The sequence below is a fragment of the Caproiciproducens sp. genome, from assembly GCF_053840905.1.
On record NZ_JBNLXQ010000007.1, the window covers coordinates 1 to 56,211 of the forward strand.

General features: G+C 37.4%; 67 protein-coding genes and 3 tRNA genes (1 of these 70 only partly in view). 13 read left to right on the forward strand and 57 right to left on the reverse strand.

The features are described 5' to 3' along the window. Both ACQGQ5_RS08405 and rpsU read right to left on the reverse strand, forming a co-directional pair. On the reverse strand, positions 1-430 hold a 430-nt coding region (locus ACQGQ5_RS08405), incomplete at its 3' end, for a YqeG family HAD IIIA-type phosphatase (protein WP_455736080.1). Between the two features lie 85 nt (positions 431-515). Beyond that, positions 516-692 carry a 30S ribosomal protein S21 gene (rpsU, locus tag ACQGQ5_RS08410; protein ID WP_009060718.1) on the reverse strand — a complete coding sequence of 59 codons (177 nt, stop codon included), beginning with the start codon at positions 690-692 and terminating at the stop codon, positions 516-518. A gap of 200 nt (positions 693-892) precedes the next feature. On the opposite strand from rpsU, the gene ACQGQ5_RS08415 reads away from it, so the two are divergent. After that, a tRNA-Trp gene (locus tag ACQGQ5_RS08415) sits at positions 893-968 on the forward strand. A 233-nt stretch (positions 969-1,201) separates the two neighbouring features. Then, entirely contained in the window at positions 1,202-2,413 is a 1,212-nt protein-coding gene (locus ACQGQ5_RS08420; RefSeq protein WP_455736081.1) for a tyrosine-type recombinase/integrase, read from the forward strand. 3 nt (positions 2,414-2,416) lie between these two features. Here ACQGQ5_RS08420 and ACQGQ5_RS08425 read toward each other — a convergent pair whose 3' ends face one another. After that, positions 2,417-2,590: a helix-turn-helix domain-containing protein gene (locus ACQGQ5_RS08425; RefSeq protein WP_455736082.1), complete on the reverse strand. Its 174-nt coding sequence runs from the start codon at positions 2,588-2,590 to the stop codon at positions 2,417-2,419. A gap of 146 nt (positions 2,591-2,736) precedes the next feature. Here ACQGQ5_RS08425 and ACQGQ5_RS08430 point away from each other — a divergent pair, with 146 nt between their 5' ends. Then, positions 2,737-2,976, forward strand: coding sequence for a hypothetical protein (locus ACQGQ5_RS08430; protein ID WP_455736083.1), 240 nt, complete (start codon positions 2,737-2,739; stop codon positions 2,974-2,976). A 54-nt stretch (positions 2,977-3,030) separates the two neighbouring features. Here the strand turns inward: ACQGQ5_RS08430 and ACQGQ5_RS08435 are convergent, their stop codons facing one another. From ACQGQ5_RS08435 to ACQGQ5_RS08640, 42 genes are all read right to left on the reverse strand, one after another. After that, on the reverse strand, positions 3,031-4,407 hold the full coding sequence (locus ACQGQ5_RS08435) for an Ig-like domain-containing protein (protein WP_455736084.1): 1,377 nt from the start codon (positions 4,405-4,407) through the stop codon (positions 3,031-3,033). 19 nt (positions 4,408-4,426) lie between these two features. After that, a complete protein-coding gene (locus ACQGQ5_RS08440) occupies positions 4,427-4,819 on the reverse strand; it encodes a hypothetical protein (RefSeq protein WP_455736085.1) in 393 nt (130 codons plus the stop codon). Between the two features lie 2 nt (positions 4,820-4,821). Continuing rightward, positions 4,822-5,115: a hypothetical protein gene (locus tag ACQGQ5_RS08445; RefSeq protein ID WP_455736086.1), complete on the reverse strand. Its 294-nt coding sequence runs from the start codon at positions 5,113-5,115 to the stop codon at positions 4,822-4,824. Positions 5,116-6,037: 922 nt separating this feature from the next. Further along, positions 6,038-7,447 (reverse strand): phage portal protein, encoded by a 1,410-nt coding sequence (locus ACQGQ5_RS08450; RefSeq protein ID WP_455736087.1) that lies wholly within the window; start codon positions 7,445-7,447, stop codon positions 6,038-6,040. Positions 7,448-7,471: 24 nt separating this feature from the next. Then, complete coding sequence (locus tag ACQGQ5_RS08455; RefSeq protein ID WP_455736088.1) at positions 7,472-7,690, reverse strand: hypothetical protein; 219 nt, start codon at positions 7,688-7,690, stop codon at positions 7,472-7,474. Then, positions 7,677-9,278 carry a hypothetical protein gene (locus ACQGQ5_RS08460; RefSeq protein ID WP_455736089.1) on the reverse strand — a complete coding sequence of 534 codons (1,602 nt, stop codon included), beginning with the start codon at positions 9,276-9,278 and terminating at the stop codon, positions 7,677-7,679. The genes ACQGQ5_RS08455 and ACQGQ5_RS08460 overlap by 14 nt, the downstream gene beginning before the upstream one ends. Before the next feature lie 80 nt (positions 9,279-9,358). Then, positions 9,359-9,637: a hypothetical protein gene (locus ACQGQ5_RS08465; protein WP_455736090.1), complete on the reverse strand. Its 279-nt coding sequence runs from the start codon at positions 9,635-9,637 to the stop codon at positions 9,359-9,361. A 16-nt stretch (positions 9,638-9,653) separates the two neighbouring features. Beyond that, on the reverse strand, positions 9,654-15,344 hold the full coding sequence (locus ACQGQ5_RS08470; protein WP_455736091.1) for a phage tail tape measure protein: 5,691 nt from the start codon (positions 15,342-15,344) through the stop codon (positions 9,654-9,656). A gap of 74 nt (positions 15,345-15,418) precedes the next feature. Next, complete coding sequence (locus ACQGQ5_RS08475) at positions 15,419-15,895, reverse strand: hypothetical protein (protein WP_455736092.1); 477 nt, start codon at positions 15,893-15,895, stop codon at positions 15,419-15,421. An 18-nt stretch (positions 15,896-15,913) separates the two neighbouring features. Beyond that, positions 15,914-16,111, reverse strand: coding sequence for a hypothetical protein (locus ACQGQ5_RS08480; protein WP_455736093.1), 198 nt, complete (start codon positions 16,109-16,111; stop codon positions 15,914-15,916). Positions 16,112-16,166: 55 nt separating this feature from the next. Then, complete coding sequence (locus ACQGQ5_RS08485; protein WP_455736094.1) at positions 16,167-16,571, reverse strand: hypothetical protein; 405 nt, start codon at positions 16,569-16,571, stop codon at positions 16,167-16,169. Next, positions 16,561-16,818, reverse strand: coding sequence for a hypothetical protein (locus ACQGQ5_RS08490; protein ID WP_455736095.1), 258 nt, complete (start codon positions 16,816-16,818; stop codon positions 16,561-16,563). The genes ACQGQ5_RS08485 and ACQGQ5_RS08490 overlap by 11 nt, the downstream gene beginning before the upstream one ends. Positions 16,819-16,897: 79 nt before the next feature. Further along, the gene (locus tag ACQGQ5_RS08495; RefSeq protein ID WP_455736096.1) at positions 16,898-17,740 is read right to left on the reverse strand and encodes a hypothetical protein; all 843 of its coding nucleotides are present in this window, start codon (positions 17,738-17,740) and stop codon (positions 16,898-16,900) included. Positions 17,741-17,762: 22 nt separating this feature from the next. Continuing rightward, positions 17,763-18,308, reverse strand: coding sequence for a hypothetical protein (locus tag ACQGQ5_RS08500; RefSeq protein ID WP_455736097.1), 546 nt, complete (start codon positions 18,306-18,308; stop codon positions 17,763-17,765). A 78-nt stretch (positions 18,309-18,386) separates the two neighbouring features. After that, positions 18,387-18,929, reverse strand: a complete 543-nt coding sequence (locus ACQGQ5_RS08505) for a hypothetical protein (protein WP_455736098.1) — start codon at positions 18,927-18,929, stop codon at positions 18,387-18,389. Then, the gene (locus tag ACQGQ5_RS08510; protein ID WP_455736099.1) at positions 18,926-19,510 is read right to left on the reverse strand and encodes an NUMOD4 domain-containing protein; all 585 of its coding nucleotides are present in this window, start codon (positions 19,508-19,510) and stop codon (positions 18,926-18,928) included. Before ACQGQ5_RS08510 ends, ACQGQ5_RS08505 begins: the two co-directional genes overlap by 4 nt. Positions 19,511-19,639: 129 nt before the next feature. After that, positions 19,640-19,867 (reverse strand): hypothetical protein, encoded by a 228-nt coding sequence (locus ACQGQ5_RS08515; RefSeq protein WP_455736100.1) that lies wholly within the window; start codon positions 19,865-19,867, stop codon positions 19,640-19,642. An 18-nt stretch (positions 19,868-19,885) separates the two neighbouring features. Further along, positions 19,886-20,128: a hypothetical protein gene (locus ACQGQ5_RS08520; protein ID WP_455736101.1), complete on the reverse strand. Its 243-nt coding sequence runs from the start codon at positions 20,126-20,128 to the stop codon at positions 19,886-19,888. 16 nt (positions 20,129-20,144) lie between these two features. Continuing rightward, positions 20,145-20,300, reverse strand: a complete 156-nt coding sequence (locus ACQGQ5_RS08525) for a hypothetical protein (RefSeq protein ID WP_455736102.1) — start codon at positions 20,298-20,300, stop codon at positions 20,145-20,147. Then, complete coding sequence (locus tag ACQGQ5_RS08530) at positions 20,293-20,520, reverse strand: hypothetical protein (RefSeq protein WP_455736103.1); 228 nt, start codon at positions 20,518-20,520, stop codon at positions 20,293-20,295. The genes ACQGQ5_RS08525 and ACQGQ5_RS08530 overlap by 8 nt, the downstream gene beginning before the upstream one ends. 231 nt (positions 20,521-20,751) lie before the next feature. Continuing rightward, on the reverse strand, positions 20,752-21,117 hold the full coding sequence (locus ACQGQ5_RS08535; RefSeq protein ID WP_455736104.1) for a hypothetical protein: 366 nt from the start codon (positions 21,115-21,117) through the stop codon (positions 20,752-20,754). Then, a complete protein-coding gene (locus ACQGQ5_RS08540; RefSeq protein ID WP_455736105.1) occupies positions 21,110-21,541 on the reverse strand; it encodes a DUF5659 domain-containing protein in 432 nt (143 codons plus the stop codon). The genes ACQGQ5_RS08535 and ACQGQ5_RS08540 overlap by 8 nt, the downstream gene beginning before the upstream one ends. Then, complete coding sequence (locus ACQGQ5_RS08545; RefSeq protein WP_455736106.1) at positions 21,531-21,968, reverse strand: hypothetical protein; 438 nt, start codon at positions 21,966-21,968, stop codon at positions 21,531-21,533. The genes ACQGQ5_RS08540 and ACQGQ5_RS08545 overlap by 11 nt, the downstream gene beginning before the upstream one ends. A 611-nt stretch (positions 21,969-22,579) precedes the next feature. Further along, a complete protein-coding gene (locus tag ACQGQ5_RS08550; protein WP_455736107.1) occupies positions 22,580-22,765 on the reverse strand; it encodes a helix-turn-helix domain-containing protein in 186 nt (61 codons plus the stop codon). Positions 22,766-23,043: 278 nt separating this feature from the next. After that, the gene (locus ACQGQ5_RS08555; protein WP_455736108.1) at positions 23,044-24,705 is read right to left on the reverse strand and encodes a hypothetical protein; all 1,662 of its coding nucleotides are present in this window, start codon (positions 24,703-24,705) and stop codon (positions 23,044-23,046) included. Between the two features lie 41 nt (positions 24,706-24,746). Further along, positions 24,747-25,856 (reverse strand): hypothetical protein, encoded by a 1,110-nt coding sequence (locus tag ACQGQ5_RS08560; RefSeq protein WP_455736109.1) that lies wholly within the window; start codon positions 25,854-25,856, stop codon positions 24,747-24,749. Between the two features lie 19 nt (positions 25,857-25,875). Then, a complete protein-coding gene (locus ACQGQ5_RS08565) occupies positions 25,876-26,985 on the reverse strand; it encodes a hypothetical protein (protein ID WP_455736110.1) in 1,110 nt (369 codons plus the stop codon). 780 nt (positions 26,986-27,765) lie between these two features. Continuing rightward, entirely contained in the window at positions 27,766-28,278 is a 513-nt protein-coding gene (locus ACQGQ5_RS08570; protein ID WP_455736111.1) for a hypothetical protein, read from the reverse strand. Next, entirely contained in the window at positions 28,272-28,421 is a 150-nt protein-coding gene (locus ACQGQ5_RS08575) for a hypothetical protein (RefSeq protein WP_455736112.1), read from the reverse strand. Before ACQGQ5_RS08575 ends, ACQGQ5_RS08570 begins: the two co-directional genes overlap by 7 nt. A gap of 21 nt (positions 28,422-28,442) precedes the next feature. Then, positions 28,443-28,790, reverse strand: a complete 348-nt coding sequence (locus tag ACQGQ5_RS08580) for a hypothetical protein (RefSeq protein ID WP_455736113.1) — start codon at positions 28,788-28,790, stop codon at positions 28,443-28,445. A 17-nt stretch (positions 28,791-28,807) separates the two neighbouring features. Beyond that, a complete protein-coding gene (locus ACQGQ5_RS08585; protein ID WP_455736114.1) occupies positions 28,808-29,191 on the reverse strand; it encodes a hypothetical protein in 384 nt (127 codons plus the stop codon). Next, complete coding sequence (locus ACQGQ5_RS08590; protein WP_455736115.1) at positions 29,188-29,337, reverse strand: hypothetical protein; 150 nt, start codon at positions 29,335-29,337, stop codon at positions 29,188-29,190. Before ACQGQ5_RS08590 ends, ACQGQ5_RS08585 begins: the two co-directional genes overlap by 4 nt. Beyond that, a complete protein-coding gene (locus ACQGQ5_RS08595; protein ID WP_455736116.1) occupies positions 29,330-29,491 on the reverse strand; it encodes a hypothetical protein in 162 nt (53 codons plus the stop codon). Before ACQGQ5_RS08595 ends, ACQGQ5_RS08590 begins: the two co-directional genes overlap by 8 nt. 311 nt (positions 29,492-29,802) lie before the next feature. Continuing rightward, on the reverse strand, positions 29,803-30,024 hold the full coding sequence (locus ACQGQ5_RS08600) for a hypothetical protein (RefSeq protein ID WP_455736117.1): 222 nt from the start codon (positions 30,022-30,024) through the stop codon (positions 29,803-29,805). Between the two features lies 1 nt (position 30,025). After that, the gene (locus tag ACQGQ5_RS08605; RefSeq protein ID WP_455736118.1) at positions 30,026-30,157 is read right to left on the reverse strand and encodes a hypothetical protein; all 132 of its coding nucleotides are present in this window, start codon (positions 30,155-30,157) and stop codon (positions 30,026-30,028) included. A gap of 142 nt (positions 30,158-30,299) precedes the next feature. Further along, complete coding sequence (locus ACQGQ5_RS08610) at positions 30,300-30,629, reverse strand: hypothetical protein (RefSeq protein WP_455736119.1); 330 nt, start codon at positions 30,627-30,629, stop codon at positions 30,300-30,302. A 28-nt stretch (positions 30,630-30,657) separates the two neighbouring features. Next, on the reverse strand, positions 30,658-31,035 hold the full coding sequence (locus tag ACQGQ5_RS08615; RefSeq protein ID WP_455736120.1) for a hypothetical protein: 378 nt from the start codon (positions 31,033-31,035) through the stop codon (positions 30,658-30,660). 694 nt (positions 31,036-31,729) lie between these two features. Beyond that, the gene (locus ACQGQ5_RS08620) at positions 31,730-32,260 is read right to left on the reverse strand and encodes an HNH endonuclease (RefSeq protein WP_455736121.1); all 531 of its coding nucleotides are present in this window, start codon (positions 32,258-32,260) and stop codon (positions 31,730-31,732) included. A gap of 17 nt (positions 32,261-32,277) precedes the next feature. Beyond that, positions 32,278-32,532: a hypothetical protein gene (locus ACQGQ5_RS08625; protein ID WP_455736122.1), complete on the reverse strand. Its 255-nt coding sequence runs from the start codon at positions 32,530-32,532 to the stop codon at positions 32,278-32,280. Then, positions 32,529-32,951, reverse strand: a complete 423-nt coding sequence (locus ACQGQ5_RS08630; RefSeq protein ID WP_455736123.1) for a hypothetical protein — start codon at positions 32,949-32,951, stop codon at positions 32,529-32,531. The genes ACQGQ5_RS08625 and ACQGQ5_RS08630 overlap by 4 nt, the downstream gene beginning before the upstream one ends. Positions 32,952-33,063: 112 nt before the next feature. Next, on the reverse strand, positions 33,064-33,537 hold the full coding sequence (locus ACQGQ5_RS08635) for a hypothetical protein (RefSeq protein WP_455736124.1): 474 nt from the start codon (positions 33,535-33,537) through the stop codon (positions 33,064-33,066). Next, on the reverse strand, positions 33,534-33,701 hold the full coding sequence (locus ACQGQ5_RS08640; RefSeq protein ID WP_455736125.1) for a hypothetical protein: 168 nt from the start codon (positions 33,699-33,701) through the stop codon (positions 33,534-33,536). The genes ACQGQ5_RS08635 and ACQGQ5_RS08640 overlap by 4 nt, the downstream gene beginning before the upstream one ends. 258 nt (positions 33,702-33,959) lie before the next feature. On the opposite strand from ACQGQ5_RS08640, the gene ACQGQ5_RS08645 reads away from it, so the two are divergent. Continuing rightward, the gene (locus tag ACQGQ5_RS08645; RefSeq protein WP_455736126.1) at positions 33,960-34,166 is read left to right on the forward strand and encodes a hypothetical protein; all 207 of its coding nucleotides are present in this window, start codon (positions 33,960-33,962) and stop codon (positions 34,164-34,166) included. A gap of 74 nt (positions 34,167-34,240) precedes the next feature. Here the strand turns inward: ACQGQ5_RS08645 and ACQGQ5_RS08650 are convergent, their stop codons facing one another. Next, on the reverse strand, positions 34,241-34,675 hold the full coding sequence (locus tag ACQGQ5_RS08650; RefSeq protein WP_455736127.1) for an SHOCT domain-containing protein: 435 nt from the start codon (positions 34,673-34,675) through the stop codon (positions 34,241-34,243). Positions 34,676-34,874: 199 nt separating this feature from the next. Between ACQGQ5_RS08650 and ACQGQ5_RS08655 the strand changes: the two genes are divergently transcribed. Together ACQGQ5_RS08655 and ACQGQ5_RS08660 are read left to right on the forward strand one after the other, a co-directional pair. Then, the gene (locus tag ACQGQ5_RS08655; RefSeq protein WP_455736128.1) at positions 34,875-35,204 is read left to right on the forward strand and encodes a hypothetical protein; all 330 of its coding nucleotides are present in this window, start codon (positions 34,875-34,877) and stop codon (positions 35,202-35,204) included. Positions 35,205-35,242: 38 nt separating this feature from the next. Next, positions 35,243-35,659 (forward strand): hypothetical protein, encoded by a 417-nt coding sequence (locus tag ACQGQ5_RS08660; RefSeq protein WP_455736129.1) that lies wholly within the window; start codon positions 35,243-35,245, stop codon positions 35,657-35,659. Positions 35,660-35,689: 30 nt separating this feature from the next. Here the strand turns inward: ACQGQ5_RS08660 and ACQGQ5_RS08665 are convergent, their stop codons facing one another. The 3 genes from ACQGQ5_RS08665 to ACQGQ5_RS08675 all read right to left on the reverse strand — a co-directional run bounded on the left by ACQGQ5_RS08665 (position 35,690) and on the right by ACQGQ5_RS08675 (position 38,467). Continuing rightward, the gene (locus ACQGQ5_RS08665; RefSeq protein ID WP_455736130.1) at positions 35,690-36,496 is read right to left on the reverse strand and encodes a hypothetical protein; all 807 of its coding nucleotides are present in this window, start codon (positions 36,494-36,496) and stop codon (positions 35,690-35,692) included. A gap of 1,129 nt (positions 36,497-37,625) precedes the next feature. Continuing rightward, positions 37,626-37,973 (reverse strand): divalent cation tolerance protein CutA, encoded by a 348-nt coding sequence (cutA, locus tag ACQGQ5_RS08670; protein WP_455736131.1) that lies wholly within the window; start codon positions 37,971-37,973, stop codon positions 37,626-37,628. Between the two features lie 11 nt (positions 37,974-37,984). Next, complete coding sequence (locus tag ACQGQ5_RS08675; protein WP_455736132.1) at positions 37,985-38,467, reverse strand: LURP-one-related/scramblase family protein; 483 nt, start codon at positions 38,465-38,467, stop codon at positions 37,985-37,987. Between the two features lie 217 nt (positions 38,468-38,684). Between ACQGQ5_RS08675 and ACQGQ5_RS08680 the strand changes: the two genes are divergently transcribed. The 7 genes from ACQGQ5_RS08680 to ACQGQ5_RS08710 all read left to right on the forward strand — a co-directional run bounded on the left by ACQGQ5_RS08680 (position 38,685) and on the right by ACQGQ5_RS08710 (position 43,902). Continuing rightward, on the forward strand, positions 38,685-39,410 hold the full coding sequence (locus tag ACQGQ5_RS08680; protein WP_455736133.1) for an ABC transporter ATP-binding protein: 726 nt from the start codon (positions 38,685-38,687) through the stop codon (positions 39,408-39,410). Between the two features lie 344 nt (positions 39,411-39,754). Continuing rightward, positions 39,755-41,197, forward strand: coding sequence for a cell adhesion protein (locus ACQGQ5_RS08685; protein ID WP_455736134.1), 1,443 nt, complete (start codon positions 39,755-39,757; stop codon positions 41,195-41,197). Then, positions 41,194-42,540, forward strand: a complete 1,347-nt coding sequence (locus ACQGQ5_RS08690) for an ABC transporter permease (RefSeq protein ID WP_455736135.1) — start codon at positions 41,194-41,196, stop codon at positions 42,538-42,540. Before ACQGQ5_RS08685 ends, ACQGQ5_RS08690 begins: the two co-directional genes overlap by 4 nt. A gap of 123 nt (positions 42,541-42,663) precedes the next feature. Then, positions 42,664-42,740: transfer RNA gene (locus tag ACQGQ5_RS08695), tRNA-Asp, on the forward strand. A gap of 3 nt (positions 42,741-42,743) precedes the next feature. After that, a tRNA-Thr gene (locus ACQGQ5_RS08700) sits at positions 42,744-42,819 on the forward strand. A 105-nt stretch (positions 42,820-42,924) separates the two neighbouring features. Then, positions 42,925-43,320, forward strand: a complete 396-nt coding sequence (locus ACQGQ5_RS08705; protein WP_455736136.1) for a type II toxin-antitoxin system HicB family antitoxin — start codon at positions 42,925-42,927, stop codon at positions 43,318-43,320. A 204-nt stretch (positions 43,321-43,524) separates the two neighbouring features. Further along, positions 43,525-43,902 (forward strand): VOC family protein, encoded by a 378-nt coding sequence (locus ACQGQ5_RS08710; RefSeq protein WP_455736137.1) that lies wholly within the window; start codon positions 43,525-43,527, stop codon positions 43,900-43,902. A 112-nt stretch (positions 43,903-44,014) separates the two neighbouring features. On the opposite strand, the gene ACQGQ5_RS08715 is transcribed toward ACQGQ5_RS08710, so the two are convergent. The 8 genes from ACQGQ5_RS08715 to carB all read right to left on the reverse strand — a co-directional run. After that, complete coding sequence (locus tag ACQGQ5_RS08715; RefSeq protein WP_455736301.1) at positions 44,015-44,605, reverse strand: zinc dependent phospholipase C family protein; 591 nt, start codon at positions 44,603-44,605, stop codon at positions 44,015-44,017. A 210-nt stretch (positions 44,606-44,815) separates the two neighbouring features. Next, positions 44,816-46,354 carry a glutamine-hydrolyzing GMP synthase gene (guaA, locus tag ACQGQ5_RS08720; RefSeq protein ID WP_455736302.1) on the reverse strand — a complete coding sequence of 513 codons (1,539 nt, stop codon included), beginning with the start codon at positions 46,352-46,354 and terminating at the stop codon, positions 44,816-44,818. A gap of 63 nt (positions 46,355-46,417) precedes the next feature. Then, positions 46,418-48,244: a glutamine--fructose-6-phosphate transaminase (isomerizing) gene (gene glmS, locus ACQGQ5_RS08725; RefSeq protein ID WP_455736138.1), complete on the reverse strand. Its 1,827-nt coding sequence runs from the start codon at positions 48,242-48,244 to the stop codon at positions 46,418-46,420. 89 nt (positions 48,245-48,333) lie between these two features. Then, complete coding sequence (locus ACQGQ5_RS08730; protein WP_455736139.1) at positions 48,334-49,611, reverse strand: adenylosuccinate synthase; 1,278 nt, start codon at positions 49,609-49,611, stop codon at positions 48,334-48,336. 157 nt (positions 49,612-49,768) lie between these two features. Next, on the reverse strand, positions 49,769-51,199 hold the full coding sequence (gene purB / locus ACQGQ5_RS08735; protein WP_455736140.1) for an adenylosuccinate lyase: 1,431 nt from the start codon (positions 51,197-51,199) through the stop codon (positions 49,769-49,771). A 25-nt stretch (positions 51,200-51,224) separates the two neighbouring features. Further along, positions 51,225-52,658, reverse strand: a complete 1,434-nt coding sequence (gene purF, locus ACQGQ5_RS08740; protein WP_455736303.1) for an amidophosphoribosyltransferase — start codon at positions 52,656-52,658, stop codon at positions 51,225-51,227. 35 nt (positions 52,659-52,693) lie between these two features. Next, entirely contained in the window at positions 52,694-53,398 is a 705-nt protein-coding gene (gene purC / locus ACQGQ5_RS08745) for a phosphoribosylaminoimidazolesuccinocarboxamide synthase (protein WP_455736304.1), read from the reverse strand. An 81-nt stretch (positions 53,399-53,479) separates the two neighbouring features. Next, positions 53,480-56,211, reverse strand: the 3' portion of a protein-coding gene (gene carB, locus ACQGQ5_RS08750) for a carbamoyl-phosphate synthase large subunit (RefSeq protein ID WP_455736141.1). It continues 484 nt past the right edge of the window; the window shows 2,732 of its 3,216 coding nt (coding positions 485-3,216); the start codon falls outside the window, past its right edge; its stop codon occupies positions 53,480-53,482.

Sequence of the window (56,211 nt, forward strand, 5' to 3'; positions counted from 1 at the left end):
ATGAATTTTCCTTGCCCGCAGGAACGAGCAGAATCGATTTCATAAACGACAAATTGGAGCCGACTATATCCGTAAAGACCTGATCCCCAACCGCGACCACTTCGCTGCGCTTGACTCCCATTTTACGGATGGCGCGGAAATAGCCCAGGGGGATCGGCTTTAACGAAAGGGACAAAAAAGGAAGATCGTATTTCGCCGCAAACGGTTCAACCCGTTTTTTAGAATTGTTTGACAGAATGATAATGCTGATACCGCTTTCGCGCATGTGGCGCGTCCACTCTACGGTACCCTCGAAAGGAGTCGGAGAATCATGGACAGCCAGGGTGTTGTCCACATCGAGGATCAGGGCCCGGGCGTGCATGGCACGAATCAGTTCCGGAGTAATATCCGTAACCTTGTCCACAGCAACAGTAGGCAGAAACAATGCCAATAACCATACCTCCGTTTCGGAGAAAATAAAATCAGGCTAAAAAAGCGGGCAATCAAGCCCGCTTTTCCGAATCATTTTTGTACTGTCACTTAAACTTGCGTTTGCGGGCTGCTTCGGACTTCTTCTTACGCTTAACAGAAGGCTTTTCATAAGCTTCTCTCTTACGAACCTCAGCAATAACCCCGGCTCTTGCGCACTGTTTCTTAAACCTTCTCAGAGCACTGTCCAAGGACTCATTGTCTTTAATTCTAATTTCAGCCATTTATCTTTTCCCTCCCATCCGCCATACGGCAGGGGTATTAGTAAGTCATATTACATAAAAACAATTATACATAACGCGCCGGAATATGTCAAGCCCAATGTGCTAACTTTGCGTAAGTTCGACTGAGTTGTGAAATTTGTATTGACAGGAAAAACAGAAAATGATAAGATAGTATCCGCAGTCTGAAAAGGGAATCATATAGGGGTATAGCTCAGTTGGTAGAGCAGTGGTCTCCAAAACCACGTGCCGAGGGTTCAAGTCCTTCTGCCCCTGCCATGCAAAACGTCTTGAAAAGTCAGCAGGAATGCGGCTTTCAGGGCGTTTTTTGTTTTGTTTGTATGGTACTTATATTTCTTATAATACATTAATTTCCCTACTTTTCCCTACTTCTTACTAAGTCGTTTCGCGCATAAGGTGTAATTAAGGTGTGTTAAGATATTGATAATAAGGTGTATTCGTTATATAATAGTCACGTAATTCAATTTTAATTGATAGGACGTGATTTTTTTATGTCTAAAAAAGCGGAAGAAATTGAAGATGAAGTTCCAGAAAAGAAAGTTGTGCATCGAAATACCAAAGGAGAGGGAAGTATTTTTCAAAGAAAAGATGGTAATTGGTGCGCTAAAATACAATTAGGAACTAATGAACAAGGAAAACCAATCATAAAAACGTTTTATGGTGCAAAGCAAAAAATAGTTCGCGATAAACTGAAAGCATATAAAGAATTAATTAAAGGTGCATCAGATGACCAGACAAATGAAGTAACCGTTGACAGTTATGTTGTTAATTGGTTGACTACTGTAAAATCCATTCAATTAAAACCATCTTCTTATGATAGGCTTGAAGCAACTATTAACCAAAATATTATACCTTATATTGGTTATCATCAGTTGTCACAATTAACACCAGAGCAGATACAAGAGGAATTGATTAATAAGATGATAGATAAGGACTATTCTTATTCTTCTATCAAAAAAGCATACAATGCAATCAACGCTTGTTATAAATATGCTTTGTCTGTTCGCAAATTAACCTATAATCCTGTTTCCGCTGTCACCTTGCCGTCTACCCATATGTTTGAAAAAAAGACTATAAGATGGTTTAATGACGATGAAATCAAACGTTTTAAAGAGCAATGTATTTTCAAATACAAAAACGGCATTTTTCGTTATCCTTTAGGATATGCAATGATCTTCATCATGAATACTGGATTAAGATTAGGTGAAGCACTTGCTATTCAATGGTGTAATGTTGATTTTGCAGAGAAACGATTATCTGTAGATAGTAATGTTGTTATGGCTGTTGACCGTAAAAGCGAGACAAAGAAAAGAGTACAGATAAATCAAGACTTCTTAAAAACAAAATCCAGTAAGCGTATAATACCATTGAATAAAACCGCTATTAATGCACTTGAAGAAATCAAGAAAATACGTTATTTCGGTGAAGATAGTTATATCTTTTGTACTGAAGAAGGAAAACAAAATAAGGTTAGAAACTTTTGCAGGACATATGAATCTATTTTAAAACGTGCTGATATAGAATCATGTGGAATTCACACATTGCGGCACACATTCGCATCAAAGTTATTTGCAAAGAATGTAGATATAAAAAAAATATCTGCATTGTTAGGGCATTCAGATGTGTCTATCACATATAACACATATATTCATCTAATCAACGAACAAAAAGCACAGGCAGTAGAGTTAATTGATGAAATATAATTGTTATTTTGCAAAAGTGCATTTCCTTGTTTGATTGTTCATCCATTCTACAAAGTTTTCTTTTAATATGTAGTACCTTCCACCCCATTGCATTGATGGAAAATCTTTTCGTTTAATTAATTCATATGCTTTATTCTTTCCGCATTGGAAGTAGTCCATTAATTCCTGTACTGTCATAAGTTCAGGAAGTTCAGTTTTTGTTTGATTGTTCGTATTTATAATAAATCACCTTTCTAATATATATAGTATAAATCTATTTACAAATGTTCAATAATAATATAAACTGGAAATTGGAATAAATTAACTTTTAAGGAGTTGATACTATGCCCCGTGGAGCATCTAAAACAGACGAGCAAAAACTACAGGCATTAGATGACCAGATTTCTGAAATGGAATCCAGAAAAGCTAAAATTGATGAAAAGATTGCTGAACTAAATGAACAAAAGCAAGCTATTATTGATGAGCAGGAAAAGAAAAAGCTTGTTGAACTTCAAAATCTAATAAATAAAATAGGAAAAACACCAGAAGAAATCATTAATATTTTGAAATCAAGTTCTAAATAATTATTTCTATAAAAAAGACAGTGGTTACGCAATGTAGTCACTGTCTTTTTATAATTATAATAAGCTTATTATTTTTATTGCTAATGTTGCTGAACAGGTATGATTTGAATCTTCAAGTTTCAAATTTACATATTGACCAATCATAGTTGATTTGTTACCTGCCGCAATTGAGATTGTATTTACTACACCATTCGGATTAATAGTAGTTGTTATATATGATTCATATCCAGTAGGTGGTGTTACTGTCCATGCGGCTGTTTGATCTGTTAGTTCAGTTGTACCAATCCAAAAATGAGCAGTATAAGGTTTAGCTGAACCTCCTGCCTTTATTTCTGAAGAAGTTTTATATGAAATAGTGCAAGTCATAGTTTGAGCCTGTGTTACGGTTATAACTTTTGTTTGTGTAACATTATATTGTACCCATGTAGCTGTGAAGGTTACACTTCCTGCTTTTAAGAATGTTATTATACCTGTACTGTTAATTGTAGCAATTGTGGAATCAGATGAAACCCATGTAATAGTAGCTGTAGAATCTACTACCCCATCTTTATATGCTGTTGCTGTCAATGTTGGTGTATCAGCAGTAGTATAAGTATCATTTCCAGTAATAGTTAATGTAGCGTTAATGGGTTTTGAAATAGTTACATTTTTGTAACTTGTTATATTTTGACTTTTCCATGTCGCTATAATATTTACATTACCTTCAGCAAGGAATGTAACAGAACCATTATTATCTACTGTTGCTAAACTAGAATTACTGGTTGACCATATAAGATCAGCATTATTAATTTGCATCTCTCCCCATTTTGCAACCGCTGTAAATTGAGATTTTTGACCAGAATAATATATATCACTTGTTCCGCTACCACTAACTGTAACAGTTAAAGTATTAGAAGCTGGTATAGATTCTACTTTACTATAAATGTAATAGATACTATTCTTGCTAATAATCTGATTGATTTTCCAATAATTTCCCATAGCATAAAAATCGGTAGCAATATTAAAGGCTTTTGAAATATCATTAATTTCTGTTATCATTTCAAAGTTGCCACTTTCTACTGAAATTATATTATTACTCTCAAATAGTGCATCCTGAACATCATAGCAATATACTGGTAACAATGTTTGCTTATTGCTCTCGAATATAGTCATAAGAGAATTAGTTTCAAATAAATCAGACTTGTTATAAACATCATTTTCCGCTGTTTCCTGATTCAAGGTGAGAAAATGCTTATTATTATAAGTCAATAACTGTCCTGCATGAATTCCACAACCAGTAGGATAGAAGATTGTTATCTTGTCTTGTAATTGGTTTGTATCGCTATTACGCTTAAATATGACAGTATATGGCGTGTTATCTGAATAAGATGTAATTACCTTACCTTCACGTTTAAGAGCATTCTGAAAGATTTTATACGCTGAATTATACACTTTATCACCTCTTTTATTTTTAGTCCATAAATACAGGCATAAATTTAGATGTAGTTGTATTTGTACTATCTGTTGTAGTATCAGGAATTGAAGCAATTTTAAGATCAAGAGCATTCAATCTCTTTTGTAATCCGTCATATGCTTCACTCTGCGTTTCAAATTCAGATGTATGAGAACGAAATATTTCTATATTGTTTAGAAATGTACTCAATACATCTGAAACAGTCTGCAATAACTGTCTTTTCATTGTTTTATAATCATAGATACTTGAATCTGCCAAACCGTTTTCAGCCAAACGCATTATATATTCATCATCAAGCATATAATTTTTATCTGAACTGGTGTATCTATCAGAATCACCTAATTCCATTTTAAGACGTTGTAAAACTGTAAAAGTATTTGTTTCTGCCATTTTTAACATTCTCCTTTGCAAAGTTTATACCCCTTTGGGGTTAGATGTGCCGTTATGGAAGTGTATTCACTGTCTTTATCTTTATGTGCCTGAATTAGTTTGTGATCTAAAAGATAATGTGTAGATTCAATTAAGAAATCAGGCATTGCAGATAGATTCATGGTAAAACACAATGTTTCTTTTGATTCTGGATGATTCTGTTTGTATGTCATCACATTATTGTAGAAATTCTTTAAAATTCCTATAGCATTTGTGCGAATTATATTTTGATAAGTTAGTTCTATATACTCATTCATTGGTGTTCTCTTCTCCTATGGTAAGTTTAAAATTTATTGTAGAAAAAAAACGGTATTAGCTATAAAACATTTTTTTGAAACAGGGGGTTCAGCATGAATTATTGCCGCTGTCCGATTCATAAATGTGAATACTATTTTTCTATTATGACAATTAATATAAATGTCTTTATACTATAATTGAATTTCAAGAACAGCAAGCCTTTTCTGTTGGAAGATGATTCTATTTTGATGTGATTGGAATGTATAAAGAATGTATATTGTAATTATAATAATGATTCTTGTATTGGTCATTATTACAAACATTATTTCAAATAAAGAATATATAAGCCTTGTATATATGAATAACTATGCAAATATCATGAATATTATAATGACTATACATATTGCACAACGTGATTCAATTATTAACATAATTAGTTAGTAACAATAAACAAACCTAATTATCCAAAACTATTATTTTGTATAATTAGCATCTGCTAACACACTGTTTGGACTACTTTCCCGCCAATGCCCACCCATATCTATATATGTATATTTATCAGTTGATTATGTATAAATGTATATTATCAATCCTCTAATGTGTGATACTCGTTATCATGATTAGAGGATTAATTTTATACATTATCTTGTTTTCAATACTACATTATATGATGGTTTCATGTACGATATAGTTATGAAAGAATAGCATTGACCTATGCAAGTCTGCAAAGCATACATATTTACTATGCTTTAGTGTGTTAAAGCGTCCCCTTCTTCAACTTTCATGGAAAAAACAAAACATCAGATATATCCCACATTTTTATAATTGTTTACATATCCATTTACAAATAGTAACAACTCTGTAATATTCTATGTTTACATTATATTACACTCACTCAAATAACTACATCATTACCCAATATCAAGAACAGAAACCATATAATCATTCTGTTACATTCTTATTATTACTTACAGTATTATTCTTGTTATCTACATTATTACTTTCTGTATTATAATCTGAATTACTATTATCCTGACTGTTATTATTTACTGTATTCTGTAACGCTAATTCTTCTGCCTGTTCAGCCTTAATACGTTCCATTTCAAGTGAACTATCAGTTATATATGGTGACTTCTCCATAAGCGTCTTACGGCTAATAGCACCCATATCACGCATAGTCTTCAACCCATCAATAAGATCAGTTGTATTAACTGTCTTATTCAAAGCAAAACTACAATCCATTGTATCAAAATCATCATCAGATATTTTATTACCCTGTAATTCTAATAGCTTTCTAATGTATTCCCAGCGTTTATAGAACCCTGCTTTTAATGCCTGTATAGTAGACCCTGCAACATCATCAGTTTGATTATAAAGATACCCTAAACTCACTTCACTAACGTTTGATACATTGCTCTGACCAACCATAGAAGCAGGAATACCACCAATAGCATATAACTGTTGCAGTAAAGTCTTTATCTCAAATTCTACAGTTTCTTTATCTACCTGTGCAGTTGCCCATTCAAATTTATCTGTAAAACCAATATTCATGAATGTGCCAACCATGCTTTGAGTATCTTTAATTGTATCATCAGGCGCAATTGGTGTACCACACATAACACCAAGAGGATTCAATGATAGTTTAGTTACTGCATCATCTGTCTTAGATATTTGTGCTTCAATACGATCTACAATATTAATTAGACCACGAATAAAAGAATCTCCAAAGAACTGATATTCTGTTTTATTAAGCATTGCATAATGAATTGGTAAACCTGTCAAGTTAATCTTTTCATCTATCATAATATCATCTTGAAAAGTCTTTACCGTATCAGGCAGATAAACAATATCATATGTATGTGAGAATTCATTATCTACCCAATGATCTACAAAAGCATAGTAATTATGAAATTCGTCATACAATGGATAAGCTGAATTATTTAGAATCCGTTTACTTTTAATAATATTATCTGATTTATCCAAATACACATATTCAAATGCATTACCATAAGAATATAAATCACTGGCAACTTCATAATCCATTGCAGGATATAAACCTTTTCTATAAACCTTATTAATTAATTTAGTAAGTTGATCATTCTGACACGTTACACTAACTGGATTCTTTACAAGATAACCAGTATGGAAAGTAACAAATGCTTTGAGTAAATCAAATACAATCTTTGCAGTTGTATATTGTTCGCCTTTCCACTTAATATCAGGTCTACCTAATATCTTATGTCTTCCCAATAAATAGTTATCAATATTTACTGAATCATCTATATGTTTCCGTTGCTCCATAGTATTAATTTCATTCTTAAACCATAACGGATTATTAAAATCTATATTCATTATATTACCTTCCTTATTATTGAATTAATGTGTAAGACCATTACAATGTAGAATAGCTGAATTACGATTGTTCATACTTCTATTTTTATCAGTCAATACAGCCTGTGCATAATCAATCATTTCATCAAATGTTGTTGGCTTTTCTCTAAACCATGTACTATATTTAAACCATTTCCCTTTATATTTATTAACATGAACTGCTGTGATTTCTTTAGTAATATTGTTTTTATCATTTGTTTCCATTCTTTATACGTTCCTTCCATCCTGTTCTATATTGCCATGTTCTACCCTGTAAGGCTAAACTCATAGATAAAATTGCATCATCGTGATACCCTTCCATTGCACCCATTTTGCCATCTTTAACAACAAATACTTGCATTTCATTCAATAGATAATCTGAATTAATAACCATTTGATTACGACTAAACAATTCATTGAAATTATCAATCATAATGGGTTTAGTTTTAGGATTAGTATCAAAACCAACTTTAGGTGTACCCTTGCCGTTTGCATCATATTCCATGTGAAAATACATATTCTGATAACCACAATCATGATATAATTTATCCAATAGATAATGACCAGTAGAAGCCTTTTCGATAATCAACATTCCTCGATTAAAATAAATTCCTAGATATAAAACGATGTCTGCAAAGTCATATGATTTAACTTTGTTACTTTTAAACTCTGCTACTTGCCTATCGTTTTTATCAATTATTTCAACTACACTATAATCTCGCTTACCACCTAATCCCTCAGAACAATCTACTCCTAACCAGAATTTTTCATTTGGTTTAGGCAGTTCCCATATAGTCAACTCCTTATTGAAATATGGAACTAAAATAGAAGGTAAATTATTAGGTTTGTTTTTAATTGGTTTCATTATCTTATCAGCATTCAAATGTTGTTGAACTTTTTCTTTATCGAATAGACTATCACCAGTAGTTAATACTGCTTCAAGGCTTGTAGCTGGAAACTCTTGTTTAAACAAAGATAATCCCTTTTCAATTCTCGTTAATCTCGCCCACATAGCTTGTTTTAGTGTCATACCTTTCTTATATAAGTTCAATTCATATGGTGTTAATTCTTCTTTAGTTAGATATTTTCCATATTGTTGTTTATACTGATCAATTGCCTTTTCATAGAACCCCTCAAACATTTGATGATCTTCGTACCAAGGAAAGAAAAATGCTTTAAAAATAGAACTACCATCATTTCTTTCTGCCGCAAAATACATATTAGAAAAAGTATTTACACCTTTTGCAGTTGATTCAATAACTAACTCTGCATTTGATGTCAATGCGCTTGTAATAGCCGCTAAATGGTTTCTAGCTACATTATCATCTTGCATCATTCCAAACTCTGAAATATGGCAGAACTGCAATGTTGTTGATCTTCCTGCGTTCCCTTTAGGACCCAAAGTCTGACAAGTAATTTGAGAACCATTTTCAAATCTCAATTTTGTTTTACTGTTATTGATAAGTTTAGGCTTAATATTAGGGTTCATATATTCATATAGTTGTTTTAGTTTGTCAAAAATAGAATCTCTGTCGGCATCACTATCAGCCGCCATAAGACAATGATAATTAGAATGTGTACACGCTAAAAATAAAGAATTTGCTGCAATAACAGAACTCATCCCAATTTGTCTTGATTTCATGATTATATTTCGTTTGCCTTTATGCTCCATATAATCTCTTTGTTCTGAATTAAGTTTAAATGGAACAATAGCTCCATTTTTATCACAAATATTCATAAAGTGTTCAATATAATAAATAGGATGGGTTCTAAGATAATTTTTTCTTTTTTGTAATATTTCTTCTTGTGTCAAATAATTCACTTCCTATATATAAAACAAGTCCTTGCAATTCAAAAAAGAAAAGCAAGGACTATAATTATTAAATTATATACTTATATTTTAGATTTTACTTTACCTAAAATAAAAGCGTAATTAAGATCACCACATGGTTCAATAATCTTTACAGAATCATTAACTGAATATAATTGATTATTAATAGATGAAAGTTTACAATCTGTTCCATTAACTCTTACTTTATACCAACTATTACCCAAATCTTCCATAATTGTTCCTGATATAATTCTTGTAACCTGTGTCGCTACATATTTCTTTACATATGTACTAATGGCATACCACATTGATTCTATAATTTTCGACATACTTCTATTCATTTTAAGCACCTTCTTATCATTTTATATTTTTTGCAGAAAAATACAGTGGCAAATTTTCAAGTGCATTTCCAATAGTATTAATATCACTTTGTACATTAGGAAATTCAACTTTATCTATATGATAACTATTATGATTTGTCTGTTGACTTATATTTCTATTGGTTATATTACTTGATGTAGTTGTAACTAATCCTTGCCTTAAAGTATCCAATTGAGGATTATAAACGTTACTTAACATCTTTAGATTTTCAGTTTGTGCGGCTGTGAATATGTTAGTACCTTCATCCATTAAAGTGTATTTTCCACCACCAGTAGGGGCAAACTTCGCTTCATAACCCTGTTCATCAGTTTGCACCCAACCACCAATTGAATAATTAGTCCCTGAAGCATACTTAACTGTATTTCCGTTTTTCTTTAATTGTTTATTATATTCATAATACCTATAGTTTGCATTCTCACGATTTTCTTCAGCGTTAGCATACGCTTTTGCCATATTATTTAAAGCAGTAGTAACACCATTATAAGAAGCTACAAGTAAATTATTTTGAGCCTGAATTTCTGGAACAAATGTCTGTAAATTTTTAATTTGGGTCTGATAATTTGTAGTTTGACTATCAGTAGAATCATTTAATGCATTAGTTTCTTCTTCATACTGTGTTTTAGTTTTAGATGTATGAGTTTTGAATACTCTATCAACATTATCTATTACTTTAGTTATTTGAGATTGAATTTTACTCCAAGTAGCATTACTTGTTCCCTCTAATTCTTTCAAGGAAGATTCAAGTTGAGACTTCATATTATTTTCTTCAGACTGAATCTGATTCTTTTGTTGAGTTAATTTTTCAATTTCTTCTTCACGTTGAGCATCAGCTAAAGCTTGTTTCTTCTCTGTGATAGTATCCTGATCTGTAGTATATACGAACCCCTTGCCTTCCTCAAATACAGAAACCGTTTTTTGGTTCTGTGCTTCTTCCCAAGCCGCTTTTGCTTTCTCAACTGCTAATGCTTTAGATTCAGCATCTGACTGACTATTAATAGCATCAATCTGATCTTGAATAGCTTTTATTCTATAGCCATAAGACCCCTCAATGCTCTCATCTGATAAATCAGATTCTAATTGTTGGATATAAGAAACTTCAGAACTATATATCTTTTCCTGCAAAGATTGACGTTGTTCAAGGGTAAGATTTAATGATTTCTCTAATGATTGTAATTTACGAATATATTCAAGCGAATCACCTTGTAATTTGCCAATATTAACAAGGTGATCTACAGCATTTATTTGATTCTCATTATAAGTTTGTGTTTCAGAATTTAGTTCTTCCTGAACTTGAATTTCTTTTGCTTTTTGATCTAATTCATTTAAACCAAGATTTTTAATATTCTCTTTTATTTGTTTAAGCTTATTAATTGATTCTATACTTCCGTTTTGGATAGTACCTAAACTTTCTTGTGTCTTTAGATCATCAAGATCATTTTCTACACTTTGCTTTTTATTTTCATAAATCTTTTGTGTAATCTCTTGTCTATGCTTTTCATCATTAATCAAAGCCATTAAAGGATTGGTAGTTAGATTACTATAAATCTCTTGTAAATTTTTAAGTTCTTCTTTAGAACCAGATTTTACTTCACCTAAACTTTCTCTATACGACAATTCACTTATTGAATCATCATAATTTCCTTGCTCATAATTTTTTAATGCTTCACGTGTTTTTTTATCCAAATCACTTAAAACATCGCTATCAATATTCTTATTTTTCGCATACTTTATTTTAAGTTTTACAAGAGCATTATAATAATCATATTTAGACTTATATAGTCCTTCATCTTCACTATTTTCTATCTTCTTTAATTCTGAATCATATACATCTTTTACAGCTTGCTTTGCTTTTTCTGCTTCTTGCTTAGCTTTATTTGCCGCCGTTTCTGCGGATTTTGCTGCGGATTTATCTGCCTTTTGTTGCTTAATATCAGCAGTTGGCGAACCTACTTTTAATTTATTAATTGTATCAATTTCAGATTTTGCACTTGCTATAGCTGCTTTTATTTTTGCTTGTGCATCAGCACTTAAACTATCAGTATTTGAAGCAGGAATTCCCTTAAAAGCATCTTTGACAGCACTATATCCACCTGCTAAAACTTGTGCTCCGATTGCGGCATTACGCATGGTTTCATCCATAGATGATATTTGACCTTTAGCCGTATCTGTTGCATTCCCTGCTTCAGCAGTTTTAGTTTTAACATCATCTTGCATAATGCCATATATTTGACTTGCTAAAGTTGATTGCACTGTAGCGGTCATTTGTGCTTTAATCTTATCTGCATTATCCTGCATGGACTGTGTATTTAATACCAGTTTACCGTTTACAATATCAACACATTTTAAAAGTTCATTATTGTTAGCTGTTAATTTCTCCAACATATCAGCGGAAACATAACCGACCTGATTATATGTATCCTGTATGGATTGCAAATCTGTAATTTTAGTATTTAAATCACTATACTTTTTAGATAATTCATCTAATGTCATGGTTGTATCAGAATTACTCTGTTCTACTGTATTAGCATAATTTGAATAATTATCAGCTAATGTCGTTAGCAAAACAGATAATTCAGGATATTTTTGTTCCAAATCTGTAATTTTGGAAACCTGATCTTTAAGTGCCTTATTATAATCTTCTGCTGAAATCTTTCCATTTGCAAGTTTGTTTTTTAAATCACTAATAGCATCAGTAGGAATTTTATTTGAAATCTGTGCAAATGCTTGCCCAATTTTATATGCTTCGTTTTCTATATCTCCTGCGGTTGCTTTTGGATTGTTCTGAACAAATTTTTGAATCTGTTTATTAAAAGCATCTAATCCATTAGATTGATTGATTTTATCAAACCAAGATGAATTTTGAGATAATGAAGACCATGCATCTGCAATAGCGATTACTTTTTGATAATCTGTTGTTAGCGAATTGGAAGAGGTAGAAAGTAAATTTACAATATTAGTAATATTTGTTTTCTGCTCATCTGTTAAACCATTTTGAAGTTTAACCTTAGTTATAATAACATCTTGCTGACTTACTAATTTGTTTAATTCAGTTGAATTTCCTTTTAAGATTTCATCATAGCTAATACCAAAAGTTTTTAATTCATCACTAAACTTTGTTTGTGATATATTTTTAAAAACATCAGCGGAAGAATCATTAGAACCAGAATTAGCTGAATCAGCCAACGCTTTCGCATATTCTTTACTACTTACTATAGACTTACCAAATTCAGTAGAAAGTTCCTGTAAATGCTGTTTAACTTCGTCTGTGTGCTGTCCTACTTCATCTTCTGCGCCGGTTATAACCTTATCAGCACTATTTAAATATGTCTGTTTTTGAATTTCAAGTTGCTGTTGTTCATAAGTAATCGCACTTTGTAACGCATTATTTTTATTAACAATAGCGTTACCTTCATCATCCCAACCTTTTATTAATGAAGGTTGAATATCTACAATTTGTTTAACAATCTCATGATAGCGTTTATATTGATCTGTCGATAACCCAACGTTTTTACCATTATCATCTACACCTTTAGATAACTTAGAGAATTCTGATTGTAAACTCTGTAAAGAAGAAATATTAGAATTAATTGACGAAACAGAAGAACTATAATTTGTTGTTAATTCTGAAGCCGCAGCAATTTCATCTTTCTGTTTATTTACAAGATTTTCAATTTGAGTAGCTACAAATCCTATAGCCGCACTGACAGCAAACATTATACCAACATTCATTGCCACATTAAGAGCAGTAGCTGACACGGCGGCGATCTTTGAACTTGCGCTTTGAGCTTGAATAGCAGCATTAGCTTCTTTTGTAACTTTTGTATATCCTGCTACTGTTGCCTGTCCACCTTCATATGTTTTAACATAATTTTTGAACGAAGGGTCAGTACAAGTTTGCATAAATTTACTAACGTTCTGTGTTCCATTTTTTGTTTCATTATTAAACTTTGTTACCCATTTATCTGCATCATCAAGCTTAAGTTGTTTTAATGCTTGATTAATTTTATTTGTTGAATTAGAAAAATTGCCAAAAATGCTATCAAAGTTTAATTGACCGTTTTCTCCTACTTTAAAATTGATAGGATTTAACAGTCCAGCATCTTTTTTAAAAATACTAAGAACCGATGTTATAGAACTAAGAAGGACTGGTGTAGTTCCCAATGATTTATTCAATCCATCAATAGCATTAACTCCAGAACTTCCCAAATCTACAAACCATTTTACTGCATCACTGTCTACAACAGTTTCAGATAAACCTTGAAAACTAGCAGTAAATTGTTTAGTTTTTGCATCAATTGAAGACATCCATTTGTCTTGTTCACGTTGTGCACTACCATTAGAATTTAGCGAAGTATTTAAAGCCTTTTCAGCTTGTGCCATGTTTTCAATTAAAGCAGAAACTTGATTACCACGCTGTTTTCCTGCTATAATCTGTAACAAAGAAGCCTTACTTGTATCACTCAAAGTGTCATATACTTTAGAAATCTCACTCATAATTGCATAAGTAGATTTAAAAGTATTATTGTTTTCCATAATATCTACGCCAGTAAGACCTTGTATCTCTTTTCTTAAAGTAGAAGTGCTTTCGGCTAATCCGTCTGTACTTTCTCCCATTGTCTCTAAGTCGGTTTTTGCACCACGAAGTCTCATTGACAGAACTTTTATAGCATTTCCTGCTTCACTTGCATCTTGTGTAATTTCAGTTGTGCCTGTTAGAAGTGCCAAAGATTGATCTATGCTATTTCCTGCGGTTGCCAGAGCAGAAGCAGAATTTTTAAGACCTGTTCCCAAGTCAGCAGAACTAACCGCAAAGTTATTTCCAATCTCATTAAACTTGTCAATTATAGATTGTGCATGATCTGCTTGAACATCAAAAGCTTTCATTGCCGAAACAATGTCTTTTGTGGACGTTTCAATATCAACGTCACCGACATTCTTATACATTGTTGCAATTTGCGCTAATTTATTTGCATCAGGTAATCCATAACCTAATCTTGCAAAATCAGCAGTTGAATTAACAAGATCACTAATAGAAGACCCTAAATTCTTTGCTTGTGTTGCGGCATTGGTAAGAAATTGTGAATATGTTGAATTGCTTTCATCTGAAACTTTTTTCAAATTGGTCATAGCAGTATCTATATCAACAATTTGATGATACATTTGCCTACCAACTGCAATAGCGGCAGTTAATACTCCAACACCACTAAAGGCAGTTAAAAACCTTTTAACACCATTCTCTAAATTAGCAAACCAACTTTGCCCCTCAATACCTAAACTTTTTACTTCTCCCTTCATTGCCGTGATTTGAGAAGTTACAACCTTATAACTATTTTGTGCAGACGGTAAATCATTTGTATTTATAATGTTTTGTAATTCTGTACGGATTTGTTTCAGTTGTGGGGCAAATTTTTCTGCCGCTTTTGTATTACTATTAAAATATTTATCAAGACTACCCAATGAACCTGTAGCTTTATTTTTAATAATATCTAATTGAGCAGATAAATCCTTAACTGCTTTTTTTACCTTTTCAGTCGATTCAGTATTAGTATTTACGTTTAGTTCTAACGGTTTAATATTTTGCGAAATTGTTTTTAAATCTTGATTAATCTTAGCTACTGTTTTTTGTAAATCTAATTCTGCTATAATTTCAATTTTATCATCAGCCATTAATAATATCACTCCTTAATTTTTTATAAAATTAAAAAGAATGATATTATTAACATCTAATAATAATCATTCTTTTAATAAGTTTGAATATTGATTTTTATTCCTAATGGATTATCTTGATTGAATTGTTCAATACCTTTTTCTATAAAATGTGCACCTGAAAATTTTGAAAATCTGTCAATTGGATTGTTAGGTTGATTCTTCCACGCCCAGCCCCTATCCAAAATCAAGGGCAGATAGGCATCTGAACCATGCCAAAGTGACGGACTATAAGATAATGCATCATTAAAACGCAATCTCATTTTTATAGTAATTTTAGTGCCATTTGTACTTATGTCTAAAAAATCGTCCACGAAAAGCGCACGTTCAAATTTGTAAGTTCTTTTATATACTTTAGGCGAATAACTCATATAGAATATTGATATTTGATCATCTATACACTGTTTTAATCTTTCAACTTCACGTTTTAAAATATCAGCAAAAGATTGATTACTTGATGTTTGTAAACTTCCTATATTCTTGCTCTGCAATTGTTCTAATATCGTTGGCATTGTTTAACATCACCTTTATTAAGATTGTACATAAGCATTGTTATGATAAAAAACAGATACAAAATCATCAAGTCTTTCCATCTGCGAAGAAGTTAAAGTGGTTTGTTCATTTATCCATTTGGTAAAAATCCAATTTTCTATATTTGTTTGCTCCGCAATTGTCTTTTGTTTTAAACCAGATTTATCAAGGAATAATCTCATATCTTCACGTTTCATTTTTTACACCTCCAATCAGTACAAAAATATACTTGTATAAAAATATACTAAAAAATTAATCATCAGTTGGAATATCATTCATACCCATTAAGTCATTAGCAAGGTCATCACCTTTAGTTTCCTTGAATAATTCATTTTTAATTTGAAAAAAACCAGTAATATATTTTGGGTCATCTTTGCTTTTCTCTTTATATTCTTGATATAAGTCAATCAAATCTATTATGTAATTTCTTTTCTTTATATCTAAAACAGCATTTTGAACATCTTTGTTTCTTAGCCAACCTTCAGCCGTTTTCTTTTCAACTTTTTCCATAAAAGAGTAGTTCTTTTTGAAATCCTCAAAATCATTAGTTTTGCAAGGTGTTGGTAGTAAATCAGGTGCATATTTAAACACAAGATAATATGCTACTCTATTATTAAATTTATCTGATAGTTCTGTTAATATGGATTTACTCGCCATCTTCATTTACTCCACTATCTTCATTATCTTCTGTTTTATTGCCCAAAGTTTTCTTAGCAAATGCTAAATTAATACCTAAAATTATTTTTTTATAATTGTCCTCATTCATACTTTTTTGTTCATTTTCAATTTGTCCAATAAATTGAGCAGACAAACTTTTATCGGTATCTTTTAACGCTTTTGCAACATCTCTAAGAGATACTCCACGCAAATTTCTAAATTCTTTAATTTCTGTTCCACTAATCATCTAAATACTCCTTTTAACATTTTTTTGAATAAAAAATAGCCGTTGGAATAAAACCCAACGGCTATAATAATATTTATTTTTAAGCAATTGTTTTGCGGAGGATACATATACCTTGCTCATCTACAACTTTTGTGGCGTACAAACTTGAAGCTACAATATTGGTTCTAAGCAGAAGTAATTCTCTCTGTTCCTCAACATTAATATTCTTTTGGAAAATATATCCCAAAGAATTTTTCTTAACGATGTACGTTTTCGTTTCAGGTGTGGCACCCGTTGTAATCGTATTATTATTACACATAATGACAGGAATACCAGCATAGTAGCCTACAATACCATTTCTAACAATACCATTATTAGCGGTAGAAGTAGTCAATGTAGTTGAAGTAAACTGATTTAGTGCCTTTAAACTAGGAAGTAGTTTACTATGAATAATAATTCCTGCAAAGTCATCATAATTCTGTGCATCACCAAATGAACTAAAAGCATTATCAAGTTCAGTCTGTGCAATCTGATCTACCGCACCAGTTTGAATTTTATAGATAGCTTCATTATCCATTGTAGTTACCAAGTCACTATCAATCTTCAAACGCATAGCATCAGATACCTGTTCAACCATACGATCCATCACTGGTGCCTGGATCTGCTGTGATTCAACATCGTAAACAGTTACAGGAGCAGCTACCTGTTTAATAGTAGCAGGATTATCAGTCATATCAATAACGGCAGGGGTGAGGGCTGTGCCTTTAGTTACCTCAACTGCCGAAACTGTACGTTTAAATCTTGGAAAATTAACGGTATCACCCTTATTTCCGATTTCAGAAACATAAGGTGTAGCATCAAAAGCTACTTTACCAATCTGCAAAGTCGTGGAAAGACGAGCGTTGACCGCATCAGAGAATACTTTTGGAATAATAAGTGCCATAATTTATTTCCCCTTTCAAATTTTACTTTATTAATGTCTTATAAAGTTCTGGATTTTCACTATATAATTTTGCCTTTTCAACATAAGACATTTTATTAAATTGTTCTTTTGTTACACCTGTATTTGAGTTATGGGTAACAGGTTCAAACCCATTGTTGATTTTAGATTGCTTTGCAATATCTGTTAAAACTGAAGCAAACTTTTCTACATCAATATCATCTTTCAGATATTCATGCAAAGAAGACGGGATATTTTTTGACTGTAAAGTATTAAGAAACTCATAATGTTTCTTTTCTACATCAGCCTGTTTACTCTTTTCTTCAAGTTCATGCAAACGTGTTTCAACATCTTTCTCCGCATCGGTTTTTTCCTTTGGAGTAAGTTCCTTGATTTTATCAGTCAGCGAACTAATCTGATCTTCAAGACCCTTTTTCTGTTTACTGTATTCTGTACGAACTTTATCAGTTTCAGATTGGATTTTTTTAGTAAATTCATCCTTGGACATTGTAATAGAATCTTCGTTGTTTTCGTTTGTTTTATTTTCTGTGTTTTCAATAATTTCTGCCATAATTTATTTCCCCTTTATATATAAGTTATAAAAGATAAACCCATAAAAATGTTTTTATCTGCTATCCCTGCAATATATCTATTTTATTACTCTTTTAAAGTCTGACACGAAAAATTGCATGGTGTAACCACTATAGTCATAATCAGGATTATAACTATTCATATTCTGCATTGAACATTTCCCTATGCCATACTGATTTGAACTTGTAACCAAATTAGATATTAGTTGAGAAAGAATATCCATTCTTGTTCCTAAAAATCCTTGTTTTTCACATTTCATTAATGATTTATGTGTAAATATGTTTATATATAAATACATATCCTGTATTGCATTTGAAGCTACAATATCTTTTGGTATTGCATCAATGCATACATATGTCCTTTTTTCCTGAATCGTTTGCTCATAATACAGATAAGGTACAATAATTCCTTCATGCCATACATTAGGTGTAACTTTCCTATCCCAATAGCCTAATAATTGATCTGAAATCTCTAAATTTGAATCAGGGTTAGGCAGAAGTATATCAATAATATCTTGATCATTCGCAATATCTGACATGATTTGCATTTTATACTTTGCTCTATTATCTAAACTTGAAACTAATTCTAAATCAGAAGTCATATATTCACTTCGCTTTCTAATTCATCTAAGTATCTCCATATATAACCTTTGTACATATGGTTTTTAGTTGTCTTTCTTGCACGATAACCTATTATGTATTGGTCATAATGTAAGGTATTCCATATTGTAACCCTACCATCCCATATTTTTATAGGATTGTTATCTTTATCATATTGAACTATTTTTCGTTGCCTAGTTTTACTTTGTCTTTCTAATTTATCAGCATAATTGTTGTTGTAAATAACTGTACACCATTCAAGATTAGTCCAAATATCATTAGTATGTATTTGATCTTTATGATTTACTGTATTCCAGTCTGGATTAGTTCTTTCACAAAAATGTAGAGCAACTAGCCTATGCTCTGTAATTGTTTTAAATTTACCATGATTTGAAAGTTTATAATAATAATATCCAGACTTCTTATTCAAATCTTCTTTTAGAATTCTATGTGAATATATAGAATATAATCTGCCATAATTACTTATATAATAGTTTTCATAAGGAATATCATTTAGCATTACTGGCTTGAATTCTTCATCATCAGCTATTTTTTTAAGTTCTGATATTTCCTGCTTTTCCATTTCTCATTTGTCAACATCCTTCCTGTATCTCGAATTAAATTAATAACCAGAATACTTGCAATATCGTTCAATATAATAAAAACCAGATACTATATTTCAAGTATCTGGTTTTTATATTTAGGATTGATTTTAGTTCAATTTATCTGCTTCATCAGCCATTTCTTTTGCTCTCTGAATTAATTCAGGACTATTCGTTTTAATGATAAGAGCAGCATAACCAGAAGCCATATAACGCAAACGATTTTCTTCACGTTGATGGTCAGCAACTTGTTTTTCAAGATTTCTTTTAATATCTTCATAATGTTCGATAGTTTTTTTAATATCTACATTATCTAAATTTGGGCAACAACCTGACATTTCTATATCTCCTTATAATTAAATTAAATTCTTTCCCTTAGAACAAATTTGACACCATACCTCTTTACCATTAAAAACAACATGACTTGAAATATAATGTAATTTTTCAAGGTAAGATAAAATAATAAAAAATTCGTTTGTATCAATTTTAGCATCATTAATAATAGATTGACAATCCACACCATTACAATAAGCATCTTCATTTGAATATGTATAAAGCCAATCTAAAATAATTAAAGCTTTTCGTATGTTTACTAGCATTTTGTAATCTCAATTCTTATTCAACAAATTCAACATTTTTAAAATCAACTGTATTCCAGACGTTAGGTTTTTCCTGCAAAGTAACAAGTTGTGTATCAAAAAAGATATTCACAATAGGGAATATCTTATTTACTCCAAGTTTTAGCATTGCTTTAGTAGGCATTTTATTCATTATCTGTTTCCCCTTCATTTTTAGCATTTTCTTTATTAGTTTCTTCTGTAAGTAATTCTTCAAATTGTTTATGTTGATAAAAACAAAATTTTAGAGTTTCTATCTGTGTCTCATAATCTACTTTAGAATTATCAATAAGAGTTCCATCTAACGAATTTGCTAAATAGTCTATAGCACGTTGTAAATATCCGATTTGGATTCTACTTAATTCAACCTTCATTTGTTATCTCCTTATTTCACTCTCAATTTTATTAATAAGATAAAAACAGACAGGGCAAGCAATAGCGCACTCACCGTTCCATCCAATAAATTGCGTGTTGCCCTGTCTATTCCTTGACGATTATAGAAGTGATTTCTACTTTCGCCCTTATAAGGTACACATCAATTAGCGGCTAACTAATCACTGTGTACCCGTGTGATATATAATGTTTGATATGCCCTTATAATCTAATTAATATCGTCTATATTGATCTTTATGATAATCATTCTTTTTATGTTTTAAGAATGATTCCATATGCTGGATTCCTTTTGGGGTAAATGTGACAACCATATTTTGTATATATGTAGCATCATCTGTTTTATCATATTGTTCCAAACCGTATTCATCAATATCTTTAATGAAACCTGATTCTAACAAAAATGTAAAACTCTGAATAAGACACATTTTACTTAGTTCTGGATTTAAAATATCTCCATGATTATTACGAAACGCAAACTTTGAAAAATCTACGTCTTTACATTTTAGATCATTACCAACAAACTTATATAAATAATTCAACACATTATTTGCATTGTCGCAAATATGCAAATTAATCATTACTCTGTTCTCCTTTATCTTCATTCTTTTCTGCTTCTTTTACTTCCTGTATAGGTTCTGTTCCCTGCTCAATAGATGGAACAGGAGTATTATATAAAGATGAAATCATATTATTATAATTACATTGTTTCATCTGAAAAAGAATCTGTTTCATTGTTTCGGAAAGCTCTTTTGAGAAATCCGATTCCGCATTTTCTCTATTTTTTCTACGTTCACGTTTTTCCGACCACTTATCATGATGTTCATTTATAAAATCATCAATAATACTATTGGCTTTATCTGAATACTCAAAATAAAATGTTTTAAAATTTGGATTGTTAGGACTATACTTAATATCGCAAATATGCCAACCTTCACCGTTTTCAATTAAAATATTAAAGAGTTTTTTAGATGTAACCTTCAGTGCTTTAGTTTCATTCTTCATTGCTTTTTTCTCCTTTATTATTCTTATTATCTTTTAGTGCTTTGTCCAATTCTAAATTTTCTTGCTTACGTTTTTTCTTATATTCTCTCGATTCCGCTATAAGCTGATCTAACGCCATAGACAGTTCTGGACTATTCTTAAAAACATAAATTCGTTTTGTAGAATCATGACTATTAGGGATAATACTACTCAACTGTTTCATAAGACCCCAATCCACTATAAGACTTTCAGCTATATTCAAGCTTAGTACATTTCTAAATTCTGGCATTGACTTTTCTTTTGCTTTCTTCTCTTCCTCAATAACCTTTTCACATTTCTTTTTCAGCTCATCAACTGCATTCATCAGACCTTCATTGTTATTTGTTCCAACTGCTTCAGATATAAAATCCAAAAAAGACTTTATATCGCCCTGCATTGCTTTATCCATTACATTTCATACTCCCTTAACTTTAAAATTATTAATATATTTTAAGTCTGCTTTTCAGCAAACAAATAATATTCGGATACGAATATATAAATAACTATATTCGTATCGTTAATCGTGATAAAATTACTCAAAATCAATTTGATTACACTGGAACTAATAAAGCGTATAGGAGATGTCCCCTAATGGCTTCATATATAAGAATGAGGATTATATGTTGCTCGTACAATCCTCATTCAAGATTCTGGCAACACAAGTAGTTAGCTTGTGCAGAATGAATAGTACATTCTTCTTTCTTCGATGCCTAGTCATCTTTTCAAGTTTAAGTGAGGTAAGGTGGGGTTGCACCACATCAAGATGACGAAATTATCTAATGGTAATACATGCTTAGAGACTTTCCCGACTTCATCCGTAAAATCGCTTAATCGTATTCGTTATTTGCCTAATTAATAGAAAGGAGGTTGAAGGTGATCTGTAAAACACCTCCATATGTAAAAACAGAGGGAAAATGAAAAACCTCTGCTAATACCAAAATTATTTTAGGTTCCTATTGCAATTTGTATTTTCCTGTGATATAATACATAATGTGATAATATAGTAATTTTTAACTAAAATCAAAAATCCCACTTCTGCATTAACTGATCAAGTTTAACTACTGTAACATTGTCAAGGTCTGTTTTACCTTTTTTGTAATTACATAACTCAACAGGAGAAATATTAAGGTTCTTCGCTACAAAATTCTGTTTTAGTCCACTTTCTTCTATGAACTTTTGAAATCTTCTCCTAATTTGTTCCTGCACTTATAGTCACTCCTTATTTTTATTTATTTTAATTTCGTTATTTTTATAAATATAAAAGCCGTTCCTAAATGGAGCGGCTTTATCTTTGATTGAAATATGTTTCCAATTGAAAACTGGAATCTGATTTATGATTTATAATGAATCACTGATATAAAATATTATTAACGATAGACAAAAGTCTATATAATCACTATCCGGTTTGGTTAGAACAATAATTTATATTGTTCCTTCCATATGGGAAGATTTTAAACCTAGTATTCATGCGTGTTTCAAAGATTTTACGTAGCACTTTTTTTAAATATATCTAAAAATGCATTAGAATTATTTATATAAAGTTCATTCAAAAGCCTTAACATAATAGAACTTATATTATTTTTTAGTATGTAAATCATTATGGCATACATCATTTTATCGTCTATTTTGTTTTTTCTGAGATAATACCTGTAGTATTGTATAATATTGTTTTCTCTAATTTCATTTTTCTTTTTTAATTGTTCATCAAATTCTGATATTTTTATAGCTTTACATTTACTTAATTCAGAATCCATATTAGCAACATAATCAATTACTTTCTTACGCTTATCCCTATCCATATTACTCCCATCTATTTCTTTAGTATTTAGTAATTTTACAAATAGTATTTTATTCCTATTGTCATATGATTCTTTTTTACAATTTGTAAATATATCATATAAATAGTCCATAGCTGTTTCATAATGATTCATATACTTCCCTATATTATTGCTCTGACTTATATACTTGAAAAAGTTTGGTTTACTATTTATCATGCGCTTATATTCTTTTACACCATTGTTTGTTTTTCTTTGATATGTTGCTTCTATCTTTGGGAAAGTACCATCTGAACAATTCAATAAATCTTTAATTGCTTGCTTTTTATTAATTTTATATACCTTTTTAGCACTATCGATTACGATACAGGAAAGCACCGTTGCTATGTCTGCTTTTTTCATCAATTCATTATCTACAATACCTTCAGTATTCAGCTTATTCCAGAAAGCCGACATAACTAATTGTCCTGAATTTACTGTTTTACCAATCTCTTTTTGTGAATCAGCGAGATCATTATCTATTGCCGCCATATTTTTTAGTGTTGCATCATAAGTTTTATTAGATTTGGGAACTTCATTGATACATACTCTATACTGCTTAAACACTTTTTTTACATTAGCAAGTAGGGTACTATTCTTAACTACAAGAATTTGGTCTGAATCGTAGTCACAACTCGATAGCATATCTTGAATAGGGAATCCGATTGAATTAACATAAACAATGTTTTCAGATAAATTAAAATATTTATCAATCAATTCATTTTTGGTATTTATTCCAAGATAACAGTTAGAGGGGGAAGTATGCGGAGAACGGAAACAAGATAGTTCATCACCATCTTTAAATAATGGAGTGTAAATCTGATTATCTATTAGTGATAATCTTTCTGGATTTTCCTCTTTGATTCTTTCATCACCAACAGCGTGATAAAGATATTCGATTCCGTTTCCCAACATTACACAATAGTCTGAATTTAATCTAATTTTACCATGTTTACAGTGACTAACGAAATTGCAGATATTTCTATCTTTAAAATTATAAAATTCATCTGTATTCATAAATTCAGGGGTGTGTTTTGCTAAGTCATAAACCATTTGATTACAATTTCTATCTGTTGCTGATTGTTTTATATATTCAAGAAAGAAACCATTGTCAGTTTTAAGTTTATTAATATAATCCAATTCAAATGAACATAATTCTAGCATTTCATTAGCTGTGATCGGCATACTGTTTAAAATTTGGTAACTGGTTTGATTGAGTATATTTCCATTTGCATCACATCCCCTTTTTGATGGCTTTTCATGCTTACAGATACCAAACGGGATACCATTCTTAGAATCTCTTATAACGATATCTTGCCAATAGTGCCACATTTCCTTTTTAGAGCCTTTATAATCACTGAATTTTAAAGCCTTTAAAAACTATTGGGGGTAGTAATCATAACGCATTCAGAAGCCTTTAAGGGTTCATTAAGCATACTTGTAAGTTCCCATTCTTCAAAAGGTACTGTAATATTATGATTGTCATGATAATCTTTAAGAAATTGTTTGAGGTTCGTTGAAAATGCCGCTGACTTAAAGAAATGATGTCTTAACAAATAGAATGCTTTCCCATCTTGAAAATAACTACTATCCAAAAGAGATTCACCATCGAAAATACTATTGTGAACTGGATAATTATCTATTGGAATACTGTCTAATTGTTTTTTATCATTATATTTTACAACATTAACATTCCAATTAAACTCACTATCAATATCACTAATTAATAGAATCTTATGAGGGTCAATATTTATTGTATCTTCAATAGCAGAGCCTACCAATGCGCTATATGATAACAATGCAGTATAGTCACCATGAAAATTAGAGAAATCAATATCCATATGCGACCATGTAAACATTGGTTTAAATAGCTTTTCTTTGATAAATAAACATTGCCCTGTGCGTGATTTGGCAGATGATCTCTTGTAACAAACATACTTTGTTGTTTTCGTTTTTCCTGTCTTTTTGTTTACTACTGTAATAGTAAATCCATTATCAACTAAATAATCTCGCAAGTTTTTAATCTTAACTTCATTCCAATTATCAGATAATTCTTCATTGTCCAATTCATTTTTAATTTTATCATGATAATCAGTAAGTTTTTGCAAATACTGTTTTAATTTATTTTTTCTTTCAGTTAATTTAGTTTTATGTACATTACAATTTGTTTTTTTGAATGCTTCTAACTTACAATCTACAACATCAATTTGTTTTTGTACTTCAACTGTCTTATCTTTAAGGTATTCCATAACTGTATGACCATTTTTAACATTTGAATTGAATTCCAAATTGATAATATCATCACTGGTCTGCTGATTTATCTTTTTACTATGACTTATCTTAAAACCAATTTGTTTTAATTTTAATAATTCAAGACTATTAGGAATCATGCCGATATACTCACCTTTAAGCTGTGTCCCCCTAATCATATGAGAATATACATCACTTGCTTCAATAGTTCTAATATAAACGTTATTATTCATATATATTATCTTTCCTCTTTCATTTCATCATTGTTTGTTTGTTTTTTTTAATATTTCCTTGATAATTAACCATACCTAAACAAGAATTAACAATATCAGATTTTAATATATCATCTGAATTGTACAGATCATTTCCAAATTTCTTTTTATTGAATAGTGTTTCTAATTTTTTACTTGCAAACTTCTCTTGTGCTTTTACAAAGTCATTATCAAATTTATCTGATTCTTCCACATCTGCAATATAATTATCAATAGAACTAAAATCTGTACCTACTGGCGCTTCTATGTAAATTGTTTTGTAGCAATTTATAATGTCATTTCTTTTTAATAATGTACCAACTTTTTTTACAAAATCATTAGTGAATTCATCTTTTTTAGTTTTATTGGTATATATCTTCCATTTTTCATTACTTTCATGCACATCATAAACAATAAATAGATTAGATTCTAATTCTGATATTTTCTTTATTGTGGCTTCATCCTCAATAAATTCAGTATCGTAATAATTACTCCCATTAATTCCATCTTTAATTACAGTGATACCATAATCATTTTTAACAATCACATTAGGTATTGCACTCAATTTCTGTAAAATTGTCTTTAATCTCCGTTTGTAACTATTCATTATGGTGTTACAATAATCTAAGAAGAAATCTTTTTCATAATCATAATAATACGTTTCTTCACCATCAACTGTATGATACATATTATCGTCAAAATGATATACGCAATCATTATAATTCTCATTAATCAATTTTAGATTTTTAATAATGATTTGGCTTTCACTACTATGTAGAAACACATCACATTCTAATATTTCACAAAGTTCATTAGTCATATAAGTAGATATTGCACTTGTCTTATGACCACCATTTTTATGTCGTTTATCATTTTCTGATTTTGCTTTATTACTATGATGACCACGTTTATCAACTTTTTCTTTTGGGTCATTATATATTTCAGTAATAATAAATTTTTGACCATCTTTAGAATAATCGAAATATCTTTGCCAATCTGCTATTTGTAATTGCCTTGATTTACCACATTTTTTAATTGGTTCATCTAATACACTACATAAATTATTGTAATTTTTGAATGATTGATTAGTTTGTAAATTCTGTAGGTTCATCTATTTTCCTTTCATCATATTTTGAAAACCTTCACTTTTGTTTTAATGTGAATACACTCTTACGTATTATTATCAGATTAATTTAAAAGTGAATATTTTTAAGTAGTCCTTATAGTAAATAGTGTTATTATTACTGTACTTTTGCCTGTTGCCTTGTAATGCTCCTATCGTCACATTACTGCGGCAAGCGCTCCAAAAGTACCAAAAGGAGCGTACATTTATTTTTTTATAATTTAATAATATTACTATAACTTTAATGTTTTCTATTAATCCAATCTAAATATACTTCCTTAGTATCTTCATATCCAAATACCCAAAATGTCTTTTTAGTTCGTTTATGTATTCCTGTATTTAGTAACCTCATGCCATTATTAAGATAATAATTTGTTTGCAGTGGATTATAAATATAAACTTTTTTAGTATTATCCATTATAAAATCCTTTCATAATAAAATATGTAACTGGCTGATTACGAATTAATTTGTTTGTTTCATTTCTACATCTGTATTCATCCCTTTTTATTTTAAAAATATTTTTGTTTTATCTATTGACATATCATAAAATCTGTGATATTATAGCATCAATATAAAACATAGAGTGGATAAGTATGATATTTGCTGTTTCCTATTCTTAATTCAATTATACACCTTAAAATTAACATTTTCAAAGTTGATATAGGGCAATGTAGGACGATTACAAGAGATTGTCTTGCTATTGCTCTATTTTATTTTGTCTTACTTAACGTTACAAATACTTTAAAAATATTTTTAGTATTATTGGTTTAATCATCATCAGTATTATTTACTCTTATTGTTTTGTGTTTGTCTGCATATGTGTAGTCTTCTGATCTAATCAGGTTATAAATTTTCGTGCAGAATTGGATTGAACTATACATAAAATTATTTATAATTGGATTAGTGTCTGGTAGTTGCTTTATTTCTTCTACTGGTACATGATATTGTTCTATATCCCAATGCTCTATTGGTATATGAAATTCCCATCCATCCTTTTGCTTCACAACAAAATATCTATAATATTCGATTAATTTTGAATCATAAGCGGATGGTATAGGAATTTTGTAAATACATTTAGTTTGAATTAAAGTAAGCAGTTTATCACGCATTTTATAATATAGTCTTATTTGTTCATCAAGATGTTTTGTATTTGGCTTAACTTGCAATTCACTTTTTAATATCTTTGCTTGTTGGTTTAAAGAATAAATTGCAGATAGTAACATTCCATATGTAAAGTATCTTGATTTTAAACATTTTAATGTAAGTGGGTCTGTTAGCATTTGTGTTTCTCTTTATTGTTCATGGTCTGTTTAACATAATTAATTATAATGGCAATTGCTTCTTTATCGCCCTTTTGTAGTTCTATCCAAGGTTCAAAAGGTATGCTCTCAACAATTCTAATTGCTTCATCCAAATCTATCATAATCATTCTCCTTTTTTAATTTTAATGATACTCCTTAACATGTTTCGTTTTAATAACATCACATTTATTACATTTAAACTTAGCTTCATATGTATCACCACTATGCTCTATTAGTTCCCAATCGCTAATTCGTATCCATTCATGAAATAAACCATGCTTTAAGTATTTTCTAGCTTCTATCCTATCTGATTCTTTTTCTTCTTCTGTAAGTTCTTCGTAAGGTGTATTAATTTGCCTTGTCCATCTATCAACTGCCCATTTTGGAATAGTTACTGTTCCATCTGTATTTTGAATACTATTTTCAAATAAATATTTCATCCATCCAGACCATTGTTTATGCGCTATGTGCGCCCCTTGTTCTATTTTCATATTTTATCCTCTTTCTTTTAGAAATGAATTTCTAAATCGTTATCCTTATTATTTAGTTCTTCGTTGAAATCGCATTCATCATTTTCAATTTGTCTCACAAATTGATTATACTGATTTGCTAAGTGAATATAATTGAAATTGCTTTGTAGAATAGACCACCTTGAAATTGTTATTGCTTGTTTTGCTAGTTTAGTGATTTCTTTTATGTCCGCATTTAATTTACGTGATTTGTCAAACCAATATTTTTCACTTTCTGATAAGCTTTCAATTATATCAAATGCTTTTATATTTTCAGAGTCAATATCTTCATCCTCAACACAGGAAATTTCATCATCGTTAATTATGTACTTAAAATTTTTAATATTATCAGATTCACAAATAACATGTTTATTATCTTTCAACCATTGTTGGGAAAATCTTTAGGTGACAAATTACTATGCTCATAATCACTTTTAAACATAGTTTCAAAATAAATGTTGCTAACAAATACCCCTGTTTCTTTCATAAATGTTTTTCTTGTAAGTTCTTCTTTTTTAGTATTATTCAATATATTTTCCTTCACTTTCTTCAGCCATATCATTATCTATTTGTTTTCTAAAATCCGAACTACATACACTTTCAAAATAGAATGTTTTTAGAATTTCTCTGATTTCTTTATCATTCTTCGCCCACTTTATTTTAGCAATATACTCATTTAGCATTTATATTCCTCTTAGGTGAAATTCATATAATACATCACTGATATTCTCAGTACCAACAATAAGATTATATATTCTTAATGGCGGTATATTGTCATGCAACAAATCGTATTCCTTAGATGTCATATGTTCCATACGTCGTTGATTTTTTGATGCCTGTACACGCTCATAAACGTGTTTGTATATTGTTGGATATGTTTCATGATATACTTCTATGTCATACCATAAAATATCTGAAAGTAAGGTGTGGAATGTTGCAATACTAATTGGTGGAGTTTTTATTGGAAATCCATATTCTATTTTTGATTTTTCATCTATTTGTGTACGGTTTTTTCAATTCTTTCATCATCTTTGGCATATTGTAAATCAATTTGTTCTGCGAGTTCACCAATTTTTTCTAATAATCGTTTATTACCTTGTTTCTTTAATATCTTCTCAATATCATATGGAACTAAATCCCATTCTTTGCATTTTGTGATATGTTCCATTGCTTGATTAATGTAGCGATCATAGTTTTTTTTCATTTTATCTGTCATTCTAATTATTTTCTCCTTTAGTTTTATCAATTAGTTGTCTTATGTCATGCGATACTGAAGCACCATAATATTTATAATCCAGTATTTGGGTGAAGTATTCTTTTACAAGGTCAGTTAATTCTTCTCTTGACATATCCTTACATTCTTTCCCAATTTTTAAAGTTTCGTCAATGGTGTATTTTGGGTTTGTAAGGATATATAGAGCATTTGCAAATGCTTCATGCAGACTAATATCTGTTTTTTTAATTCAGGTGCATTATTCATTTGTTTCTCCTTTAAAATTGTGCATCAAAGCAATACATATTTTCAGTATCCCATAAGCCAATTCGTTGGAATCCTTTATAATCTGGATTGTTTTCTGGTTCTACTAATTCAACACCATAGTTTATAGGCAATATAATTTCTCTTGTAGTGCCATTATTAAAATTAACTGTAAGAGTAAATGTTTCATGATTGAAAGTAACGTTTTTAAAATTTACTGGTGCTTGGTTCATGTTGTCTTTTTCTATACATTTGAGTAAACCACCATTTATAGCCTTTTTAAACCAGAGATATGTTGTAAGTAATTTCATTTCGTGTTTTTCTTCTTTACTGTATTTCACCATTATTTTATTCTTCTTTCTTTTAATAATATTAGTTCATTAATCCAATATATAAATCATCTGCATCAGGGAATGTTTTGATTTGATATACTGTTGGCACTTCAAATTCAAATAAGTCTTGTTTTTCTTCCTCATTCAGACTATAGATTTCTCCAACCTTATCAAGATTAAGCGAAAATTCGCCAACATCTTCAATAGGCATTGTGATTTTTCTATTTTCATCTGTCTGTGGATTGCAGTTGGAGAAAGACAACCAGTTATGTAGCTTCTGGCATTTTCCAAAATACATTGAAAATAGTTCAAACGCATTATTTGGGTTTTCACTATCACCTACATTAATAAGGTATCCTGTCTTGTGTGCGGCTATATCTTTGACTAATTGTTCTTTACTGATCTTAAAATTTGACATTAATTTAGATTCTTCCTTTCAACTTGCTTTCCCCTCAAAACGTAAAGTTCAGCCTGTTTTTGCTGGGTTTCTTTGCTATTATTCTTAATTTAGCATTATATTTTGTGTATTATGCCGTATAATATATATAAAATTTAGTGATTATCCTACTCAATGCAATGTTTCTCAAAATATTTTTTTAAAATTGCATTGACTTTTAGCAAGTTCATGATATAATGAGTAGGAAATCAAAGTTAATACTGCATTGGTATCATCTTCCTTCTGGTTTTATTTTTATATTCAATTATCAAAGGACAGAGGTAGAGATACAAATGGAATATCTCTCCATTTATGTTATACGCAAAATGAGATAGTATCCCTTTGTGCATACATACAAATACGAGAATAGTAGTGTAGCATTATTTAGCAATTAAGCTGAATAGTGCTTTTAGCGTTATATTTTTCCGCTACTTATGTTTATTGTACCATATCTGGACAACCAATAACAGAGTAATAGTTACCAAACATTGAAATATTTTTTTGTATATTTTGGTATGTGGTCACTCCATTCTATTTTCTTCTTTGGTTCTATATCCATTATATACCCTTAAAAATAGCGATTTCAAGTTTTGCAATAGTTTTTTCAAAATTTTTTAAAAATATTTTCAGATAAATTAAATATCAGGAGATTAGCTTCTGCCATCCCCTGTATTTCTTAATCATAAACATAAACTACTGGTACAGTTGAAACCATTTGATTCTTAGCTACTACAAATCTTACGTAGCCATCCAGAAGCAATTTATCAGCATGAGATTTTACCATGATAGGTTCGTCCAGTTCCCCATGTCTATTATAATAGGAAGAAACTTTTTGCAGTTTGTTCTTTTTTACACATGATCTGGCATATGACATAGGTATTTTTATTTCTTGCAAGTTAAGTAGTTCATCATAATGATAATGGCGTTTGGGGATTATTGCTGATTTATTTTTGAATGCTATATATTCCTGTTCTGTCATATCATTCTTCTCATGATTGCATTCAGGGCAACAAATAACAAGATTTGATTCCACTGAAGCCCCACCCCTGCTTAGTGGAACAAGATGATCTATGGTGATCTCATTTTTAGACAGGTTACGTTTACAATAATGGCATACATGAGGATTGCTCTTAATAATTTTTTTCTTTGCAATTAAGTATTCCAACTGATCTTTACAGGCTTGTTTTCTCTTTTCTTCATCTGTCATGTTAATCCTTCTTCCTTTTAGGCTACAGAATCAACATTTTGAAAGCCATTTAATTTTACAACCATAGGGAAATCAGGAGTTTTAACATCACTAAGGATAATGATTGCAGATTTTTTCTTATCTGCTGACAACCAAATTGAAGAATATTTGTTGTCTATCAGGCTTTCACGCACAAGAATTAAGCCATTAAACTGTACATAAGTTGTCCAAGGCAAATCATTACAAAGGGAACGTTTTACATCTTCACGAATTTCTTTTAGCTTATCTGTCATACTGCAACATCTTCTTTCCTATCAACAACATTAATCATGTTATTAAGTTGTTCTTTCGCTTCAAAAATGGCATTGGCATTATTTTTACTTGCAATATCGCTAAGTACCATTGCTTTTGTGTGCCTGATAATATCATCCAATAAGTTGTTAAACGTCTGTTTTTGCTCTTCTGACATAGCCATTTTATTTGACAAAGTTATTTCATCCCTTACATTTATAATAGAAAACTCGCAGTTTGGAAAGAATTGATTCAATTTATACTGGATAGCGTTTACTGCTCCACGAAATGTAAAAATATGAGCATCATCTATATTCTTCGTAAGATGAAATATAGAGACTTCTGAAAGATAACCAACATACATATGGTTGCTTTTGATGATATACTGCTTATCAGCATCTTGTAATGTGTAAATTTTCATATTAAACCTCTTTTGATAATAATTGTGGTAAGGCATACCAAATAACGTAATATAATAGATATGCCTTACCCATTTGAAAGAAGAAAGTAACAAAATTGTAACTTATAATCAATTATAAAATCATGAATTCTAAGAGTTCAATTTTTTCTGTATCTGACAATTCAAGGTTAAAGGTTGCAAATTCATAGCCGCCGTTTTCTTCCAGTTCGTCTAAATGATCTTGTTGTTCTTCTTTGCATTGGTTGTCATCTGCATCATGATTAGGCATTTTATCATAATCAAGAATTGCAGGTTTGCACCATGCTTGGATACCATAATGAACTTCATTTTTATATGAAAGTGTAATGAACAGGAGTGTTTTTGAATCATCATTTCCCAACCAACCACAGGTAATTGACATAAAGTCATATAATGCTTGACTAATTCCTGTGACAACGTTGGAATCATCGAATCTAACTTGTTTTAACCAATCGCCTAAATCATTGTGGGAATCTTCAAGGATAAGATTTTCTGCATCAAATTTGCCTTCCCACAAAACCTTTTCAACCATTTTACCTTCAACAAAAGTTTTGCCAGTGATTTTCATTTTGACAACCTCCAATTATATTTTTTGATTTTTCCTAAATAGCGTAACTCTCTGAAAATTTCACTTGATTGAAGTAAGTAAGGATTCAAACTGTTTTCTATTTGCTTGATAGGTATTCCAGTATTTTCACTTGCAATTTTAATCACTTGTTCCAGATCAACCAATAATAAATTACCTCCTTTTTATTATATAAGGCATAAATTGCATTTATTTGGTCATAATACTTTCGACTTGTCCTTTGTTGGTATGCAACAATTATAAGATAGCACTACTATCTTTGCAATATGCACTTTCAACAATCATATTATACAAATTAGAATTATAATTGTTTATACTGATTAGTTAGTATTTCTCTTTAATTTTTTATTTTTTAGTATTATTATGTTTATATCAAATTCAGTTGAATAAAGGAGATAATCATAATGGATAAAACATCAAGAAGCGAAGTTGTTAAAAAATCAAAGAATAGAATTTATGACACTGTTTCTGTACTAATCCGCAAGGATGATATGTGGAATAAGGATTTTTTGCAAGATCATATTGATAGGCATAACTATAAAAGCATTAATGAATTTATTGTCAAAGCTATACATAATCAGATTCAGCAAGATTTGGACAACGATAAATAAAAATTTCAAAAAAAATAGACAGCCACTAATTAAAGTGACTGCCTATTTCTATTATATGGATTAATATTTTGTTTTTAAATGCTATCCAATATTTTTTTACGCTTATCGTCATATTCATCCTGCGAGATAAGGTTATTTTTTAGCATATTATTTAGGTCTTGTAATTTATCTGTTGTGGTACTGGTGCTTTCTATGATGGTTGGTTTTGCTTCTTCTTTCTTGCGCTTAGTAGCAGGATAAGTAAAGGCACAAATAACAAAAACAATTCCTGAAGCTATCATGCCAGCAACACAAGCATTTCTTTTAACATCAAGTGCTTTAGTATCATCACTTTGATCAGACAATTCTCTCCCTTGAGTATAAGATGCAGTAAGAGCGTTTCCTTGCGCTATTACATAATCTTGTTCTGTACTTTGTCGTATGCCTAAACAAGCGATAAACGATATAACGCTAATTACTATAAGAATAATTAGTAAGCTTTGAAGCGGTGTTTTATTTTCATTTTCCATAAAAATCAGCTCCTTCTAAATTATGGTAATATTATTTTATACCTAATATGGAAAATATTCAATATATAGAGACAATATTCCTTTCAATCATAAATAGCTCATCATTCACATTGCATATTTTTTTATTTTTCTCTTGAAATATATTCCAATTCGACCTATAATGCAAATAAAGATTATATTTTGAAAGGGTGTAAATAGTATGGAGCAGCTTCATGAAGGATACATAGGTATAAAAAATTTCGCAAATGAAATATATGGATTAATAGCTATTGAAAAAACTGAAACTAGAGAAACCATTTATAATAAAATGTGGGAAGGAAAACTTGTACAATACATTTTTGATAAATATCGTGATGATATGCGTGATTACGAACTTGACAAAAGATGCGATATTAAGTTTTGGGAACAAGAATTTTTTCAAGCTACAGGTTATGTAAAATCATTACCTGCAAATAACTGTGAAAATGGGTTATTGCTTATTACCAGTGTTATAATGTCATGGTTAGAAGAGCCTAAAGTTAAACAGTAAACATTATAATTTTAAATTTTTCCATAAGGACTGATATAGTGAAAAGAGTAATTTTATTAATAATATCATTAATAATTATAATTGTCTCTATTAGTGGTTGTAATCAAAGAGCTTCAAACACAGAAGTAGAAGCAACCACAATAAATACTGTTAGTTCTCTTAGTACGGATGTTAAAGAAGTAGTTTTAGAGTGGCTATCTAGTGCCGATGATTTTATAAATTCTAATAAATTTGTTTCAGATGAATTATATAATAAAACTGTAAATATAGCTAATGATACTTCTAATAAATACACCAGTGACGATAAAAGTATCATAACTGATTGTCAAGCATTATACATTAAAATGTTTACTTGTGGTACGTCAACTGATGAAACTGCAAAATTAAAGTATAAACAAGAGATTTTAGTTGATAGAAATAATATTGCAAAAAAAATAGGCGAAAAAACAAAGTAATCCCCAATAATTTTTATAGTTTATTCTACTTTAGTACTGAACATGATCTAACACTATTTCATCTTGTAACTCTTTAATTTCGTATAATGCATTAATATCAATTTCCCTATGATCTAATATCAAATTGAAATATTTCGTAATCTTGTCACCAAATATTTTTGAAAATGGCGCAAAGTCTAAAAATTCATCTAATGATTCTGTATAAAATTCTGCACACAAATCGACATGCCCTATATAATACAAAACACCTTGCATAGTTTCTAAATAGAGTTTTAATCTTTTACTGTTGTCAGTTTCAGAATTCAAATATTCTAGTCTTTTACTTGCATTATAAAGTTCCTTTTCACGTTGTTTTGATAAAAATTTTTCTACAGGCACTTTCTGCCTATCTGTTTCATAAAATAATGTATCATCTCGATAAATAATTTTATTTTCACTATACGAATTAAAGTTTAGTAGTACCATAGTTTCAACTCTGCTAGCACGATATTCTGAATATACGCCTAATAGTTTATGTGCTTCTTCATGGGAATGCAATTGTCTTTCTACTAGAAATTGATCTTCAATGTGCGTAAATTCATGAAAAAATACAGCTTTTTTAACATCTTTATTAAGGTCTTTAATCTTCGGAGATACTAAGATACGATAATATGAAAATTTTTCATTGGGGCATTTTGCTATTGCATATGTATTTGCTCCAAGATTATTATCATATTGCGGTTTAAAGTCTGGTAATTCCTTATTATCTACAAACTGTTTATATTCTTCATAATATTGTTTGCAAACTTGATTTAATCTTTTTATTTCAGATTTTTGAAATTTACCTTGATTATTCATAAATTCTCATCTCCATTGAAACTTTACACCTAATAAAGAAATAATACAACATTATTTTCCAAATTGAGATAAATAGAATAATAGCAGTACCAAAAATAGGACAGTTTAATTATATTTATGGGTGCGTGTTTTGTTCACACAAACTCAGACGAATTTCATCTAATTAAAATTTGAAGGGTGGTTAAAATGACCATCCCTATTCAATTTTGTGGAGGAATATCGTTGTCACAAACGCCGTCCGTTTTTCGGACAGCGATATTCAGAAATATGTTTAACACACATCTAAACTTTTCAGTACGAATTTCGTACCCAATTTCTAATGTCCGTTTTTCGGACTTTCCAAAGCAACAAATTTCGTCCAGCGATAAGATTTCAAGGTGTGCGAAAATTTTCTCACTCCTTGAAATTACAAGCAGGGTAGTAATTAAAGCTACTACCTTAACTTTCTAAGAAAACATAATAAAAAACAAATAAATTAGGCACAAACTTTTTAGAGGTATAATTACACTACCTGAAGATTATAATTGAAAATCATGTGATATTTCATTATAACACCTTATGAAAATAGCATATGCGTGTAGAATTGTCTACGAGCCTTTCTAAGCGTTTTTATATCAAATAGTATAATTACACTACAAGGCTATAATAATGCCTTGAATAAGCGTAGAAACGCTTTAATATAAAGAGTATGTATTTATCTATGAAGTTGTCTTCAGATCATGATATATAGTTTTTAAAGTGCCAATTTTTAGTAACACTTTTACGATAGTTCAAATAAGCATATAAAAATATTTTTTATTAGTCCGTCATGAAAAGCCTTTATCCATGCGGTTTATGAGCGCTTTTCTTATCAAAAATAGCGTTTATCGTCCGCTGTCATTTTTAAGATAAGGTGTAAATAAGGTGTAAAAATATTTTTATATGTCTGTTTTATATAGTGTTCATGCGGCTTTCAAGAGTTTAGTAGTTAGGTCTCCAAAACCACGTGCCGAGGGTTCAAGTCCTTCTGCCCCTGCCAATCAGGAGTCTCGACACGCAATTCGCGTGCGGGGCTCTTTTCTTTACACCGGACGGGGTCTGGACAAGTTTCGCGCTCACAGCTTTGCGGGCGCGTTTTTTTGCGCCCAAATCAGCCGTCGTTTCCCCGGTCAAAAAGGTCGTTGACAAGCGGCAGAATATTGATCACCGGCTCTTCATAGGGATGGATGCTTTTGATCACCCGGACCGCGTTCGCGGCCAGTTCCCTTCTGCACCGGATTTCCATTTTACACTCTTTTCCCGAACAGATTTCTCCGGCCGTACCCTGATAGGGATGAGCGCCGTCCAGCGGGCGCCAGTATCCGCTGACCTTCGACACGGAAACACAGTGATCGTAGTTCCCGATTTTCCCTGCTCCCACGCAGCTTAAAGCATCCCGGATAGGAACCACAAACTCCTCCGGCACAAAAATCTCCAGCTTTACTTCACGGAACTCCAACGGTAAGCCCCCTATTGGTTGGATTCGTTATGCATACAGTTGTCAATGGCAATCACCATGCTGGTAAAGAATGCGGCGTCCTCCGGATTTGCCACCGTCAGGCAGTAAGTATCCCCCCAGGAAAGCCATTTTTTATGAATTTCACCGAAAACCTGCCCGTTGTGATAAATGGAAAAATCCATTTCCATAAAACCGCCCTCAATTTCAAAATCGCCGTAGCTGCTCTGCACATTCAGCCTCGGAGTGAAGAAGGAAAATTCCTTCTTGATCCTCGCGCAAAACTGTTCGCCGACATAAATTTCATATTCGGGCAGAAAGGTCAGCACCTTCTGTTTAATATAATATAGCTCCCTTCCCGTCAAATCATACAGATGGATTTTCGCTCCCCAGGTGAAAAGCTCTCCTTCCACCGTGTAAACCGGTTCGCCAAGCTCATTATAGACGCTGTATTTATCTCTCAAAGAAAATATTTTCTGCTTAATGTACAGATCCAAAGAAATACCTCCATTACCGGCGGCGGTGTCATCCCACCTTTTTATATTAATTTTATCATAAACAGAAGAATATGCAAGCATGACTTTTATTTTCTGAATCAGAATGATTACATATTTGTTTGTTGTTTTCATACGGGAATCATATTAAAATAGAAATTACCAAAATATTACTTTTTTCTTTTCTTATTTAATATAGATTTAAGTTTGGAGGATCCGTATGAGCCTGATCTGCTTAAAAGATGTCCGCAAGGTTTACCATGTGGACAAAGAAAAAATTGTAGCGCTCGGCCGAATCAATATCACGATCGAGCCACAGGAAATCTGCTGCGTGCTCGGGACCTCCGGCTCCGGAAAATCGACTCTGCTGAATATGATGGCGGGACTGGAAAAAGCGACCAAGGGCCGTATTATCATCGACGGAAAGGATGTCACGAATTTTTCCGAAAAACAGTGGGCGCTGTTCCGGCAGAAAAACATCGGTTTTGTCTTTCAGTCCTACAACCTGATGCCGACGATGACCGCGATAGAAAACGTGGCGATACCCCTGGTGTTCAAGGGCATGGGCAAAAACGAGCGGATCAAAAGGGCGGTACATATGCTGAAAGTCGTCAACCTGGGCGACCGCCTGCAGCACAAGCCGACCCAGATGAGCGGCGGACAGCAGCAGCGGGTAGGAATCGCCCGCGCGTTTGTCGTGCGGCCCAAAATCGTGTTTGCGGACGAACCCACGGGCAATCTGGATAGCAGGACCAGCCGTGAGGTAATGGAGATCATGGTGGCCATGGCAAAAAAATACCATGAGACTTTGATTATTGTAACGCACGACGGGGAAATCGCCAAATATGCCGACCGGATCATTACGATCCACGACGGCAGCGTGCTGAGCGACGTGAGGGACCTGTCTGTTAACAGTGGGATAAACGAGGAGGAATTAAGTTCATGAAAAGAACAGGAAAAAAGCGTGTTTCCCTTATTTTGGCGGTATTGCTGATCGCGGCATTTTGTTTCGGCGGCCTTCCCGCTTCGGCGGTAACCTATGCGCAACCGGCACCGACTGTAAGCAGTGAAAAATTGACTGTCTCTAAAGGAAGTCCTTTTGAAGCTACTTTCTATTTTAATCACCCTTCAGAACATTCAAATAAAATTACAATCACTGTCGAAAGCTCCAATGATTCTATATCACTGAAGAAAAAAACTTTCACCTCTGACAATGATGAAATTGAGCGTGTCAATGAAGACTATGAAGGCAATAACGCCGACTATAGCCTTACCATTCCGGAATTATATATGAAACGAATTGGCGACGGAGCGGGTACTCTGAAATTTACAATTTATTACGACGACGATAAATCAAAAACCTATTTGGCACAAAAGACCATCTTTGACCCCGACAGCACCAGCAGCGACACGGAGGATCAGGGAAAACTGGTCGTGCAGTCCTATCAGCTTGACCACACGCCGGTCAAAGAGGGCGAAAAATTCAATCTGACCTTCACGCTGAAAAATACCGGCAGCGTCGTCTGCGACAACATCATGGCCGTGCTGGACACCTCCACGGCGGAGGGAATCAGCATCAACGGGGTCACGGATACGCAGTATATCAACACGCTGGATACCGGCGCCACCGCCGCCATTTCCTATCCTATGACCTGTCTCCCAAAAATGACAACCAACAACTACGCGATCAGCCTGATTCTTTCCGCGGATGAGCTGGATAAATCCGTTCCTTCAAAAGTCTTTATTCCCGTGACCGGCACCAAGACGGACAAGGACGAAACCACCAATGAAAGTAAACCGCTGATTATCATAGAAAATTACGATTACGGCGGAAAAGCGGTGATGGGCGGTAAAGAATTCAATCTTGCCATGCGCTTTAAAAACACCAGTGCCAACACGCGGATTGAGAACCTGAAAATCACCGTTTCCTCTGTGGCCGGCGACGACGACAAATCCGTGGCGGGCGCGTTCACTCCCGCGAAGTCCTCCAACACCTTTTATATTCCCAAGGTCGGCCCAAACGCGGTCTTTGCCGAACAGATCGCCCTGATCCCCAAAGCCGACGCCACCCCGAATTCCTACGGCGTTTCCATCGCCTTCAATTATGAGGCCGTTCTGGACGGCAAGCGGGAGGCTATTGATGCAACAGAGACCATCTCCATCCCGCTGACGCAGTCCGACCGTTTTGAAGCAAATGAAGCGGATCTGCAGGGGCCGATTTCTCTGGGCGACTCCGGCCAGCTGAATATCAATTATGTAAACAAGGGCAAAAGTAAAGTATTCAATCTTTCCGTCAAGCTGGACGGAAATTTTACCACTGGCGAGTCAAACACCTATATCGGCAATGTGGACTCGGGCGTCGGCGACACGTTTCAGGCTACGCTGAACCCGACTGAAGAGGGGACCCTGACCGGCACGGCGACCTTCAGCTACGAGGACGCAAATGGAGAAATCAAAAATCTGGTCAAGGAATTTTCCTGCGAGGTAATGCCCGCAATGGGTCCGGGCGATGGGATCGATTCCGAACCCTCCGTCCCGGCAAACGCGGGCGCCTCTTCCCCGCCGCTCTGGGGAATTTTTGCGGGAATCGGAGGAGTGATTGCGGGAATCATCGTATTGGTCGTCATACTTAAGAAACGAAAAGCAAAGAAGTTGAAACAGCTGGAGGAAAGCGACGATTACGACGACCTTCCCATAGAAGCCAGTCAGTCTGCCAATGAGGAAAAGCCATGAAATGGAAAGACATGCTTTCAATGGCGCTCGGCAATCTGTTCAAACGCAAGGTCCGAACCCTTCTGACGGTGATGGGCGTTGTGATCGGGACCTGCGCCATCGTCGTTATGATGTCGTTCGGCATCGGAATCAAGCAGTCCATGGAAACCATGATGCAGGACATGGGCGACCTGACGGTTATCACGGTTAACAATGCGTCGCAGACTCCGGATTCGGCGGCGTTGGACGACAAAGCGCTGGAAGAGGTAAAAGCCATGAAGGAGGTGGTGGCCGTCACCCCCATCTTTTACCTTGACCCTTCCGTCATTACCATTAAAAGCCGGAAATACAGCTATCAGGGAATGATTTACGGCGTTTCGATGAATGCTCTGAAAGAATTCGGATATCAGGCGGAAACCGGAACGCTCCCGGCGGGAGGAGCCCCGGAAACGACCATTCTGTTTGGCAAAGACGCGGAATACGATTTTATCGACAGCCGAAAATCCAGCAACAACATGATTTTTCCGCAGGCCGACAAAAACGGCAAGATGCCCGACCCTTACGTTTCCGCCCTCACCGACAAATTTCAGGCCGAGATCAACCTGCCGGAGGACTCCACCTCGAAGACCAAACCGATCAAGCTGCAATGTATCGGTACTCTGGTGGAAGACTGGGGAAAGAACCCCTCCCCCAGCCATTCCGTTTTTATGGATGTCACCCTTGCGAAGCAGCTCCGTGATCAATACAACAAGCTGAACAATATCAAAAAGGACCCCAACAAAAAAGACGGATACGACAGCGCAAGTGTGAAGGTCGCTTCCGTAGAGGCTGTCCCGGACGCGGAGAAGGCAATACAGGATATGGGCTTCTCCACTTACAGCATGGAAAGTATCCGTAAACCGCTTGAGGAGCAGATGAAAACCATTCAGATGATTCTGGGCGGTCTTGGCGCAATCTCGCTTCTGGTAGCGGCTCTGGGGATTGCAAACACCATGCTTATGTCCATCTACGAAAGGACCCGTGAAATCGGGATCATGAAAGTGCTCGGCTGTGTCGTTCGGAATATCCGCACCATGTTCCTGATCGAAGCCGGAACCATTGGGTTTATGGGCGGCGCGATCGGGATTGCGCAGAGCTACGCGATCTCTTTTCTGATCAACACCCTGTACGCCGCGCAGAGCGCGGGCGGCGGTAATGCGGTGGGAGCCACGGCCGGCGGTTCCGCTGTTCAGATCTCCATCATTCCGCTCTGGCTGGCGCTGGGAGCACTTGTCTTCTCTACTATGATCGGTCTGGTTTCCGGATTTCATCCCGCGAACCGGGCCGTCAAAATCAGCGCGCTGACCGCGATCAAGCAGGAGTAGCGGGAACCCTCCCCGATTTTCCGGGGAGGGTTTGTCAAATAAAAAATAATTATTTTTTTGTCGTTTATCTGTTGACAACTAACGGCCTTTTCAGTATAATGATATTCGTTGTCCACGGTAAATGGCTCGGTAGTTCAGCTGGTTAGAACGCTAGCCTGTCACGCTAGAGGTCGTCGGTTCGATCCCGATCCGAGTCGCCATTTGCTGCTATGGCTCAGTTGGCAGAGCACATCCTTGGTAAGGATGAGGTCATGCGTTCGAATCGCATTAGCAGCTCCATTGATTGCCCGTCAAATGTAGGTTTGACGGGCTTTTTGTATTAATATTTACAGGTTCTTTCCTTTGGCCCCCTGTATAGGTTGTAACGAATTGGAGGTGCTTACTATGAAAAAAGTTTATCCCGTTGTCCTCACCCCGGCAGAACATGGGTATGTCATATACGTCCCTGATCTACAGATTAACAGTGAAGGAAAAGACCTTGCCGAAGCAATATATATGGCGCGTGATGCAATTGGTCTCTGGGGTATTAGCGAGCAGGACGACGGCCGAAAAATTCCCGAACCATCTTCATCGGCAGACATTGACCATGATCCGGATGAAATCGTAACTCTGGTCGATATTGACTTCGACGCTTACCGGCGTGCGAATGATATGCGGACAATTCGCAAAAACGTAACTGTTCCCAGCTGGCTTAATGATTTGGCCGAAAAAGCAAACGTCAACTTTTCACAGGTCTTACAGGATGGTCTAAAACAGCGGCTGCATGTTTCTGACCGGTAAACTGGCCCGATAAAGGCGGGGATTCTTTACGACCATTGAAACATAAACCAAACTGAAATTTCACAAAAGGAATTCATTTCCATGTGAAGGGGAGCAATAATTTTTGTTGACTTTATTGTTTGCTGCATGTAATATTAAACCGTTATAAAATTTGTGTGATGTGTGACAATCAGCAAGAATCTGACGAAATATGGAGGATAGAAAATGATTAGAAACGTTCCTACAGGCCTCGCTCACGTGGCAATTCCCGCCGGTGACTTTACCACGACAGTAGAATTCTATAAAAATCTTGGTTTTGTACCGGTTGTGATGCATGAATTTTCCTGCATTCTGGAAAACGGAAGCTGCCGTTTGGAAATTTACCGCCGCCGTGCGGATGAGAAGCCCGCCGGTGCGATTGATCATATCGCCCTGGTGAGTGAAAATATCGACGCGGCATACGAGGAAATCGTTGCAATGGGATACAAAATCGTCAGCAACGGAATCGAATCAAACGAAATGTTTGCTCCCAAAAGCAATCGTTTTTTTCTGTTCTTAGGGCCTAACAATGAACGGATTGAATTCGCTCAGGTTTCGGACTAAATCCAGACGGTGGAAGCTGCAAACAAAAACCCGTTCAAACTTACGTTTGACGGGTTTTGTGCTTTTCAGCATCTGATTTTATTAATTAAATATTCAGTGAAAGTACAATAATCTACGCTGTCTTTCTCATGTTCATCTCCTGCTGCAATACCTGATTGTACTGCGAAAGGATGGCAAGGCTGACGGAGAGCACCAGTACCGCACACGCCTGGATGGCACAGAACAGTTCCGTACCAAAATCGTATTCCTTTGCCGGTCTCTTTTCAATCAGGCCGCGCATCCTGTTGTTGATTTCCGCTACACCCTTCGGAACGGCCGCGTTTGCCACATAATCCATCCCGCGAAAAGCGGAGTAATTTTCCCTCATAAACTGCAGCAATTCATTCTCATACCGGACATGCTCCCTGATGCTGCCGCTGAATTGAGAGCTGTGTGCGCAGCAGAAGAAATCCGCGTAGTAGTGACACAAAATGCCAAGCTTTTTGGACGCTTTCGCGCCGATGATCCGATCATCGTTCCTGCAAAGCTTTTCCGTCTTTCTGCGCACCATCTTATTGCAGTATCTCATTTTGTGAGGACGCAGAAAGGAGATTCCATGGTCGGGGCACGTATTGCCCGTTAAAAAACGCGATTTATTTAAAACTATGCCGTATTTCTCGTTCAGGTACTCATACACAATGGTTCCAATTAAAATATGATTCATGCTGTTCAAATCCATTGTCCTCCCGCCGTCTGTTGTATAAACCTTACTCAATATAACATACCTATTTTTATTTTTAATATTTTAAACGTATAACCATAACTTTCTATTGCCGGGGCGTATAGAATCAAGAATGTCAGGCAACCCTCTTTTCACAAAAAAGGAAAAGCCCCGGGGTGTCCGCCATCACGCGGTTTCCGAGGCTTTCGATTATTATTCCCACTCGATTGTGGCCGGTGGCTTGCTGGTAATGTCGTAAACAATGCGGTTGACGTGTTTGACCTCGTTCACGATACGGTTGGAAATTTTGTCAAGCAGGTCGTAAGGGATTCTGGCCCAGTCAGCAGTCATAAAGTCGGAGGTCGTCACGCCGCGCAGCGCAATGGTATAGTCGTACGTTCTGCCGTCGCCCATAACGCCGACGCTCTTGATGCCGGTCAATACGGCAAAGTATTGGTTGATGCTCCTGTCAAGGCCCGCACCGGCGATTTCCTCACGGAAGATCGCGTCCGCATCCTTCAGGATATCCAGCTTCTCGGTGGTGATCTCGCCCATAATGCGGATGGCGAGCCCCGGCCCCGGGAACGGCTGTCTCCAGACCAGGGGGCCCGGAATACCGAGTTCCAGACCGACTTTGCGGACCTCATCCTTAAACAAATTTCTGAGAGGTTCAATCAGACCTTTAAAATCAACGTCATCCGGCAGTCCGCCGACATTGTGGTGGCTCTTGATGACCGCCGCATCCCCTGCCCCGCTTTCCACAACGTCCGGATAAATCGTGCCCTGGCACAGATAGTCCACATGGCCGATCTTTCTGGACTCTTCTTCGAAAACGCGGATAAACTCTTCCCCTATGATTTTTCGCTTGCGCTCAGGTTCGGAAACACCGTTCAGCTTTGACAAAAAGCGTTCCTGCGCGTTTACACGAATCAGATTCATATCGAACTGTTTACGGAAAACATTTTCTACGTCGTCGCCTTCGTTCTTTCGCAGGAAACCGTGATCCACGAAAATACAGGTAAGATTTTTACCCACCGCTTTATGAACCAGCAGAGCCGCAACAGAGGAATCCACCCCGCCGGAAAGCGCGCAGATCACCTTGTTATCGCCCACGGTCTCTTTAATCTGCTGAATGGTCGCCGCCGCGAAGGAAGACATCTCCCAGTCCCCCGCACAGCCGCAGATCTGATAGAGGAAGTTTCGCAGGATTTCATTGCCGTGCACGGTATGCTCCACCTCGGGGTGAAACTGCAGGGCATAAAGACGTTTCCCCTCGTTTTCCATGGCCGCGGTCGGACAGTTTCCGCTTGTGGCAGTCACCCGGAACCCGTCGGGAACTTCCGCAATATAAATGGTGTGGCTCATCCAACAGACCGACTGCTTTTCCAGACCGGAAAGCAGCGCACTCGTCGGATCGAAATCCACGGTTGTTTTTCCGTATTCACGCACTTTGCTGCTTTCCACCCTGCCGCCGAGCAGATAGGCCATCAGCTGCGCGCCATAGCAGATTCCAAGCACGGGAATCCCCAGTTCAAATATCCCGGGGTCACATTTAGGGGCATTCTCATCATATACCGTGTCAGGCCCGCCGCTGAAAATAATCCCCTTGTATCCTGCCGTCCCGATTTGTTCGGCAGTGGTCTTATAGGATTTAATCTCACAGTATACGTTTAAATCCCGGACCCGCCGCGCAATCAGCTGGCTGTATTGCCCGCCAAAGTCGAGAATTAAAACCGCTTCGTTCTGCGTCATATGTTCGTGCACTTCCATTCTTTGAACTGTCGCCGGATTTTACAGAAGCAACAGAGTAATCTTTTATTCAACAGTCACCGATTTTGCAAGATTGCGGGGCTTATCAATGTCGCAGCCCTTCATCGACGCAACATAATACGCGAAAAGCTGCAGAGGAACGACCGCCAGAGACGGCAGCATCATTTCACACATTTCGGGAATGTACAGCGTATGGTCGGCCACCTGCTCGATCTTCGTATTGTTTTCGGTGGTCAGGCCAAGCACCACGGCGCCGCGCGCCTTGACCTCTTTTACATTGCTCATCATTTTATCGAAAAGCATCTTCTGGGTAGCCAGCGCCACCACCAGCGTACCATCTTCCACAAGGGAAATGGTGCCGTGCTTCAATTCGCCGGCCGCGTACGCGTCGGAGTGGATGTAGGAAATCTCCTTCAGCTTGAGGGAGCCTTCCAGAGACATCGCATAGTCCAGGTTTCTGCCAATGAAAAACACGTCCCTTACATTAAAGAACTGCGACGCAAGGAATTGGATATGTTCTTTGTTGTTGAGAATCTCGGCAATTTTATCGGGAAGCTCCTGAAGCTGCGAAACGTAATAAGCGTAATCCTCTTCGGAGAGGTTCCCAAGCTTGTCGGCAAAATAGATCGCCAGCAGATAAATGACCGCAAGCTGGGTGCTGTAAGCCTTTGTCGTCGCCACGGCGATTTCGGGACCGGCCCACGTGTAAAGCACGTCGTCGGAATCATTGGCAATGGAGCTGCCGACCACATTGACGATGGAAAGCGTTCTTGCGCCGAGCTTCTTTGCCTCGCGCAGCGCCGCCAGCGTATCCGCCGTTTCGCCGGACTGGCTGATGACAAGCACCAGGACTTTATCGTCGATAATGGGATGGCGATATCGGAATTCGGAAGCGACATCCACTTCCACGGGGATGCGCGCAAATCTTTCCAGAATATATTTCGCAATCATCCCCACATGGTACGCGGAGCCGCAGGCCAGAATAAAGATCTTGGAAAAGCTCTTCAGCTGTTCCGCCGTCAGGGTGATATTGTCCAGAACAATTTTCCCATCCTGAATCCTGGGGGAAATCGTGTCCCTCACCGCTTTGGGCTGCTCCATAATTTCCTTGGCCATAAAATGCTGATATCCGCCCTTTTCGGCGGCGGAAATATCCCAGTCGATATGGCAGGGCTCTTTCGGAACGATTTCCTTATCCGTATTATAAATCATCACGGATTCTTTCTGAAGCACGGCGATTTCGTTATCGTTCAGACGGTAAATATCCCTTGTCTTACTTAAGATAGCGGGGATGTCGGAAGCAATAAAGTTTTCGCCCCTGCCAAGGCCGACGATCAGCGGGCTGTCTTTTCTGACGGCGACAATCTGGTCGGGGTTATCCTCACAGATGATGCCGAGAGCATAAGAACCCTCCACCTTATTGATGACACGGATAACGGCGTCCAGAATATCCCCTTTATAGTAGTATTCCAGAAGCTGCGCGATCACCTCCGTATCCGTTTCCGATACGAAATTGATCCCCTTTTTGATGAGCAAATCCTTCAACGAGAGATAGTTTTCAATAATTCCATTGTGAACAACGGCAAATTTTCCGGAGTCACTGACCTGAGGATGGGAATTGATATCCGACGGTTTTCCGTGTGTCGCCCACCTGGTATGGCCGATTCCCACAGTACCGAGGACGTCTTTTCCCCCGTTGATCATGTCGCTTAATACCTTCAGCCTTCCCTTCGCCTTCATAACATGGAGGGAAGTTCCGTCATAAACGGCGATTCCGGCTGAATCATAGCCCCGGTATTCCAGTTTTTCCAGTCCGCTCAGCAAGAAAGGAGCAGCCTGGTCGTCTCCGATATAGCCAACGATTCCACACATAGTATCACACTTTCTCCGGTAGAATTGAATCTGAAAATAACGAGTGCCAACACTGCCACCGGAAATGTTAGCACTCCATTACGGGAACCTTATCTGTAAATAATATCTTCACGCGCAGGGCCGTTGGAAACAATCTTAATCGGAACTCCGATCTCCTTCTCGGCGAATTCGATATACCGGCGCGTATTTTCCGGAAGATCCTCATAGTTCCGGATCCCGCGGATATCGCATTTCCAGCCGGGCAAAGTCTCAATAATCGGTTTGCAGTGTTTCAGCTGTACGGTCGGCGGGAAGGAATCGATCCGTTTGCCGTTCAGCTCGTAGGCTACGCAGACCGGGATTTCATCCAGATACCCCAGTACATCCAGAACGGTCAGCGCGACGCAGGTAGCGCCCTGCACCTGGCAGCCGTACCGGGAAGCGACCAGGTCCAGCCAGCCCATTCTGCGCGGGCGCCCGGTCGTGGCGCCGAATTCGCCGCCGTCGCCGCCCCTGCGGCGAAGCTCGTCGGCCGGTTCCCCGAAAATTTCGCTGACAAATTCCCCCGCGCCGACGGCGCTTGAGTAGGCTTTTACCACCGCGATAATCTCCCTGATTTCATAAGGAGGAAGGCCCGCTCCGATAGTGCCGTATCCGGCCAGCGTCGAAGACGAGGTAACCATGGGATAAATCCCGTGGTCGGGATCCTTCAAGGCGCCGAGCTGTCCTTCCAGCAGGATGTTTTTTCCTTCCTGAACCGCTTTGTGCAGAATGGAAAACGTATCCGCGACATAGGGCTCCAACAGCTTCTTATATTCCATCAGCTGATTGTAAATCTCATCGGCCGTCAGTTTGGGCTGATGATACAGATGCTCATACAGCACGTTTTTCAGCGTAACGACCCGGTCGATCTTCTCCCTCAAAGAGCTTTCATCGTCGTAAAGCTCGCTGATCTGGAAGCCGATCTTCGCGAACTTGTCGGAATAAAAGGGAGCGATTCCCGACTTTGTCGATCCAAAGGAATGGGAAGAAAGACGCGCTTCCTCGAACGTGTCGAGCTGAATATGGTATGGCATGACCAGCTGCGCGCGGTCAGAAATAACGATGTTCGGCTTCGGAACGCCGCGCTCCTGAAGCGCGTTCAATTCCTTGACAAAATTCTCCACGCTGAGCGCAACGCCGTTGCCGATGATATTCGTGATATGGCTGTAAAAGACACCGGATGGCAGCTGGTGAAGGGCAAATTTGCCGTAGTTGTTTATAATGGTGTGGCCGGCATTGCTGCCGCCCTGAAACCGAATAACAATGTCGGACTGAGCTGCTTCGACATCGGTGATTTTCCCCTTGCCTTCGTCTCCCCAGTTTGCGCCAACAATTGCTTTAATCATATGCATTCACTCCGCCGTGCCGCTACGGAATTCGCTGAAAAACTGCCCCGCGGCCGAATTTAGGCAGTATGGAAACAACTCAATTATAATATCACACTTATTCTGAAAAGCAAAGCAGAATCAACAATAAAAAATAATTCCTGTTTCGCCGTATCAATTACAAATTTATTTCCGTTTTTTCATCGGGAATAAACTCGTAAGGCGCAATCGCCCTGCCGACTACCTCGGAAATAAACTCCTCCGTCTGCTGCGGCGCCCTGCCCACATACTTTTCCGGCCTGACAATCGCGTAAAGCTCCTCGAGCGTCACGCCGAAGATCGGGTCGGCGGCAATACGGGAAAGCAGGTCGTTTTCTCCGCCCTCTTCCTTGACCACCTTGGAAGCGGCCATGGAATGCACCCGGATCCTTTCGTGAAGCTGCTGCCGGTCCGCGCCGCGCTTGACGGCGTCCATCATGATGTTTTCCGTCGCCATAAACGGCAGCTCCCTTAAAAGGTGCTGCCCGATTACCTTCGGATAAACAACCAGTCCGTCGGCGACGTTCGCGTACAGGTTCAAAATGCCGTCCACGGCAAGGAACGCCTCCGGGACGCTGATACGCTTGTTCGCGGAATCGTCCAGCGTACGCTCAAACCACTGCGTCGCCTCCGTAACAGCCGGATTAAGGCTGTCGACCATGACATATCTGGAAAGGGAAGCGATCCGCTCGCTGCGCATCGGATTGCGCTTATAGGCCATCGCCGAGGAACCGATCTGGTTTTTCTCGAACGGCTCTTCCACTTCCTTCAGATGCTGCAAAAGGCGGATATCATTGGAAAATTTCGCCGCGCTCTGCGCGATCCCGCTCAGGACGGAAAGCATCTGGCTGTCCAGCTTGCGCGAATACGTCTGCCCGGAGACTGCAAAGCAGGAGGTGTACCCCATCTTTTCGGCAATGAGTTCGTCCAGCTTTTTCACCTTTTCGTGGTCGCCGTCAAACAGCTCCAAAAAGCTGGCCTGCGTGCCGGTGGTGCCTTTGGAGCCCAAAAGCTTCGCCTTGGAAAGCTGATACTCCGCATCCTCCAAATCCATCAGCAGATCCTGTATCCAGAGCGTGGCCCGTTTGCCCACCGTGGTGGGCTGTGCCGGCTGGAAATGGGTAAACGCCAGCGTGGGCAGGTCCTTATACCGCACGGCGAATTTGGAAAGCACGCGGATCACGCCGACCAGCTTGTTCCTTACCAGCCGCAGAGCTTCCGTCATGATAATAATGTCCGTGTTGTCGCCCACATAGCAGGACGTCGCGCCAAGATGGATGATCGGCATGGCCTTCGGACACTGCTGCCCAAAGGCATAGACATGCGACATCACGTCGTGACGCACCACTTTTTCACGCGCTTCGGCGACCTCGTAATTGATGTCGTCCTGGAACCGGATCATTTCATCGATCTGTTCCTGCGTGATGTTCAGCCCGAGTTCTTTTTCAGCCTGCGCCAGTGCAATCCACAGTCTGCGCCATGTTCTGAATTTTTTATCCGGTGAAAACAAATATTTCATTTCGTCGTCCGCATAGCGTGACGAAAGCGGTGATTCATAAGTATTTTTCAATGGTATGATCCTCCAAACAGGAATATTACAGCCGTTTGATCGGTGTGCAGTAGTCGTAATTCTTATTTGCAATCAGATAATCCGGCACGGGCGCGGGATATTTGCCGGAGAAGCACGCGTCGCAGAACCCGCTGCACCCGCCCATCATTTTCGGCAGATTGTCCAGGTGCAGAAAATCGATGGAATCCGCGAAGCTCATCTTCCCGATTTCCTCAATACTGTGCTGGCAGGCAATCAGATCGTCCTTGGACGGAATGTCCGTCCCGTAATAGCACGGCCATAAAAACGGCGGAGAGCTGATCCTGAGATGGACTTCCGTCGCGCCTGCGTCCTTCAGCATGGTGACGATGTGCGCGCTGGTCGTTCCGCGTACAATGGAATCGTCCAGCATGACCACCCGTTTCCCTTTTACGCAGGAGGAAAGCGCATTGTGCTTGATCCGTACGCTGCGCACCCGCTCGGACTGGTTTGGCTTGATAAAGGTCCGTCCGATATAAGTATTTTTTACAATTCCCTTTTGATAGGGGATACCCGATTCCTCGCTGTAGCCGATCGCGGCGTCAATTCCGGATTCCGGCACGCCTATTACGATATCCGCTTCGACCGGCTTTTGCCTTGCAAGCAGGCGCCCGGCTTCTTTACGCGCCTCATAAACGCTTTTCCCGTCAATATAGCTGTCCGTTCTCGCAAAATAAATATACTCAAAAACACAGAGCGATTTTTCCACGCTTACCGGGTCCTTGATGGAGCGCAGGCCGTTGCTGTCCACAACAACGACTTCCCCCGGTTCCACGTCGCGTACATATTCCGCGCCGCACGCGTCCAGCGCGCAGGTTTCGGACGCAAAAATATAGGAACGGCCGATCCTGCCAATACAAAGCGGCCGGAAGCCGTGCGGGTCGCGCGCGGCAATCAGCTTCTGCGGGCTCATGACCACGAGGGAATACGAGCCCTGGATTTTCGTAAGCGCGCGGTGGACGGCTTCCTCGATCGAAGGAGCGTCCACGCGCTCCCGCGCAATGATATAGGCGATGACCTCGGTATCGATCGTCGTCTGGAAAATACATCCCCTGTGTTCCAGCTCGTGGCGAAGCTCATAGGCGTTGGTCAGATTCCCGTTGTGGGCAATCGCGAGGGTACCCTTGATATACCGCATGACAAGGGGCTGCGCGTTTTCGCGCACGCTGCCGCCCGCGGTGGAATAGCGGACATGGCCGACCGCCATCTGGCCGACAAGATCGTCAAGGATTTTATCGTTGAACGCTTCGGTGACAAGGCCCATGTCCTTCGAGTAGGAAATCACCCCGCGGTCGCAGACGGCGATTCCGCAGCTTTCCTGCCCCCTGTGCTGCAAAGCGAGAAGCCCGTTGTAGGCAGCGTAGGCGGGCGCCGTCCCGCCGTCGGAATAGATTCCGAAAACGCCGCATTCTTCGTGCGGCTTGGAAAAATCGTAATCCATCACAGAGCTGTTCAAATACTCACCATCCCTATACATTATAAACCGATGCGCTTCATTACCTCGGCGTAAGCCTCTTCCACTCCGCCCAAATCTCTGCGGAAGCGGTCCTTGTCAAGTTTTTCGTGGGTGTTGACATCCCAGAAGCGGCAGGTATCCGGGGAAATCTCATCCGCAAGGATAATCCCGTCGGCGCAGCGGCCGAATTCCAGTTTGAAGTCGATCAGCTCGATGTTGACGGAGAGGAAAAACTCTTTCAGAATTTCGTTGATCTTCAGCGACATGGCGCTGATCTGATCGATTTCTTCCTTCGTCGCGAAATCGGCGGCAAGGATGTGGTATTCGTTGACGATCGGGTCGCCCAGTTCATCATTCTTATAGCAGAATTCCAGCACGGTGGTCTTCATCGGGGTGCCTTCCTCCAGGCCGAGCCTTTTCGCGAGGCTGCCGGCCGCTTTGTTGCGGACGATTACCTCAAGCGGGACGATTTTTACTTTTTTTACAAGCGTTTCCCGGTCGCTCAGCTCTTTGACAAAATGCGTTTTGATACCGTGTTTTTCCAGCAGCTGGAACAAATAATTGGACATTTTGTTGTTAACGACGCCTTTGCCGACGATTGTCCCCTTTTTCTGTCCGTTAAAGGCAGTCGCGTCGTCTTTGTAATCGACAATGCAGTAGTCCTTATCATCCGTCGCGTAAACCTTTTTTGCCTTGCCCTCATAGAGAAGCTCACATTTTTTCATCATTATTTTCCTCCTATAAATGATTTATATCCATACTCTGAATATGCGGATTTTTCTACTCCATTTGTTTGAATGGAGCTGTCAGATGAAGTTCAGGAACTTGGAAACCTTCGTGATATCGATCACAGAAAGCTGGGTGGTTTCCACGTGCTGCGCACAGGTCAGAAACGCGTTGGCCGTATCCAGCGAAGTCAGGCAGGGAATGCCGGATTCCACCGCGTTTCTGCGTATTTTATAGCCGTCCCTGTTATGCGCCACCCCGCGGGACGGAGTATTGATAACCAGATCGATTTTGCCCGAGGCGATATGGTCGAGGATATCCGGGCTGCCCGTCCCGATTTTATTGGTGCGGATGGTCGGGATATCGTGGTCGTTCAGGAAGTCGGAGGTTCCCGCCGTGGCGTAGATCGTCCATCCAAGGTCGTAAAGCCCCCTGGCAATGGGCAGGGCCTCTTCCTTATCGCTGTCCTTCAGGGTAAAGATCACCCTGCCGTTTTTGATCATGTGTACGCCGGCGCCGTAAAACGACTTGATCAGCGCCTCGTCAAAGGTACGCGCGATTCCCAGCACCTCGCCGGTGGATTTCATCTCCGGACCGAGATTGACGTCGGCCCCGTAAAGCTTTTCAAAGGAGAAAACCGGCATTTTGATGGCGATCAGGTCTTTTTCTTTTTGCAGTCCGTAGTGGTAACCCATGTCCGGCAGCGTCTTTCCAAAGAAAGTGCCGACAGCCAGCGGAACGATCGGGATCCCCGTCACCTTGCTGATATAGGGCACGGTTCTGGACGAACGCGGATTTGCCTCGATGACATACACCTCCTGATCCTTGACGATAAACTGGATATTCAGCAGTCCCTTGACCTTCAGCGCTTTCGCGAGCCGGCGGGTATACTCCACAATCAGCTCCTGCATGTCCTTCGGTACGCCGATGGCGGGATAAACGGAAATGCTGTCCCCCGAATGGATGCCGGCGCGCTCAATATGCTGCATGACGCCCGGAATGACCGAGTCGATTCCGTCGCAGACGGCGTCGACCTCCACCTCGGTGCCCATAATGTATTTATCCACCAGAATCGGATGCTCCTGTGCGATCCGGTTGATGATGCCGATCTGCTCGACGATGTCTTCGTCGGCATACGCGATATGCATGCCCTGTCCGCCGAGCACATAGGAAGGCCGGATAAGCACCGGGTAGCCCAGCTCGTTCGCCGCCCGGATGGCTTCCTCACAGGTAAAGACCATACGGCCATCCGCGCGCGGGATCCGGCATTCAAACAGGATCTTGTCGAAACGCTCGCGGTCTTCCGCCTCATCGATGCTGTCAAACGAGGTCCCGAGAATCGGAATGCCCATTTTTTCAATAGCCCCGGCCAGCTTGATGGCGGTCTGTCCGCCGAACTGCACGACGGCGCCGTCCGGTTTTTCCAGATCGACAATATGGCGCACATCCTCTTCGGTCAGCGGTTCAAAGTACAGCTTATCCGCAATGTCAAAGTCCGTGCTGACGGTCTCCGGATTGTTGTTGACGATGATCGTTTCATACCCCAGGTCCCTCAGCGCCCAGACGCTGTGAACGGAACAGAAATCGAACTCGATCCCCTGCCCGATGCGGATGGGACCGGAGCCGATGACAAGGATCTTCTTCCGGTCGCCCTGCGGTACGGATTCATTCTGGATTCCGTAGCTGGAGTAATAATACGGCGTTTCCGCGTCGAACTCGGCCGCGCAGGTGTCGACCATTTTATAAATGGGATGAATGTCCCACTCGTCTTCCATTGCCCGGATTTCTTCTACGGTCTTGCCGCTTAATTGCGACAGGGTTTTATCAAGGAACCCAAAGTCCTTTGCTTTCAGAAGCAGGGCCTTATCAATCGGCCGCGCGGCAAAAGCTTTTTCGACCTCGATGATCGAGAGCAGCTTGTCCAGGAACCAGAGATCGATTTTCGTAATATCGTGAATCTTTTCCGGGGTCACGCCGCGCCTCAACGCTTCGGAAACCACCCAGAGCCGCCGGTCGTCGACGACATAAAGCCGCTGCTCCAGCTCGCTGTTCGTAAGGCTGCCGACGTTGGGGTCGAGCAGGCTGAAAACATTCTGCTCCAGCGAGCGGATGGATTTCATCAAAGCCGCCTCGAAGGTCGGAGCAATCCCCATGACTTCGCCGGTCGCTTTCATCTGGGTGCCCAGGCTGCGCTTGGCGTAGACAAATTTATCAAACGGCCATCTCGGAATCTTCACCACGCAGTAGTCCAGCGTCGGCTCAAAGCACGCAAAAGTCTTTTTCGTAATGGCGTTCTGAATTTCATCCAGCGTATAGCCCAGCGCGATTTTGGAAGCCACCTTCGCGATCGGGTAGCCCGTCGCCTTGGAGGCAAGCGCGGAAGAACGGCTCACGCGGGGATTTACTTCGATCACGCAATACTCAAAGCTCTTCGGATTCAGAGCGAACTGAACGTTGCAGCCGCCTTCCACCTTCAGCTCCCGGATGATGGCAAGCGCGGCGGAACGGAGCATCTGCGTTTCCTTATCCGCAAGCGTCTGGCAGGGAGCGACGACAATGGAGTCGCCGGTATGGACGCCGACGGGGTCGAAGTTTTCCATGTTGCAGACCGTGATGCAGTTGCCGTTGCGGTCGCGCATGACTTCGTACTCGATTTCTTTCCAGCCGGAAATGCACCGTTCGATCAGCACCTGGTTCACACGGCTGCGGTGCAGGCCGAGTGTTGCGATCGAGAGCAGCTGCTCTTCGTCGGCCGCGATGCCGCCGCCGCTTCCTCCCAGTGTGTACGCGGGGCGCACAACAACGGGATAAC

What these genes read in the sequence shown, in the direction of transcription:
- rpsU (WP_009060718.1), bottom strand. Translation starts at nt 692, where the DNA reads ATGGCTGAAATTAGAATTAAAGACAATGAGTCCTTGGACAGTGCTCTG.
- ACQGQ5_RS08420 (WP_455736081.1), top strand. Translation starts at nt 1,202, where the DNA reads ATGTCTAAAAAAGCGGAAGAAATTGAAGATGAAGTTCCAGAAAAGAAA.
- ACQGQ5_RS08425 (WP_455736082.1), bottom strand. Translation starts at nt 2,590, where the DNA reads ATGACAGTACAGGAATTAATGGACTACTTCCAATGCGGAAAGAATAAA.
- ACQGQ5_RS08430 (WP_455736083.1), top strand. Translation starts at nt 2,737, where the DNA reads ATGCCCCGTGGAGCATCTAAAACAGACGAGCAAAAACTACAGGCATTA.
- ACQGQ5_RS08440 (WP_455736085.1), bottom strand. Translation starts at nt 4,819, where the DNA reads ATGGCAGAAACAAATACTTTTACAGTTTTACAACGTCTTAAAATGGAA.
- ACQGQ5_RS08445 (WP_455736086.1), bottom strand. Translation starts at nt 5,115, where the DNA reads ATGAATGAGTATATAGAACTAACTTATCAAAATATAATTCGCACAAAT.
- ACQGQ5_RS08450 (WP_455736087.1), bottom strand. Translation starts at nt 7,447, where the DNA reads ATGAATATAGATTTTAATAATCCGTTATGGTTTAAGAATGAAATTAAT.
- ACQGQ5_RS08455 (WP_455736088.1), bottom strand. Translation starts at nt 7,690, where the DNA reads ATGGAAACAAATGATAAAAACAATATTACTAAAGAAATCACAGCAGTT.
- ACQGQ5_RS08465 (WP_455736090.1), bottom strand. Translation starts at nt 9,637, where the DNA reads ATGAATAGAAGTATGTCGAAAATTATAGAATCAATGTGGTATGCCATT.
- ACQGQ5_RS08470 (WP_455736091.1), bottom strand. Translation starts at nt 15,344, where the DNA reads ATGGCTGATGATAAAATTGAAATTATAGCAGAATTAGATTTACAAAAA.
- ACQGQ5_RS08475 (WP_455736092.1), bottom strand. Translation starts at nt 15,895, where the DNA reads ATGCCAACGATATTAGAACAATTGCAGAGCAAGAATATAGGAAGTTTA.
- ACQGQ5_RS08480 (WP_455736093.1), bottom strand. Translation starts at nt 16,111, where the DNA reads ATGAAACGTGAAGATATGAGATTATTCCTTGATAAATCTGGTTTAAAA.
- ACQGQ5_RS08485 (WP_455736094.1), bottom strand. Translation starts at nt 16,571, where the DNA reads ATGGCGAGTAAATCCATATTAACAGAACTATCAGATAAATTTAATAAT.
- ACQGQ5_RS08490 (WP_455736095.1), bottom strand. Translation starts at nt 16,818, where the DNA reads ATGATTAGTGGAACAGAAATTAAAGAATTTAGAAATTTGCGTGGAGTA.
- ACQGQ5_RS08495 (WP_455736096.1), bottom strand. Translation starts at nt 17,740, where the DNA reads ATGGCACTTATTATTCCAAAAGTATTCTCTGATGCGGTCAACGCTCGT.
- ACQGQ5_RS08500 (WP_455736097.1), bottom strand. Translation starts at nt 18,308, where the DNA reads ATGGCAGAAATTATTGAAAACACAGAAAATAAAACAAACGAAAACAAC.
- ACQGQ5_RS08505 (WP_455736098.1), bottom strand. Translation starts at nt 18,929, where the DNA reads ATGACTTCTGATTTAGAATTAGTTTCAAGTTTAGATAATAGAGCAAAG.
- ACQGQ5_RS08510 (WP_455736099.1), bottom strand. Translation starts at nt 19,510, where the DNA reads ATGGAAAAGCAGGAAATATCAGAACTTAAAAAAATAGCTGATGATGAA.
- ACQGQ5_RS08515 (WP_455736100.1), bottom strand. Translation starts at nt 19,867, where the DNA reads ATGTCAGGTTGTTGCCCAAATTTAGATAATGTAGATATTAAAAAAACT.
- ACQGQ5_RS08520 (WP_455736101.1), bottom strand. Translation starts at nt 20,128, where the DNA reads ATGCTAGTAAACATACGAAAAGCTTTAATTATTTTAGATTGGCTTTAT.
- ACQGQ5_RS08525 (WP_455736102.1), bottom strand. Translation starts at nt 20,300, where the DNA reads ATGAATAAAATGCCTACTAAAGCAATGCTAAAACTTGGAGTAAATAAG.
- ACQGQ5_RS08530 (WP_455736103.1), bottom strand. Translation starts at nt 20,520, where the DNA reads ATGAAGGTTGAATTAAGTAGAATCCAAATCGGATATTTACAACGTGCT.
- ACQGQ5_RS08535 (WP_455736104.1), bottom strand. Translation starts at nt 21,117, where the DNA reads ATGATTAATTTGCATATTTGCGACAATGCAAATAATGTGTTGAATTAT.
- ACQGQ5_RS08540 (WP_455736105.1), bottom strand. Translation starts at nt 21,541, where the DNA reads ATGAAGAATGAAACTAAAGCACTGAAGGTTACATCTAAAAAACTCTTT.
- ACQGQ5_RS08545 (WP_455736106.1), bottom strand. Translation starts at nt 21,968, where the DNA reads ATGGATAAAGCAATGCAGGGCGATATAAAGTCTTTTTTGGATTTTATA.
- ACQGQ5_RS08555 (WP_455736108.1), bottom strand. Translation starts at nt 24,705, where the DNA reads ATGTGGCACTATTGGCAAGATATCGTTATAAGAGATTCTAAGAATGGT.
- ACQGQ5_RS08560 (WP_455736109.1), bottom strand. Translation starts at nt 25,856, where the DNA reads ATGAATAATAACGTTTATATTAGAACTATTGAAGCAAGTGATGTATAT.
- ACQGQ5_RS08565 (WP_455736110.1), bottom strand. Translation starts at nt 26,985, where the DNA reads ATGAACCTACAGAATTTACAAACTAATCAATCATTCAAAAATTACAAT.
- ACQGQ5_RS08570 (WP_455736111.1), bottom strand. Translation starts at nt 28,278, where the DNA reads ATGCTAACAGACCCACTTACATTAAAATGTTTAAAATCAAGATACTTT.
- ACQGQ5_RS08575 (WP_455736112.1), bottom strand. Translation starts at nt 28,421, where the DNA reads ATGATAGATTTGGATGAAGCAATTAGAATTGTTGAGAGCATACCTTTT.
- ACQGQ5_RS08580 (WP_455736113.1), bottom strand. Translation starts at nt 28,790, where the DNA reads ATGAAAATAGAACAAGGGGCGCACATAGCGCATAAACAATGGTCTGGA.
- ACQGQ5_RS08595 (WP_455736116.1), bottom strand. Translation starts at nt 29,491, where the DNA reads ATGCTAAATGAGTATATTGCTAAAATAAAGTGGGCGAAGAATGATAAA.
- ACQGQ5_RS08600 (WP_455736117.1), bottom strand. Translation starts at nt 30,024, where the DNA reads ATGACAGATAAAATGAAAAAAAACTATGATCGCTACATTAATCAAGCA.
- ACQGQ5_RS08605 (WP_455736118.1), bottom strand. Translation starts at nt 30,157, where the DNA reads ATGTCAAGAGAAGAATTAACTGACCTTGTAAAAGAATACTTCACCCAA.
- ACQGQ5_RS08610 (WP_455736119.1), bottom strand. Translation starts at nt 30,629, where the DNA reads ATGGTGAAATACAGTAAAGAAGAAAAACACGAAATGAAATTACTTACA.
- ACQGQ5_RS08615 (WP_455736120.1), bottom strand. Translation starts at nt 31,035, where the DNA reads ATGTCAAATTTTAAGATCAGTAAAGAACAATTAGTCAAAGATATAGCC.
- ACQGQ5_RS08620 (WP_455736121.1), bottom strand. Translation starts at nt 32,260, where the DNA reads ATGACAGATGAAGAAAAGAGAAAACAAGCCTGTAAAGATCAGTTGGAA.
- ACQGQ5_RS08625 (WP_455736122.1), bottom strand. Translation starts at nt 32,532, where the DNA reads ATGACAGATAAGCTAAAAGAAATTCGTGAAGATGTAAAACGTTCCCTT.
- ACQGQ5_RS08630 (WP_455736123.1), bottom strand. Translation starts at nt 32,951, where the DNA reads ATGAAAATTTACACATTACAAGATGCTGATAAGCAGTATATCATCAAA.
- ACQGQ5_RS08635 (WP_455736124.1), bottom strand. Translation starts at nt 33,537, where the DNA reads ATGAAAATCACTGGCAAAACTTTTGTTGAAGGTAAAATGGTTGAAAAG.
- ACQGQ5_RS08645 (WP_455736126.1), top strand. Translation starts at nt 33,960, where the DNA reads ATGGATAAAACATCAAGAAGCGAAGTTGTTAAAAAATCAAAGAATAGA.
- ACQGQ5_RS08650 (WP_455736127.1), bottom strand. Translation starts at nt 34,675, where the DNA reads ATGGAAAATGAAAATAAAACACCGCTTCAAAGCTTACTAATTATTCTT.
- ACQGQ5_RS08655 (WP_455736128.1), top strand. Translation starts at nt 34,875, where the DNA reads ATGGAGCAGCTTCATGAAGGATACATAGGTATAAAAAATTTCGCAAAT.
- ACQGQ5_RS08665 (WP_455736130.1), bottom strand. Translation starts at nt 36,496, where the DNA reads ATGAATAATCAAGGTAAATTTCAAAAATCTGAAATAAAAAGATTAAAT.
- ACQGQ5_RS08680 (WP_455736133.1), top strand. Translation starts at nt 38,685, where the DNA reads ATGAGCCTGATCTGCTTAAAAGATGTCCGCAAGGTTTACCATGTGGAC.
- ACQGQ5_RS08685 (WP_455736134.1), top strand. Translation starts at nt 39,755, where the DNA reads ATGAAACGAATTGGCGACGGAGCGGGTACTCTGAAATTTACAATTTAT.
- ACQGQ5_RS08690 (WP_455736135.1), top strand. Translation starts at nt 41,194, where the DNA reads ATGAAATGGAAAGACATGCTTTCAATGGCGCTCGGCAATCTGTTCAAA.
- ACQGQ5_RS08705 (WP_455736136.1), top strand. Translation starts at nt 42,925, where the DNA reads ATGAAAAAAGTTTATCCCGTTGTCCTCACCCCGGCAGAACATGGGTAT.
- ACQGQ5_RS08710 (WP_455736137.1), top strand. Translation starts at nt 43,525, where the DNA reads ATGATTAGAAACGTTCCTACAGGCCTCGCTCACGTGGCAATTCCCGCC.
- ACQGQ5_RS08715 (WP_455736301.1), bottom strand. Translation starts at nt 44,605, where the DNA reads ATGAATCATATTTTAATTGGAACCATTGTGTATGAGTACCTGAACGAG.
- guaA (WP_455736302.1), bottom strand. Translation starts at nt 46,354, where the DNA reads ATGACGCAGAACGAAGCGGTTTTAATTCTCGACTTTGGCGGGCAATAC.
- glmS (WP_455736138.1), bottom strand. Translation starts at nt 48,244, where the DNA reads ATGTGTGGAATCGTTGGCTATATCGGAGACGACCAGGCTGCTCCTTTC.
- ACQGQ5_RS08730 (WP_455736139.1), bottom strand. Translation starts at nt 49,611, where the DNA reads ATGATTAAAGCAATTGTTGGCGCAAACTGGGGAGACGAAGGCAAGGGG.
- purF (WP_455736303.1), bottom strand. Translation starts at nt 52,658, where the DNA reads ATGGATTACGATTTTTCCAAGCCGCACGAAGAATGCGGCGTTTTCGGA.
- purC (WP_455736304.1), bottom strand. Translation starts at nt 53,398, where the DNA reads ATGAAAAAATGTGAGCTTCTCTATGAGGGCAAGGCAAAAAAGGTTTAC.